The organism is Devosia soli, assembly GCF_000970455.1.
Taxonomy (GTDB): Bacteria; Pseudomonadota; Alphaproteobacteria; order Rhizobiales; family Devosiaceae; genus Devosia; species Devosia soli.
On the sequence record NZ_LAJG01000014.1, the window covers coordinates 851,444 to 908,344 of the forward strand.

Annotated in this window: 51 protein-coding genes, 3 pseudogenes and 1 other annotated feature (2 of these 55 only partly in view); of the genes and pseudogenes, 29 read left to right on the forward strand and 25 right to left on the reverse strand. The window is 58.6% G+C overall.

Translation table 11 applies throughout. From position 1 onward, the window contains the following. Positions 1-660: the 5' portion of a DUF4394 domain-containing protein gene (locus VW35_RS08180; RefSeq protein ID WP_046142420.1), read on the reverse strand. It extends 123 nt beyond the left edge of the window; only the first 660 of its 783 coding nucleotides appear in the window; it begins with the start codon at positions 658-660; its stop codon lies off the left edge, out of view. Between the two features lie 155 nt (positions 661-815). On the opposite strand from VW35_RS08180, the gene VW35_RS08185 reads away from it, so the two are divergent. Together VW35_RS08185 and VW35_RS08190 are read left to right on the forward strand one after the other, a co-directional pair. Next, positions 816-1,370 carry a sigma-70 family RNA polymerase sigma factor gene (locus VW35_RS08185; RefSeq protein WP_342016720.1) on the forward strand — a complete coding sequence of 185 codons (555 nt, stop codon included), beginning with the start codon at positions 816-818 and terminating at the stop codon, positions 1,368-1,370. After that, positions 1,367-2,065, forward strand: coding sequence for an anti-sigma factor (locus VW35_RS08190; RefSeq protein ID WP_046142421.1), 699 nt, complete (start codon positions 1,367-1,369; stop codon positions 2,063-2,065). The genes VW35_RS08185 and VW35_RS08190 overlap by 4 nt, the downstream gene beginning before the upstream one ends. Before the next feature lie 63 nt (positions 2,066-2,128). Here VW35_RS08190 and VW35_RS08195 read toward each other — a convergent pair whose 3' ends face one another. Then, the gene (locus tag VW35_RS08195) at positions 2,129-2,785 is read right to left on the reverse strand and encodes a ferritin-like domain-containing protein (RefSeq protein ID WP_046142422.1); all 657 of its coding nucleotides are present in this window, start codon (positions 2,783-2,785) and stop codon (positions 2,129-2,131) included. A gap of 12 nt (positions 2,786-2,797) precedes the next feature. Beyond that, positions 2,798-3,454, reverse strand: a complete 657-nt coding sequence (locus tag VW35_RS08200; RefSeq protein ID WP_046142423.1) for a ferritin-like domain-containing protein — start codon at positions 3,452-3,454, stop codon at positions 2,798-2,800. A 447-nt stretch (positions 3,455-3,901) separates the two neighbouring features. Between VW35_RS08200 and VW35_RS08205 the strand changes: the two genes are divergently transcribed. The 5 genes from VW35_RS08205 to VW35_RS08225 all read left to right on the forward strand — a co-directional run bounded on the left by VW35_RS08205 (position 3,902) and on the right by VW35_RS08225 (position 8,996). Next, complete coding sequence (locus tag VW35_RS08205; protein WP_161796875.1) at positions 3,902-5,098, forward strand: sensor domain-containing diguanylate cyclase; 1,197 nt, start codon at positions 3,902-3,904, stop codon at positions 5,096-5,098. A 251-nt stretch (positions 5,099-5,349) separates the two neighbouring features. Next, complete coding sequence (locus VW35_RS08210) at positions 5,350-5,991, forward strand: TetR/AcrR family transcriptional regulator (protein ID WP_244465848.1); 642 nt, start codon at positions 5,350-5,352, stop codon at positions 5,989-5,991. 41 nt (positions 5,992-6,032) lie between these two features. Then, positions 6,033-6,884, forward strand: coding sequence for a metallophosphoesterase (locus VW35_RS08215; protein WP_046142425.1), 852 nt, complete (start codon positions 6,033-6,035; stop codon positions 6,882-6,884). Positions 6,885-6,910: 26 nt separating this feature from the next. After that, entirely contained in the window at positions 6,911-8,206 is a 1,296-nt protein-coding gene (locus VW35_RS08220; protein ID WP_052951582.1) for an ABC transporter substrate-binding protein, read from the forward strand. A gap of 70 nt (positions 8,207-8,276) precedes the next feature. Continuing rightward, positions 8,277-8,996, forward strand: a complete 720-nt coding sequence (locus tag VW35_RS08225) for a tyrosine-protein phosphatase (RefSeq protein ID WP_046142426.1) — start codon at positions 8,277-8,279, stop codon at positions 8,994-8,996. Positions 8,997-9,001: 5 nt separating this feature from the next. Here VW35_RS08225 and VW35_RS08230 read toward each other — a convergent pair whose 3' ends face one another. Then, a complete protein-coding gene (locus VW35_RS08230; protein ID WP_046142427.1) occupies positions 9,002-9,571 on the reverse strand; it encodes a TetR/AcrR family transcriptional regulator in 570 nt (189 codons plus the stop codon). A gap of 149 nt (positions 9,572-9,720) precedes the next feature. Between VW35_RS08230 and VW35_RS08235 the strand changes: the two genes are divergently transcribed. From VW35_RS08235 to VW35_RS08260, 6 genes are read left to right on the forward strand one after another with little or no spacing between them, the layout of a single operon-like run. Continuing rightward, complete coding sequence (locus VW35_RS08235; RefSeq protein WP_046142428.1) at positions 9,721-10,593, forward strand: metallophosphoesterase; 873 nt, start codon at positions 9,721-9,723, stop codon at positions 10,591-10,593. A gap of 25 nt (positions 10,594-10,618) precedes the next feature. Continuing rightward, positions 10,619-11,908 (forward strand): ABC transporter substrate-binding protein, encoded by a 1,290-nt coding sequence (locus tag VW35_RS08240; protein WP_046142429.1) that lies wholly within the window; start codon positions 10,619-10,621, stop codon positions 11,906-11,908. A 60-nt stretch (positions 11,909-11,968) separates the two neighbouring features. Further along, a complete protein-coding gene (locus VW35_RS08245) occupies positions 11,969-12,889 on the forward strand; it encodes a carbohydrate ABC transporter permease (RefSeq protein WP_046142430.1) in 921 nt (306 codons plus the stop codon). Then, entirely contained in the window at positions 12,879-13,751 is an 873-nt protein-coding gene (locus VW35_RS08250; RefSeq protein ID WP_046142431.1) for a carbohydrate ABC transporter permease, read from the forward strand. Before VW35_RS08245 ends, VW35_RS08250 begins: the two co-directional genes overlap by 11 nt. After that, positions 13,751-14,482: a tyrosine-protein phosphatase gene (locus VW35_RS08255; RefSeq protein ID WP_046142432.1), complete on the forward strand. Its 732-nt coding sequence runs from the start codon at positions 13,751-13,753 to the stop codon at positions 14,480-14,482. Before VW35_RS08250 ends, VW35_RS08255 begins: the two co-directional genes overlap by 1 nt. Next, on the forward strand, positions 14,482-15,603 hold the full coding sequence (locus tag VW35_RS08260) for an ABC transporter ATP-binding protein (RefSeq protein WP_046142433.1): 1,122 nt from the start codon (positions 14,482-14,484) through the stop codon (positions 15,601-15,603). The genes VW35_RS08255 and VW35_RS08260 overlap by 1 nt, the downstream gene beginning before the upstream one ends. A 287-nt stretch (positions 15,604-15,890) precedes the next feature. Here VW35_RS08260 and VW35_RS08265 read toward each other — a convergent pair whose 3' ends face one another. From VW35_RS08265 to VW35_RS20535, 3 genes are all read right to left on the reverse strand, one after another. Next, positions 15,891-16,181 (reverse strand): hypothetical protein, encoded by a 291-nt coding sequence (locus VW35_RS08265; protein WP_152662522.1) that lies wholly within the window; start codon positions 16,179-16,181, stop codon positions 15,891-15,893. Positions 16,182-16,920: 739 nt separating this feature from the next. Continuing rightward, a complete protein-coding gene (locus VW35_RS08270; protein ID WP_046142435.1) occupies positions 16,921-17,457 on the reverse strand; it encodes a dihydrofolate reductase family protein in 537 nt (178 codons plus the stop codon). Between the two features lie 471 nt (positions 17,458-17,928). Further along, positions 17,929-19,737 (reverse strand): methyl-accepting chemotaxis protein, encoded by a 1,809-nt coding sequence (locus VW35_RS20535; protein WP_052951583.1) that lies wholly within the window; start codon positions 19,735-19,737, stop codon positions 17,929-17,931. Positions 19,738-20,197: 460 nt separating this feature from the next. On the opposite strand from VW35_RS20535, the pseudogene VW35_RS21935 reads away from it, so the two are divergent. Further along, a pseudogene (locus VW35_RS21935) lies at positions 20,198-20,356 on the forward strand (IS3 family transposase); the annotation flags it as partial. Between the two features lie 52 nt (positions 20,357-20,408). Here the strand turns inward: VW35_RS21935 and VW35_RS08290 are convergent. The 6 genes from VW35_RS08290 to VW35_RS08315 all read right to left on the reverse strand — a co-directional run bounded on the left by VW35_RS08290 (position 20,409) and on the right by VW35_RS08315 (position 24,844). Then, complete coding sequence (locus VW35_RS08290; protein WP_046142437.1) at positions 20,409-21,782, reverse strand: HD-GYP domain-containing protein; 1,374 nt, start codon at positions 21,780-21,782, stop codon at positions 20,409-20,411. Between the two features lie 362 nt (positions 21,783-22,144). Next, the gene (gene arsH, locus VW35_RS08295) at positions 22,145-22,888 is read right to left on the reverse strand and encodes an arsenical resistance protein ArsH (RefSeq protein WP_046142438.1); all 744 of its coding nucleotides are present in this window, start codon (positions 22,886-22,888) and stop codon (positions 22,145-22,147) included. Next, a complete protein-coding gene (arsC, locus tag VW35_RS08300) occupies positions 22,845-23,267 on the reverse strand; it encodes an arsenate reductase (glutaredoxin) (protein ID WP_046142439.1) in 423 nt (140 codons plus the stop codon). Before arsC ends, arsH begins: the two co-directional genes overlap by 44 nt. Continuing rightward, positions 23,264-23,959, reverse strand: coding sequence for an aquaporin (locus VW35_RS08305; protein WP_046142440.1), 696 nt, complete (start codon positions 23,957-23,959; stop codon positions 23,264-23,266). The genes arsC and VW35_RS08305 overlap by 4 nt, the downstream gene beginning before the upstream one ends. Then, positions 23,956-24,486 carry an arsenate reductase ArsC gene (locus tag VW35_RS08310; RefSeq protein ID WP_046142441.1) on the reverse strand — a complete coding sequence of 177 codons (531 nt, stop codon included), beginning with the start codon at positions 24,484-24,486 and terminating at the stop codon, positions 23,956-23,958. The genes VW35_RS08305 and VW35_RS08310 overlap by 4 nt, the downstream gene beginning before the upstream one ends. Next, a complete protein-coding gene (locus VW35_RS08315; RefSeq protein WP_046142442.1) occupies positions 24,476-24,844 on the reverse strand; it encodes an ArsR/SmtB family transcription factor in 369 nt (122 codons plus the stop codon). Before VW35_RS08315 ends, VW35_RS08310 begins: the two co-directional genes overlap by 11 nt. Positions 24,845-25,091: 247 nt before the next feature. Further along, positions 25,092-25,147 (forward strand) — a sequence feature (sul1 is cis-regulatory element that is thought to sense ions involved in sulfur or methionine metabolism; They are found in Alphaproteobacteria). A 68-nt stretch (positions 25,148-25,215) separates the two neighbouring features. Here VW35_RS08315 and VW35_RS08320 point away from each other — a divergent pair. Further along, entirely contained in the window at positions 25,216-26,700 is a 1,485-nt protein-coding gene (locus VW35_RS08320) for a SulP family inorganic anion transporter (RefSeq protein WP_046142630.1), read from the forward strand. Between the two features lie 79 nt (positions 26,701-26,779). On the opposite strand, the gene VW35_RS08325 is transcribed toward VW35_RS08320, so the two are convergent. Together VW35_RS08325 and VW35_RS08330 are read right to left on the reverse strand one after the other, a co-directional pair. Then, positions 26,780-27,259 (reverse strand): hypothetical protein, encoded by a 480-nt coding sequence (locus VW35_RS08325; RefSeq protein WP_046142443.1) that lies wholly within the window; start codon positions 27,257-27,259, stop codon positions 26,780-26,782. A gap of 512 nt (positions 27,260-27,771) precedes the next feature. Continuing rightward, a complete protein-coding gene (locus VW35_RS08330; RefSeq protein ID WP_152662523.1) occupies positions 27,772-28,089 on the reverse strand; it encodes a hypothetical protein in 318 nt (105 codons plus the stop codon). A 291-nt stretch (positions 28,090-28,380) separates the two neighbouring features. On the opposite strand from VW35_RS08330, the pseudogene VW35_RS22260 reads away from it, so the two are divergent. Then, positions 28,381-28,518: pseudogene (locus tag VW35_RS22260) on the forward strand (IS110 family transposase); the annotation flags it as partial. Positions 28,519-29,017: 499 nt separating this feature from the next. Further along, positions 29,018-30,214, forward strand: a complete 1,197-nt coding sequence (nhaA, locus tag VW35_RS08340; RefSeq protein WP_046142446.1) for a Na+/H+ antiporter NhaA — start codon at positions 29,018-29,020, stop codon at positions 30,212-30,214. A gap of 397 nt (positions 30,215-30,611) precedes the next feature. On the opposite strand, the gene VW35_RS08345 is transcribed toward nhaA, so the two are convergent. Then, positions 30,612-32,021 (reverse strand): alanine/glycine:cation symporter family protein, encoded by a 1,410-nt coding sequence (locus tag VW35_RS08345; protein WP_046142631.1) that lies wholly within the window; start codon positions 32,019-32,021, stop codon positions 30,612-30,614. 130 nt (positions 32,022-32,151) lie between these two features. Between VW35_RS08345 and VW35_RS08350 the strand changes: the two genes are divergently transcribed. The 3 genes from VW35_RS08350 to VW35_RS08360 all read left to right on the forward strand — a co-directional run bounded on the left by VW35_RS08350 (position 32,152) and on the right by VW35_RS08360 (position 37,119). Next, positions 32,152-33,486 (forward strand): chloride channel protein, encoded by a 1,335-nt coding sequence (locus VW35_RS08350; protein ID WP_052951604.1) that lies wholly within the window; start codon positions 32,152-32,154, stop codon positions 33,484-33,486. A gap of 385 nt (positions 33,487-33,871) precedes the next feature. Further along, positions 33,872-35,857 (forward strand): BCCT family transporter, encoded by a 1,986-nt coding sequence (locus tag VW35_RS08355; RefSeq protein WP_046142447.1) that lies wholly within the window; start codon positions 33,872-33,874, stop codon positions 35,855-35,857. Continuing rightward, complete coding sequence (locus VW35_RS08360; protein ID WP_046142448.1) at positions 35,854-37,119, forward strand: DUF2254 domain-containing protein; 1,266 nt, start codon at positions 35,854-35,856, stop codon at positions 37,117-37,119. The genes VW35_RS08355 and VW35_RS08360 overlap by 4 nt, the downstream gene beginning before the upstream one ends. A 193-nt stretch (positions 37,120-37,312) precedes the next feature. On the opposite strand, the gene VW35_RS20540 is transcribed toward VW35_RS08360, so the two are convergent. The 4 genes from VW35_RS20540 to VW35_RS08380 form a co-directional block, all read right to left on the reverse strand. Next, positions 37,313-37,552: an SDR family NAD(P)-dependent oxidoreductase gene (locus VW35_RS20540; RefSeq protein WP_052951585.1), complete on the reverse strand. Its 240-nt coding sequence runs from the start codon at positions 37,550-37,552 to the stop codon at positions 37,313-37,315. A gap of 203 nt (positions 37,553-37,755) precedes the next feature. Continuing rightward, positions 37,756-39,261: a tripartite tricarboxylate transporter permease gene (locus VW35_RS08370; RefSeq protein WP_244465849.1), complete on the reverse strand. Its 1,506-nt coding sequence runs from the start codon at positions 39,259-39,261 to the stop codon at positions 37,756-37,758. A 32-nt stretch (positions 39,262-39,293) separates the two neighbouring features. Continuing rightward, on the reverse strand, positions 39,294-39,830 hold the full coding sequence (locus VW35_RS08375; RefSeq protein WP_046142450.1) for a tripartite tricarboxylate transporter TctB family protein: 537 nt from the start codon (positions 39,828-39,830) through the stop codon (positions 39,294-39,296). Positions 39,831-39,887: 57 nt separating this feature from the next. Beyond that, the gene (locus tag VW35_RS08380; RefSeq protein ID WP_083982574.1) at positions 39,888-40,925 is read right to left on the reverse strand and encodes a Bug family tripartite tricarboxylate transporter substrate binding protein; all 1,038 of its coding nucleotides are present in this window, start codon (positions 40,923-40,925) and stop codon (positions 39,888-39,890) included. Between the two features lie 124 nt (positions 40,926-41,049). Here VW35_RS08380 and VW35_RS08385 point away from each other — a divergent pair, with 124 nt between their 5' ends. From VW35_RS08385 to VW35_RS20545, 5 genes are all read left to right on the forward strand, one after another. Further along, positions 41,050-41,886 (forward strand): sulfite exporter TauE/SafE family protein, encoded by an 837-nt coding sequence (locus tag VW35_RS08385; RefSeq protein ID WP_161796877.1) that lies wholly within the window; start codon positions 41,050-41,052, stop codon positions 41,884-41,886. 543 nt (positions 41,887-42,429) lie between these two features. Then, positions 42,430-43,725, forward strand: a complete 1,296-nt coding sequence (locus VW35_RS08390) for an NAD(P)/FAD-dependent oxidoreductase (RefSeq protein WP_046142634.1) — start codon at positions 42,430-42,432, stop codon at positions 43,723-43,725. Beyond that, on the forward strand, positions 43,722-44,147 hold the full coding sequence (gene trxC / locus VW35_RS08395) for a thioredoxin TrxC (RefSeq protein ID WP_046142452.1): 426 nt from the start codon (positions 43,722-43,724) through the stop codon (positions 44,145-44,147). The genes VW35_RS08390 and trxC overlap by 4 nt, the downstream gene beginning before the upstream one ends. Positions 44,148-44,944: 797 nt before the next feature. After that, complete coding sequence (locus tag VW35_RS08400; protein WP_046142453.1) at positions 44,945-45,961, forward strand: LacI family DNA-binding transcriptional regulator; 1,017 nt, start codon at positions 44,945-44,947, stop codon at positions 45,959-45,961. 134 nt (positions 45,962-46,095) lie between these two features. After that, on the forward strand, positions 46,096-47,064 hold the full coding sequence (locus VW35_RS20545) for an AraC family transcriptional regulator (RefSeq protein WP_161796878.1): 969 nt from the start codon (positions 46,096-46,098) through the stop codon (positions 47,062-47,064). A gap of 13 nt (positions 47,065-47,077) precedes the next feature. Here VW35_RS20545 and VW35_RS08410 read toward each other — a convergent pair whose 3' ends face one another. Beyond that, complete coding sequence (locus VW35_RS08410) at positions 47,078-47,341, reverse strand: hypothetical protein (RefSeq protein WP_046142454.1); 264 nt, start codon at positions 47,339-47,341, stop codon at positions 47,078-47,080. Positions 47,342-47,391: 50 nt separating this feature from the next. Then, a complete protein-coding gene (locus VW35_RS08415; protein WP_052951588.1) occupies positions 47,392-49,170 on the reverse strand; it encodes a methyl-accepting chemotaxis protein in 1,779 nt (592 codons plus the stop codon). Positions 49,171-49,293: 123 nt separating this feature from the next. On the opposite strand from VW35_RS08415, the gene VW35_RS08420 reads away from it, so the two are divergent. The 3 genes and pseudogenes from VW35_RS08420 (at position 49,294) to VW35_RS20950 (ending at position 51,755) form a co-directional block, all read left to right on the forward strand. After that, complete coding sequence (locus VW35_RS08420) at positions 49,294-49,845, forward strand: LysR substrate-binding domain-containing protein (RefSeq protein WP_083982533.1); 552 nt, start codon at positions 49,294-49,296, stop codon at positions 49,843-49,845. Between the two features lie 195 nt (positions 49,846-50,040). Beyond that, a pseudogene (locus tag VW35_RS21280) lies at positions 50,041-50,184 on the forward strand (IS110 family transposase); the annotation flags it as partial. Positions 50,185-50,963: 779 nt separating this feature from the next. Continuing rightward, positions 50,964-51,755, forward strand: a complete 792-nt coding sequence (locus tag VW35_RS20950) for a PAS domain-containing protein (protein WP_083982535.1) — start codon at positions 50,964-50,966, stop codon at positions 51,753-51,755. Positions 51,756-52,125: 370 nt separating this feature from the next. Here the strand turns inward: VW35_RS20950 and VW35_RS08440 are convergent, their stop codons facing one another. Genes VW35_RS08440 through VW35_RS08450 form a run of 3 tightly spaced genes read right to left on the reverse strand, consistent with a single transcriptional unit; the run spans position 52,126 to position 55,947 of the window. Then, on the reverse strand, positions 52,126-54,294 hold the full coding sequence (locus VW35_RS08440) for a hybrid sensor histidine kinase/response regulator (RefSeq protein WP_052951590.1): 2,169 nt from the start codon (positions 54,292-54,294) through the stop codon (positions 52,126-52,128). A 1-nt stretch (position 54,295) separates the two neighbouring features. Next, positions 54,296-54,796, reverse strand: a complete 501-nt coding sequence (locus tag VW35_RS08445; RefSeq protein WP_046142457.1) for a putative pterin-binding protein — start codon at positions 54,794-54,796, stop codon at positions 54,296-54,298. Between the two features lie 11 nt (positions 54,797-54,807). Next, entirely contained in the window at positions 54,808-55,947 is a 1,140-nt protein-coding gene (locus tag VW35_RS08450; protein ID WP_161796879.1) for an HD domain-containing phosphohydrolase, read from the reverse strand. Positions 55,948-55,996: 49 nt separating this feature from the next. Between VW35_RS08450 and VW35_RS08455 the strand changes: the two genes are divergently transcribed. After that, positions 55,997-56,901, forward strand: the 5' portion of a protein-coding gene (locus tag VW35_RS08455) for an ROK family transcriptional regulator (protein ID WP_046142459.1). 295 nt of this gene lie beyond the right edge of the window; 905 of the gene's 1,200 nt are visible here — the first part of the coding sequence; its start codon is at positions 55,997-55,999; the stop codon falls past the right edge of the window.

Genomic DNA, 56,901 nt, shown 5'->3' on the forward strand with positions numbered 1-56,901 from the left:
GGTCAGGTCTTCGGTGGCGGCAATGTCGAAAGCATAATTGTCAGCGCCATCGATACCGAGCTTGCCGATAGCGGCGAGCGTGCCATCATTCGGCGAAGTCTGCTGGATCAAACCAACGATAGTGGCGTCAATATCATACATGGCGGTCGCTTCGGGCTTGCCGATCGAGTTGATATAGGCGGCAGCAACAATGGCCGGGGTTTCACCGGCATGCATGTCGCCGTCTTCAAACGCCAGCGAGCCATCAACGGTGACGGCGCCGTCATCGACATTGACCCGGAAATTGGTCCCATCGGTTGCCATCAAGCGCAGACGGTCAGCCATGGGGTTGAAATCGACGATAGCGCCCTCAAAGCTCGGCAGCATTTCAGAAAGCGTGCTTTGAACGGTGGCAGCACCCGTGGCAGTATCGATGGTCACGATCTCTCCGGCCAGTGACACGCCGTAGAGCATCTTGTCAGCGGGGCGAACATCGATCCCGGCAAGGCCATCCACGCCAGTGACTTCCATGGTACCGCTGACTTCAAGGCTTTCTGTGTCGAACATGACCAGCGTTTTGCTCCCGGAAAGGCCGATAGCTGGGGCAGCGAGTGCGGCACCGGCACCAATGGTGAGCGCTGAAATGGCGAGCATGCTGCGATAGGCGAACGTGGCAAGCATAAGACGTCTCCTCTTTGCCGGCGCAGATTTGCGCCGTTTACAGACCCCTTACCCGTGACGACGGCATTCCGGATGCAGCCCACACGACTTTTTTTCGCGGCAGTGCATCTGAAGGTCGCAGCCAAGGGTAATCGACAAGGGAAGAGAACTCGCTCATGCTGATGCTCATGCCGGATGTTACTGACATTTCAGACCTATTGGCGCGCATTGGTCGCCGCGACCGAAATGCACTTGCCGCTCTATTCGACCACGAGTCAGGACGCCTGGTGGCAATCGCTCAACGCATCGTCCGTCGCCGTGATCTGGCAGAGGATGTCGTACAGGAGGTTTTCATCACCGTCTGGGCTCGAGCAGATCAGTTTGATCCATCTCGGGGGTCCGCTCGCGGATGGTTGACAACGATGACCCGCAACCGAGCTCTGAACCTCATCCGAGACGACGCACGCGTCGATTATCATGATGTGGGCGTCATTTCAGACCTGGGTGATCGGCAATTCGATGCTTTGGCAGCCTTCGATACTCTGTCGGAACGCGATGCCCTTCGACATTGTCTGGGCGCGCTTGACGAGCCCAAACGGCAAGCCATTCTCCTTTGTTATGTCACTGGACTTAACCATGGCGAGGCTGCCGCGACCTTGAAGGCTCCTCTGGGTACAGTGAAGGCTTGGATCAGGCGCGGCGTTCTGGCTTTGCAGGAGTGCCTCGCATGACATCCGATCAGTTGGAGCAGGCAGGGCAGTATGTTCTGGGTCTTCTCGGCGATGATGAACGCCGCATTTTTGAGGCGGAGATCGCTTCGGACACAGAACTGGCAAAGGCGGTGAACAAGCTGCGGGACCACTTTCACCGCCTCGATGACACCGCGGCCGCCCTGCCCCCTAACCCCGAACTCTGGAACAAGATCGAGGCTCGCCTCGGCTCCTCGCCCATTGATTTGGCCGCTCTACGCAACCGTCCAACTGCCTCACCCTCTCGGGCTTGGCTACCTTTCGCAGCGGCGGCCAGTATCGTTGTGGCGCTCGGCGTCGGCTACATGGTTGGCAGCACACTCGGCACCACCAGGCAGCCGGAAATGATCGCGGTTCTGGTCAACGAAGCGGACGCCACACCGGGGGCTATCATCGAAGCTTTTGCCGATGATAGCGTTCGCGTCATCTCACTCGATAATTTTGTGATACCGCCCGGGCAGGTTCTCGAGGTTTGGACCTTGCCCGACGCCGATACCGGCCCAGTGTCGCTCGGCACATTCACTGATGCATCGACATTGCGGCTGACTGGTCCTGATCTTCCGGCGCCGCATGTGGGACAACTCTATGAAATTACCGTTGAACCATCGCCAGGCTCGCCAACCGGGCGACCTACCGGACCGATCCTCGTGAAAGGTTTTGCCAAGCAGCCAGTATGAACAAAAGATCGGCCCCGGACCAGATAGGTCCAGGGCCAAGGCAGGATACTGACACAATAGTGGTCAGGCGAGGAATGGTGTCGCGGCAGCGAGTGCGGCCTTCTTGCTCAAAGGCTTGTCGAAGGCGCCATCCCAACCGAACTTGAGTCCGATGCGGCGCACCTCAGAAGCATGGCGGGCTTCAACCGAATGGATCTGCAGGGCAACGGTCAAAATTTCCTTTGATCCGATTAGGTTGCCAGCCTGGCCCTTGTAGGCTGCGACGCCGAGATCTTCAAAGGTCTGGCTGAGCGCGAGGAACGTGTCGAAGTTTTCCCAAACGTCAGCATATTTGCCGCCAGCAGTGAAGTCCACGCCCGGTGCCGCAACAGCAGCAGACCCCAGCACACCCTTGAGCAGCTTCACGTGAGCGTTTTCGTGCTGACCGATGGTGCGGAAGACCGACCTGTATTGCGATGGAATGACGCCCGACTTGTTGCCTTGTTCATAGAAGGCGGCCTCTAGATATTCTAGCGTCAGCGCGAAATTCAGCGTGTCCGTAACTTGCTGCGGCAGACTTTGCCCGAACGCCTGATTGGACGCCAAGGCTAGAACCAGTGGAGCACTGGTCATGATGCCAGCGGCTTTGGCGTAACGCGTGAAGACATCGCGACGGCTGAAAGCGATGCTATCGACGAGTTCGGGCTCGATGGCGCCGAGAATGGTGTTGTCGTTGCTCATGATAGAAATTCCTTACGGCAAGGTGGCAGCGGTGACTTCGGTCACGATGAATGGAGCAGCCTTCGGCAGCACCTTCGATGGCAACAAGGCCTTGTCGAGACCCTTCTGATCGACATTGCCTCGACCAGCAGCCTCGGCGCTGAACGGTCTCAAGAGGTCCGCAATGGCGGCAGCGTGGCGTGCTTCGACCGATACGATCGAACCGGCGGCAACAAGATAGTCCGGCGTGGAGATGAGCTGGCCCGCGCCGTTATAGGCCGCGACACCAAGATTCTCGAAAACATCTGCCGTTCCAAGAACACTGGCACGGCTTGAGAAATCCACGGCAGAAAAATCGACTTCAAGCGCTGGAATGGCATTGGAGCCCAGTGCACGCTTGAGGAAGTCGCGATGGGCAATTTCGTGGTCGCGAATCTGCTGTAGGATGCGCTGGTCGTTGACCTGCATGTTGCCGAACGGGTTCTCAAGCGCCTGAGTGTAGAAGGCGGCTTCGAGCTGTTCGAGCGCATACGCATAATTGAGTACGCCGATGTCGCCATCGCCCAATTCGGCGGCCAAAGCGGCACTGATACCGAAATTAGGCAACACGGCACTCGCGATCGCCACCGTCGTGCCGGCCCCCGCCCACTTCAGCAGGTGGCGCCTTGAAAGGCTGGTCTTGCTTTGCATGTTAGAAATCTCCGAATGGGTTCCGGAGAAGCTACGGCTTGGACCGAGGATCAAGTTTCGACGAAATACGCCGGAGACAATCGATTTATAGCGAAACTATTTTCGCAGCTTGACGTATGCGCGTGCAGCGTCTCGCAACCTCCAACGGCGGCCCTTGGAATATTCCGAGACGTTTCTAAGGGCTCTAATGAGGTCGTCTGCGGATACGGTGGCGTTAACGCCTGCTCCCAACGGACTTGCTAAGCGGGGAAAGTAGGCTTGAGGCATGGCTCATGCTGAGGGGCCAATCTTCGCGTGGCCGCTCCCTCCAACGTTTCTTAGAGAAAATGTACGAAGAAACAATGTTTTAAGAGGCGGACGATAGAGTGCGACTTCATCAAGACATCGCCATTGATTTAGCCATCGTCCAGTGTTGTCGCCATGCACCCAGCGTCCCTAAAGCTCTTTATGAGTCACGTTCGGCAGTTGGCCGCGTGCGCCGGTGTCGGCCTGCTTGAAGCGGGCCGCTGGATCGCCCACGAGGGCGTTTTGCCTTGCTCCGACCCCGTCCCTTCGCTCTTTCATGACTCCGCAAAGGTTTTCCCGCAAGGAGAGCAGTCTTTCGCTCCCTTTCTTCTGATTGTTCCAATTCCCACCATCGAAGAAGATCGCCCGCTCTGCCTGGTGCTCTGGGACACCCGCCCGCGCAGCGAAAATTCCAGCTATATTTTGCTTGCTCGGATCATCGAGTTGGCGGGGCAGTTCGCAATGGCCGCAAGACGCGAGGCCGAGCGCCACCGACAATGTCTTCTGGAGCGTGCGTCAGCAACTGCCCGCATCGGCATCTGGTCATGCTCGCTGCCTGATGGGCGACTGACATGGACCAACGGCGTGTACGATCTCTTCGAGCTGCCGCGGAACTCACACATCGACCGTGACACCACTCTGAAGATGTATTCACCCGAGTCGGCAAGGCAAATGCAGGCACTCAGGGCCGAGGCCATTGCTACGTGTGGCGACTTCAACTTCGATGCTCAGATCATCACCGCCAAGGGCAACCCACGCTGGATGCGAATTACCGCAACGGTAGATGGCGTAGAGGGCGTCGCCCGGCGGATTTTCGGGATGAAGCAGAACATCACGGAAGAAAAGCACATGGCCGAACGCATGCGATTCTTGGCTCAAACAGATGTGTTGACCGGCCTTGCCAATCGCAGTCTTTTCAATGCGTGGATAGAGGACCTTCACGGTCAGCGAAACGGCGTTCCCGTGGGCGCACTGATCCTCATTGATCTCGACAACTTCAAGGCCGTTAACGACACGCTCGGCCATGTCCACGGTGACACCTGCCTCATAAAAACCGGGGAGCGTCTGCGCCAATGCGCTCCGCCCGGCGCTTTGGTGGCGCGTATCGGCGGCGATGAATTCGCAATTCTCACCGATAGCCGCGATAGTGTTGAAATGGAGCGCATTTCCAAGACAATCATCGACGCTTTTGGACACCCGGTTCAACTCGGAACGCACCAACATAGGATCGGCGTATCGCTCGGAATTGCCATGCGCAAAGGGCAGGATGCGGATACGCTCTACCGTGATGCCGACGCCGCGCTCTACGCTGCGAAGTCTGCCGGTCGCGGCACCTGGCGCCTGTTCAACGCCGCCTGATTCTAACAACTCTGCAACTGCGTCGCTGTGACCAACTCGCAACTCGTTCGAGGTGTGGCGGCAGGCTTGAAGGGAAGCCAAACGTCTCTTGAAGTACTAAATCGGGTCGTTGTGAGACCAGCTCTCAGGAGGTGATAAACCGACCGACCGCTCTGGGTGTGCGAAATGCGATAGCACACATTCGGTCTGCCTTCATTCGCCTGTCATTTGCGATCGCCAATGTGTTGGCTATGGCGGAGCATCAGACCCAAGTGAAGCTGCGAGAAGCTTGCGAGCATCTGCTTTCGACCGCAGCGCACCCTGACGAAGTCACGGTCCGTTCGATCACCCAGCGGGCCGGCACGAATGTCAGTGCCGTCAACTATCACTTCGGCAGTCTACAGCAGTTGGTCTTCTCGACGGCGGAGCGGGTCTACCTTCGCCTCAACGCGGAGCGTCTGAGGCTTTTGCAGAGTGCAGTGCAACGCACCCATCCCGCTCCTGCATCGGTGGAAGACCTTATTGCCGCACTGGTCGGCCCCTCTATCCGATGGAGCCTGGATCCCACGTCCAGCTACAATGTCATGCGGCACATGACGACCTTGGCTCAGGCCAGTGATCATCCGGAAATCTTTCGACCGATGATCGAAGACATCGAACATCACCTGCAATTCATCCCGCATTTCCGCAAGATAGCTCCGTGGCTGAGCGAGGTTGATATCGGCTTCCGGATATCCTGCCTTTTGGGCGTGCGGACGCAGATGACCCGCAACCGCCAGAGAACGCTGGAACTGACCCAGCACGCCATCGATCTTGAAAATGCCGACAGCGTCATCGCGCAGATCGTTGCCGCAACCGCGCCCATGTTCGTGGCGCCGATTTCAAACAGCGTTCCAATCCCGTCACGTCACTGAGACGGGAGGGCTTTAGTCAGGCTCCAACCGAGGAGCTTGCTATGGCCGAGACCACCTTTATCCACATCACCGATCTGCACGTCGGCAATCCCGCAGTCCCCGACGATCATTTGTTCAGCGACACCTCGGCAACGCTCGCCCGTGTGCTTGAGATGATCGACACCATGGATCAGACGCCGAGCTTTATCGTGGCGAGCGGCGACCTGACCAATCGCGGCGATGTCGACAGCTATCGTCAGCTCAAAGCCATCATGGCGGCGACCGATCTGCCAGTGGTTTATGCGATCGGCAATCACGACACCCGGCCCGGATTTTATGAGGGCATGCTCGAGCGCACCAGCGACCTCGACACGCCCTATGACCACGATCAGGTCATCGCTGGCACCCATATCATCACCCTCGACACGACCACGCCCGGACAGATCGGTGGCAGCCTGACGCCCGAGCAGTTTGCCTGGCTCGAAGGCCGTTTGGACAGCCATGCCGACCTGCCGAAACTGATCGTTGCGCATCACGCGCCTGCGCTCGGCGATGCCCCGCCATGGGATCATTGGCGCACCATCGAATTCGATCAGAGCCAGCAGCTGGCCGCCCTTCTCAAGGGTCGGAATGTGCTTGGAATTCTGTCCGGCCATATCCATCACGATCGCTTCTCGGTCTGGCATGGCATCCCAGTCATCGTGGGGATGGGCCAGCACGCAGCCACCGATATTTTGACGACGAACGTGCTCCGCATGGTCGAAGGCGCCTCCTTCGGCATCGGCACGATCCGGTCTTCGGGGCTGACAATGGCGCTCGTCCCCCTTCCCCAAACGCGGCGTGAACTCAACCGCTACGACCTCTCCCTGCTCCGACAGAAGCAGGAAGCGGCGCTGACCAACGCGGCCGAATAGCTTTTCCTCGAAAAGGACACCCCTCGATGCAAAAACGCACTTTCCTCAAGCTGGCGGCTCTTGCGCTCGGCGCAACGGCCATGACCGGGGCAGCCCGCGCCGAAATGGCTGCAGAAATCACCGAACCGGTGACCATCAGCTTTTACAATTATAACCTCGCCACCGCGAGCGCCGGGGCCGATGCCACCCGCGAGATGATCGCCAAGTTCGAAGAAGAAAACCCGCTGATCAAGGTGGAAACCGTCGGCGTCCCCTCGAATGAGATCATCACCCGCATTCAGGCCGACATGGCTGCGGGGATCCAGCCTGACGTTGCCCAGCTGGTCTTCCGCGACCTGATCTATCTCGCCTCCGACCTCGGCGCCCAGCCGCTCGAAGACATGGCCGGTGCTCAAGGCTATGCCGAACTCGTCGATGGCCTGATCCCGCGCGGCGTCGATCTCGGCAAGATCGACGGCAAGACCTATGGTCTGGCCTACACCTTCTCGACCCCGATCCTTTACTACAATGCCGATCTCTTCCGTCAGGCAGGGCTCGACCCGGACAATCCGCCCAAGACATGGGCCGAGGTGAATGCCGCAGCCGAAGCCATCGTCGAAAAGACCGATGCCGACGGTTTCTTCCCCGGCGCCTATGGTCCTGCGGATGGCACCTTCGTCTACCAGGCCATTCTGATGTCCAACGGCGGCAAAGTGCGCGATGGCAATACGCTGACCTTCGCCGATCCCGCCGGCATCGAGGCAGTGCAGATGCTGCGCGACATGGTCGACAGCGGCGCCCACGCCCGCCTCGATCCGTCCAACCCGCAGGAAGCCTTCGCGGCCGGCCAGCTCGGCATGTATCTCTATACCAGTGCGCTGCAGAGCTCGCTGTCCAAGGCCTCCGAAGGCAATTGGGAATTGCGCGTGGCCGCCATGCCCGCCTTTGGTGACAAGCCGACGGCGCCGACCAATTCCGGTTCGGCCCTCTACGCTTTCTCGCAGGATCCGATCAAGCAGCGCGCCGCCTACGAGCTGATGAAGTTCCTGACCTCGGACTATGGCTACACCATCATCACCTCCAAGATCGGCTACCTGCCGCTCCGCCTCGACATCGTCGACGACCCGAAGTTCCTTGGTCCGTGGACGGCTGAGCATCCGCTGATCCGCCCCAATCTCGAGCAGCTTTCGCGCCTGACGCCAAACGTTGCCTTCCCTGGCCCCAATTACCGCCAGGCGGAGTCGATGATGAAGGAAGCCGTCACCGAAGCCGTCCTTGGCACCAATGACGTCGCGCAGACCCTGACCGATGCGCAGGCTAACGCACAGGCATTGATGCCCTGATGCGCCGTGGGAGCCGGCAAAACCGGCTCCCGTTTCATCGACAAAATATCCAAGACAAGAGGAGGTCGCGATGCGTCATTGGCGTTTGCCCGACACACACAATATTCGCGACCTTGGCGGCTATCCGCTGGCATCAGGCGGAACCGCGCAATGGCGCCGAATACTGCGGGGGGAAGCACTGCACACCCTGACCGCAGAAGGGCTTTCGGGCCTCGTCGAGAATGAACTGGTGCTCGTCATAGACCTGCGCGGGCCGCATGAAACCGGCCTTCACATCCATCCCTTTGCCGACCATGACCGTGTGGGCTATCGCAACATCGTGCTGTTCAACGCCCTGAGCCCGATCGCCTTGGCGGGCCCGTCTTTTGACATGGCGCAGCGCTATTGCGACGCTCTCGACCAATGCGGACCCCAATTCGCCGAAGTCTTTCGCGCTATAGCGAATGCACCTCTGGGCATGGTGCTTTTTCATTGCACCGCCGGCAAGGACCGCACCGGTGTCGTCGCCGCGCTGCTGCTCGCCAATGCCGGTGTGGCCGAGGAAGATATCGTCGCCGATTATGCGCTGACCTCCTCGGCAACCGGCTTGATCGACCAACTGCGTACGCGCGCCCTGTCGACCGGCTCCGACCCGATGCAGGTCGAGCGCATGCTCGCGAGCGACGCCGCGACAATGGAGCGGTTTCTCGCAGCGCTCAATACCAAGCATGGCGGCATCAAGGCCTATCTCGACGCGATCGGCCTATCGGCTTCCGAGGTCGACGCGGTCAGAAATCGGCTCTGCCAGTGATCGCGTCAGCGCCGAATGGCGGCCCAGCACATGTCGGCAATCATGCGCCGGTCCTTGGGTGCGAGCTTGCTGCCCTTCTGCCGCAGTCGCTTCAAGGCATTGCGGATCGCGCCGCGCACAAAGCTCATGATCAGGGTGGGAAGACCTTCACGCACCGCGCCGGCGGCCTGGGCGGCTTCGATCAGCCCTATGCCATGCTGGACGAAGGGACCAAAGACCGCTTTGGCATCGTCGAAACTGATCAGCGGGTTGTTGTCGAGATAATCGAAGAGACGCGCGCGCTCGGCATCTTCCCAGATGAAGTCGATATAGCGTTCGATATAGCTCGCGAGGTCGGCCTCGGAAGACGTGGAGGCCTTGTCGGCCAGCATGAGGCTCTCGGCCATTTCCATGCTGACGCGGACATAGACACCGAGGACAAGCTCTTCCTTGTTTTTGAAATAATTATAGAGCGAGCCCGTCGCGACACTGGCCTCTTCGGCAATGGCCGACATGGAGCATTGCAGACCATTGCGCACGATCAGCCGTGCCGCCGCCGCAAGGATCCGCTCGCGCTTATCCGGAACCACATCCATTTTCTGAATGAACCTTCATTCACCTGTCATGGTCGGAAGGTAGCTTTATGACCGTCGCCGCGCAAGCCCTGTGCGAAAAAAGATCGGCGAACCAGATAGTTACGGCGCGCTAGCGGCCACCAGGGCCCGTGCCAGAACAGGAGACTTCCGTGTCCGACACCACAACCTTCGTTCACCTCACTGACCTCCATGTCGGCAATCCCGCCGTCGAGGACGATCATCTCCATTCCGATACGACGACGACGCTGCGCCGCATTCTGGCCGACGTGAAGTCGCTTGTTCCGCAGCCCAAATTCATGGTCGTCAGCGGCGACCTGACCAATCGCGGCGATGCCGGGTCCTACGAAAATCTCAAGGGCCTGATCGCCGAGGCCGGTTTCGACATGCCGATCCTCTTCGCGCTCGGCAATCATGACCGTCGCGACGGGTTTTATCCCACCATGCTCGGCCGCAGCGACAATCTCGATACCCCTTACGACCATGCCGCGGTGATCGCCGGCATTCACGTCATCGTCCTCGATACCAGCGTTCCCAACAAGATCGGCGGCGCCTTCGAACCGGGCCAGCTCGATTGGCTCAAAAGCGAACTGGCCCAGCACGCGGACCTGCCCAAGTTGCTCGTCATGCACCATGCCCCCGCGCTCGACACGCACGACCCGTCGATGGAGTGGGAATCGCTCTCCTACGCCGACACCGAAGCGCTGCGCGATGCCGTGGCCGGCAAGAACGTCCTCGGCATCCTTTCGGGCCACATCCACTACGATCGCGTCGCCAATTGGTATGGCATCCCGACGGTGGTAGGCATCGGCCAGCACGCGGCAACGGACGTGCTCTGGCTGCATGAGGGCCTCCGCATGCTTGAAGGCGCGGCCTTTGCCATCGGCACGGTTCGTCCCTCCGGCCTTGCCATCACCTTCGCGCCACAGCCGGCGACGCGCCGCGAGATCGGCGGGTTCCGCTTCGCCGACATGGCCGAAATGCTCAGGAAATACGAAGCCGACACCGCGGCTGCCGCCGAATAAACCCGCGAACGAGAAAGCCTCTCCCATGTTCCGCACGTCTCTTCTTGCCGGCCTCCTGGCCCTTTCCGCGGCGACGCCCGTGCTCGCCCAGACCATGGCGCCGAGCATCGACCAGCCGGTCACCATCACCTTCTACAACTACAATCTTGCCACCGCTGGTCTCGGCGCCGAGGCGACGCAAAAGCTGATCAACGAATTCATGGCGGCCAATCCCAATGTCACCGTGACAGGGATCGGTTATTCCAGCGCCGATTCGAGCCGCATCCAGGCCGATCTGGCTGCGGGTCAGCCGATCGATCTCGTCCAGACCGTCTTTTCCGATCTCGATTTCTCGGTTCACAATTTTGGCGCGCAGGCGCTCGAAGATATCGCGCCAGCCGAAGAAATCACCGCCCATCTTGCCGGCATGCACCCCAATGGCACCAAGCTCGGTGTGCTCGATGGCAAGACCTATGGGCTCGCCTATACGTTCTCGACGCCAGTGCTCTTCTACAATGTCGACCTGTTTCGTGAAGCCGGTCTCGACCCAGATGCGCCGCCAGCAACCTGGGAAGAGCTGAAGGCTGCAGCCCTTGCCATCGAAGAAAAGACCGACGCCGAAGGCTTCTCCGCCGGCATCACCGGGCCGAGCGCTGTCGACTGGCTGTTCCAGGGCATTGTCCGCTCCAACAATGGCGAAGTCATCTCGCGCGATCGCAAGACGCTGAAATTTGCCGAGCCCGAGGCGGTCGAAGCCGTCAAGATGCTGCGCGACCTCAACGACGCCGGCGTCTACGAAGTCTATGAAGGCCTTGGCGCTGTCGACGCGATGTCTTCGGGTTCGCTCGGCATGTATCTTCAGACCAGCGCCCTGCAGTCTGGTCTCGTCAAGGGCGCCGAAGGCAATTTCGAACTGCGCTCGGCGGCCATGCCGCGCTTTGGCGACAAGCCGACGCGCCCGAACAATTCCGGCTCGGCCCTGACGATCCACACCACCGACCCGCTCAAGCAGCGTGCCGCATGGGAGCTGATGAAGTTCCTCACCTCCGATCATGGCTACACCGTCATCACCTCGGAAATCGGTTACCTGCCGTTGCGTCCAGCCATCGTCACCGATCCGAACTATCTCGCCGACTGGGTTGCCGAGCACCCGCTCGTCGCCCCCAATCTCGAACAGCTTGACCGTCTCGAGCCATGGGACCCGATGCCGGGCCCGAACTACCGCCAGATCGTCAAGACGATGATGGACGCAGTCGAAATGTCGATCTTTGGCGGTGCGGATGTCGAGGCGACGCTCGCTGATGCGCAGGCCAATGCCCAGGCCCTGATGCCCTAAACCCCGCGACCCATCGCCGAACGGCGTTGGGTCACCCTCTATTCTAAAAAGGAGCGATCGATGGCCGTGGCTGCAGCCGCCCTTCCCCGCCGCCGGCGCATAACCCAATCGCGCTGGGCGCCCTGGCTTTATCTGTCGCCTGCAATCATCACGCTGGTAGTCTGGAGCTATTGGCCGCTGGTGGACGCCGTTCGCCTCAGCTTTTTCCAGTGGAACATGCTGCCGACATCTCCGCAGACCTTTGTCGGCTGGGACAATTATGTCCGCATCTTTGCCCTGCCCAAATTCTGGCAGGCGTTGCGCAATACCGGGGTCTATATCCTCGGCCTCTTGCCGCTGGCCGTGCTCATTCCGCTCGCCATTGCCATCTACACCCATGACCTGCCGGAGCGTTCGCGAAACATCTATCGCGCAATCATCTTCGTGCCGATGATCATCGCGCCTGTCGTCGGCGCCGCCGTGTGGCGCTGGCTTCTCGACCCCGGCTACGGCCTCGTCAATCAGGCGCTCAAGGGTCTCGGCCTTAACCCGGTAAAATTCCTGTCCGATCCGAACGTCGCGATCTGGACTGTGATCATGATCACCGGCTGGAAGCTGATGGGCTTTTCGACACTCATCCTCTCGGCCGCCAATGCCAATATCAATCCATCGCTGATCGAAGCGGCGCGCATGGATGGCGCGAGCAAGTGGGAAGTCGTCCGCGACATCCGCCTGCCGCTGTTGAGCTCGACCGTGCTGTTTCTCGTGGTCATGACCATCCTGCTCGGCGCCCAGTGGAGTTTTACCTATATCAACGTGTTGACCGGCGGCGGTCCGCTCGGCTCAACCTCCAACATCTACTACCTCCTCTGGGATTTCGGCTTCTCCACCATGTCGGTTGGTTGGAGCTCGGCCTCCGCCGTCATCCTCTTCCTCGGCTTTGGCGCAGTGGCCTTCGTGCTCTTCCGTCTGATCGACAGGTATTCCTTCCATGACAACTGAAGCTTTGCGCGCGCCGCGAATTGCGACGCGACCGCTCCGTCGCATCTCGGAAAAATCCGGGCTCGATACGGCGGCCGGTCACGTGCTGATGGTCCTGCTGTCGATCTTTTGCCTCTTTCCGGTCTATTGGATGCTGGCCAGCTCGCTCCGGCCCGCTAATGCTATGTTCGAGACAAGCCTTGTCCCGACCAGCATGTCGCTCGACAATTATACCCAGGCCATCGACGCGATCCCCATCGCCCGCATGTTGATCAACACGCTGGTCTTTTCGGTTCTCTCGACCGTCTTCCAGCTACTGACCGGGATCATTGCCGCATTTGCCTTTGCGCGCTGGAAATTCCGCTTCGACAAGCTGGTCTATACCGCCATCGCCCTCACCTGGCTCGTGCCCTTCCAGGTGGTGATGATCCCCAACTATCTCCTCATCGCGCAGATGGGCCTGCTCGACAGTGTTGCGGCCCTGATCCTGCCCAATCTCGCAGCCGCTCTCGCTATCCTGCTGCTCGCCCAGGCGATGCGGGGATTTCCCAGGGAGGTCATCGAGGCCGCCCGTATGGATGGCGCCCGCAATTGGCGGATCCTTTGGGAAGTGCTGGTGCCGAACCTCCGTGGTACCATCGCCTCGCTCGCCATCCTCATCTTCATCTCGAGTTGGAACGAGTACTTCTGGCCCCTGCTCCTCAGCCGAACGGCAGAAAATTCGGTCATCCAGATCGGCATCCAGATGTTCATGACCGCCGAAGGCAATCAGTGGGGCCCGCTCATGGCCGCCTCGACCCTCGCGAGCCTCCCCGTCCTACTCATCTACATCGTCCTGCAGCGCCAGGTCGTCCAATCCTTCATGAAATCCGGTATTCGCTGATGCACCAGACCCGACACCTGCCCATTCCCGGCACGCACAATGTTCGTGATCTCGGCGGCTATGCCACCGCTCACGGTTCGACCCGGTTCCGCCGCATACTCCGCGCCGATGCCCTGCACAAGCTCGACGAAACCGGCATCGGCAATCTGGTCGATACGGGAGTGAAGACAGTCATCGACCTTCGCCATACCGATGAGCTGGCACACCGACCGAACCCCTTTGCGACCCACGACACCGTCGCCTATCACAACGTTTCCCTGCTTGATGGTCTGGCGCCCGATCTGATGAGCGAAGGCGATCTGCTGCTCGAACTCTATCGGCTGACGTTGCAGTCGCGTCAGGCACCGATCGCCGAGGTCCTCACCCTTGTCGCCGAAGCGCCTGAAGGCGTCGTCTTGTTTCATTGCACCGCCGGCAAGGACCGCACAGGCATTATCGCAGCCCTATTACTGGGGCTGGTGGGCGTAGAACCCGATGACATCGTCGCGGATTATGCGCAGACTGCTTCCCTGATCGCGCCGATCATTGCCGAAATAACCGCAGGCGCCGTTGCCCGTGGCGCCGACCCCGATAGCTTCAAGCGCCTCTTGGCCTCCGAGCCCGAAACCATGGCGGCAACCCTTGCCTTTATCGATGCCGAATATGGCTCGGTGGAGCGCTATCTAGAACTGATCGGGCTCGAGGCAACAACGATAGAGCGCCTCCGCCAACGCCTTCTGGGAGACTTCTGATGGCTGACCTCAAAATTTCCAACGTGAAGAAGGCCTATGATGGCAAGCCCGTGCTACATGGCGTCGACCTCTCCATTCCCGATAGCCATTTCGCCGTCATCGTCGGTCCATCGGGCTGTGGCAAATCCACCCTTTTGCGCATGATCGCGGGGCTCGAAGACATCACTTCGGGCGAAATCGCCATTGGCGGCGTGGTCATGAACGATATCGAGCCATCCGACCGCGGCTGCGCCATGGTGTTCCAGAACTATGCGCTTTATCCGCACATGTCGGTACGCCAGAACATTGCCTATCCGCTGCGTCTCGCCGGTGTGCCGGTCGCCGAGCGTAATGTCCGCGTCGAACAGGCCGCAAAAATCCTCAACCTCACAGACTATCTTGATCGCCGGCCTGCCCAGCTTTCCGGCGGCCAGCGCCAGCGCGTTGCCATGGGCCGCGCCATCGTGCGCGAACCAGACGTCTTCCTGTTCGACGAACCGCTATCCAACCTTGACGCGCTCCTCCGCGTGCAGATGCGCATCGAGATCAAGAAACTGCACAAGCGGCTCAATGCCACCTCGATCTTTGTGACCCATGATCAAGTGGAGGCCATGACCCTTGCCGATACGCTGATCGTCATGAATGGCGGCCGGGTCGAGCAGATCGGCTCGCCAACCGAAATCTATCGGGAACCCGCATCGGCCTTCGTCGCTGGCTTTATGGGCGCCCCGGCCATGAACCTCTTGCCTGCGACGGTCGGCGCCGATGGGCAGATCCTGCTGGATGCACCTGGCAATCCGCAGGGCCTCGCCCGCTGCGCCTTACCCGAAGGATCGCCCGTGACCCTCGGCATTCGTCCTGAAAATGTCGTGCTGGCAGAGACGTCAGGTGCAGGTCTCCCCGCCACGGTAGATCTCGTCGAAGAGCTCGGGGGGTCACGTGTGGCCTATTGCAATGTCGCTGGTCACGAAATGTCCGTCGTCTTGCCCGCCAGCGACGACCCGCTCGAAGGAAAACCTGTCTGGCTGACCCTGCCGAACCAGGACCTGCACCTGTTTGACCGCATTTCCGGACGTCGACTGGAGGCGGACATGACAACTGGCGACAAGTTAGCAAAGCGAGAAGTGGAAACGGTCGCTTAGCCCAGCGTTGAAAAGGCCGGACGGGCATTGATTTGGTTTGATCTCAGCCACATCGTCGACGCCACCATTGCGGTTTCAAGCACTTTGGACACTGTAAAAGGAGCTAGGGCTGTGTAGACGCGAAGGATGCTCCGGCGCATGAGCGCCATCGCAGTCGTTTGTCCTGGTGAATCGGGCCGAACAGTTAGACCAAACGATGTGGCGTCAGCTTTGGATTTTCGGTGGGCGTCAGCTCTACGGCTGAAATGGTGTCGCCATCGGTCCATTTGATCCATGGTCGCAGATCTTCAGTCCTCGTTCGAAGGAGTTACCTCGCTTGTCTGCGAACAGGAGGCTGCTCGAATGGCTTCGACGAGGCGCTGGTACGCCACGATCAGGCGCCCTATCTCCACCGCTCTAGCGGGATGCTGACGTCCCAGATCAATCAGGAATTTTGCTTCTTGCAAAAGTAGAGCAATCGCCTCCTCCCGGCGACACGACACCTTCGACATCCATCGCCAGCCCTGTAAAAGCTTGCGTGATGCTCTTATCCGACTTTCGACGTCGGCCAGGTCCGAAAATGTGAGCGTCGATTTCATCGTGTCGCTTCCTTGTCACAGGGCAAGCGCTCGCGACCGGCAAGAGTTGCGCTAATCAGTCGTGTGGTGGGAATGAGGGCACCGCCTGAAATGACGCGTGCGAACTCAGAACTGGGAGGGTGGGTCTTGGCGCGTACTCGACACATCCCGCGCTCATCCACCTTGGCACTAACCGATGAACAAAAGCTTGCGCACACATCCTTCGGCGCCATTATACCGACCGGAATTCTTGATTTGGTCCACGATCAGATGCGTAACCTCTAAAGGCTGGTAGTTCGCGAAGCCAGTTTATCTGCAAGCGGCTTGCGGGCATAAAAACGGCCACTTTTACGGCTGGAATTTTTTGCATCACGGGTCTGCGCGGATTTCTGCCTGGCCATTTCGCACGATGCGCAAACTATAGCAGACGCTGGCTTACGGATGGCTGACAATCACCCTCTATGCCGCCGATACTGACTTGGTTGGTTACACGGGCTTCGAAGCGGACTGGCGACTTCCATGCAATGAGGTCGACAACATGTTGGGTCGGGTACAAATCTGCCGCGGCTGAGGCAACGAAAAGCCAGTCTTCTGGAAGGCTCGTTTCAGACTGCCCCCCGGATTAGCCAAGTGGTCGAAGCTGTTTTAGGCCCCTACAGCCAATGAATTGGCACTGTGCGACCAGAACGACCTGATTAGGTAATTCTCACCCTGGATTGACTGAATCAAACACAGCGGGCAGCAGGATTATAACGCGCATTTAACGCTTTACCCGATAGTGCGACTGCACAAGTCCTGAGGGGAAACTCCTGGTCTCGACATGCTCGAGCACGATATCAGCATGAAGAGCACCGAACAAAGGTAGCCCGTCACCGATCAAAATAGGGACGCGGCTGATCACCATGTCGTCGATCAGCCCTGCCCGGAGGAAAGACTGGATCACGGAGCCGCCGTCGATATAGACGCCACGCCAACCGCGCTCCTCGGCGATTATCATGGCTTCGTCGGGTGAGGCATTGATGAACTCCACCCGTCCCTCCAGCGATTGAGGAACATCAGAGCTTGTCAATGTACGGCTTAGCACCAGCACAGTCTTTTGGTAGAACCACGGCTTGATGTCCTTGACGGCCTCGAATGTTCCCCTGCCCATGATGATGCCGTCCACCCGCGCCATGTGAACATCGTATCCGTGGTCCTCACCAAGGCTCGAGAAACCGGTCAGCCAGCCAATATCGCCATTCCGCCGCGCGATGAAGCCATCTACGCTTGTGCCGATGAATACATGTCCTTTGGGCATAACCGATCTCCAACCTCGAGGGCAACGGAGCTACTTCCTGCTCCTGTCAGAAAATGGCAGCAAGATTGACGCCTGCTCTACTTAAAGTTCGGGGTGCGGGGGCAGGCTGATATTCAGGTCTTCGCGCAAGCGCTAACCAGACGGATGATACCGATCCGGTTTCATCACTGTACCGCTATAAAATTCTGACGGGGTTTGCGCGGAAGCTGTCGGCCCGGAGCGCTCGGATAGAGGCACGGCCAATGGAGCCTGGTTCTTTTGAGCGTTGGATTCGAGCAACCTCCGCGGCTGAGCTGAACCCCACGGCCAGGTCGGCGCCTTTGAGAGTATCAAGTGCGCGGTCGAGCTCGTTGAGGATAGCGCGAAGTCCTAAGGCTGGGCACTGTTGCCTGCGCTGCTCTTTACGGCAACCAGGAGGTCACGCGGCGCCTTAGGCGCCCTGCTCAGGTTGTCGGTCAGACAGGAAATCCGTTAAAATTCACTCCAATCCTGCTTAATCGCAGAAGTGCCCTCATTCAGGTAGGACCCAGCGGCTGGTTTGACCCTGTGCTGAGGGGCGTGGATGCCTGTCTTGGCTGCTCGCATGGCCTGGTTTGGCGGCAGAGACTGCCGCTTGCCGCCATTGATCTTGAATACGTCCACGATCCTATCGAGTTCGACTGCCTGGGCCTCGGTCTGCTCGATTGCAGCATTTGTCTCTTCCACAAGCGCCGCATTGTGCTGGGTCATCTCATCCATCTGGCGGATGGCGGTGCTGATCTCGGCGATCGCCGAAGACTGCTCGCCGCTGGCCAAGGAGATGCCCTGCATTAGGACGCTGTTTTCGCGTACCGCCTCAAGAATTGCCTGCAGCTTCTTGGCGGCGTTATCCACCAGCTTTGCACCACCATTCACCTCCATCGCGCTCTGCTCGATCAACGCCTTGACCTCGGCTGAGGCCTGAGCGGCAGACTGTGCCAGCCGCCGAACTTCCACCGCAACCACAGCGAAGCCCTTGCCCGCCTCACCGGCGCGAGCAGCTTCGACGGAAGCGTTTAGCGCCAGCAAGTTGGTCTGGAAGGCGATGTCGTCGATCAAGGCAATAATGTTGGAAATCTTGGCAGAGGAAGTTCTGATGCGGTCCATCGCTCGCGTGGCCTGATCCATGACCTGGCCGCCTTCATCCGCAAGGACAGCCGCTGATTGAGTGCGAGATGCAGCATCCTGCGCCTTGCGGGCATTTTCGATAACAGTGGTTGCTAATTGCTCCATAGCGGCGGACGTTTCTTCGATCGAGGCAGCCTGCCTGGTGGTGCGCTCGGCGAGGTCATTGGTGCCAGTCAGAATTTCTCCGGACGCCAATTTGAGAGTTCCGACGGAGTGCCTGAGTGATGCCATCATCGAATTCAAATGGTCCGCCAGCGTGTTGATATCGTCGCGCAGCGTTGCAAAGGCCCCTTCATAGTGGCCGTCCATTCGTGCTGTAAGATCTGAAGCCGCTAGCAGAGAGAGCACCTGCCCGGTTTTGCCGATACTTTCACCTGTCGTGCTGACCAGCATGTTGATGGAGCGCGCCAGATCGTTCAGAGCATCATCATTAAACTGGGTGCTGATACGAACACCAAAGTCCCCTCGAACTGCAGCTTGCACCACATGTCCAAAGTCCAGCGAAAGCTGTTCCATGGTTCGCGCCCGTTCTGTGTGCCTCAACACGCTTGCCTGTTGCACTTCCTCTGTCAGGTTGCGTGCCTCATCGGCGCTGGCCTGCGCTTGTTCCGAGCGCTGTTCGGCAATAACCAGCAGCTTGCCTGTGTTCAGCGTCATCCATACCAGGCCCACAGCTTCAACCACCAGAATAACGGCATGCAGCAGAACCCGGGCCAGCCCGCCGCCCCCATAGAAGACGAGATTCTCAAGCGTCATGCCCATCACCAGGTGATGGATGGCAACAAGGGCCGCCCCCAACAAGATCGCCTTATAGTCGTAAAGCAGAGCGCACACGGCCAGCGCCGCAAAGAAGGCCATGTGAATATCGGTCTGATAGGGCTGGCCCTGAGCCGCTATCAGTATGGCGACCACCTCTCCCATCATCACCGCCACGGCCAGATACCGGAAGGTCGGCGACCCCTTGGCAAATAGGTAAGTAACGAGCAGGAAACCTAGTCCGGTGATGGCCAATAGGCTTGCCGGCCCCAGCCCCCCCTGCAACAGCCAGTCGGTGGCTACCGCCGCAACGGTCATTACCAGAGCGACGGCTGCAACAAAGAAAGCGCCTCGGAGGCGAATTTGTTCGATGCTCATTTCGGCGTGTCTTTCAGAGGGGCACATAGCCCTGAAGCGTTGAAAAATAGCAGCGCGCCTAACCGTCGCGCACGATCCTGGAAACCGTCGTCGGGCGAGAATGCAACAACGACACTGGGTATGCGCGTGGGGGCCACAATGGATCCTCCGGCTGCGCGGACGATGTCCCAGGCAGCCAGTTCACTTGTGAAGGGAGGAAACGCGATAGCGACTTCACCCCTTGCTGGCGCCGCCTGGGTGCTGCTCAATGCCATAGCGCCGGTGGCAATTGTAAATAGCGCTGGCAGCACAAACTGACGCATAGACCCAACAGGACCCCGGTAGTTAAATTCGGTGGTCGAATTTAACGCTGTTATCGTTAATGAACGGTGTGGGGCGCGATCTGTCCTTCGGTCTGCCAGCTGGGCCTTGTAACGGTGGTCGCATTCCTGACAGTTGTCCTGTCCTTTTCGACATCGTTGGCGCTTGGCGCAGCTATGAAGTGTTGGTGTTCGCCACCCTCGAATGGATCGACTGGTTCAGCAACCGGCGCGTGCTCGAGCCAATAGGAAATATCCCGCCAGCCGAAGCCGGGGCCAACCACTACGCCGCATTGGATCAACCGGCTATGGCAGCATAACTTGAGCTAAACGTCCTCCGGCAAGCTCGTTGCGGCTCATATTGCCACCGATTTAAGCTGCCTTGTCGCTCTTGAGTTCCGCCACTTGATGAATACGAGCGAATCCGCGCTGCAACGCAGCAAGCACCGTAGGATCGATGCCCTTGCCCACATCACGCTCCATAATCTCGAAGGCCGTATGCACGGGGAGTGCCTTTCTATACGGCCGATCAGCTGTCAAAGCATCGAAAACGTCAGCTGCTGTGACAATACGGGTGTCGAGATCTATGGAACCTTCCGGAAGCGCGTTGGGATAGCCATGGCCATCGAGACGTTCGTGGTGGTCACCTGCCACCCGCGCCAGAGAATTGAAAGCCGATATCTTGAAGAGAATTTGCCGACCAAGTTCTGGATGGCGTCGGATTTGAGCCCACTCTTCGGCGTCTGGTTTGCCGTTCTTGTCGAGAATACTGTTCGAGACCCCAAGCTTACCAATATCGTGTAGGAGGGCTGCACGTTTCAGCCAACGTCGGCGCTCTGGTGTATAATCAAGTTCTTGGGCGATGAGATCCGCGAAGAGGGTCACGCGATCGCTATGGCCAGCGGTGAAAGGGCTCTTCGCGTCGACCACCTTTGCAAAGCCGGCAGCGATATCGTCAAGATAGTCATCGTCGACCTGGCGAATAAGCGCCATCGGTTCAAGGCGAGCAACATGGGCGTCTAGGTTGTTTGCCAATAAAGTTGACCAGAAATGCTGGTCGCCGGCGAACTGTTGAAGAACAGCTACGAGCTTGGGATCGAACCATCGTCCACTACGTCCGGCGACCTCTTCCATTACACCCTCGACACCGCTGCGCATAAAAAAGACGTCTGCAACCTGGGATAGCAAGGCAATGCGTGCGAATAGAGAGATGTCTTCACCCCTGAGGCGCATAGGCTGGCCCGTTCCATCCCAATGCTCATCGAGGTCCAGGATGCCCTCTGCTACCGCTTCCGAAAACCGCATGCTTCGCACGATTTCGGCTCCGCGCTGGCAACGCGTCTCTATTAGCTCGCGCGAAATCTCCCCGCCGTTCCGCGCGACGTTGATGAGCGCCTGCAAACGCTCCACCAGACCGGAATCTTTGGCGGTATGGGCGAGCAGGAAGCGCAGGATTTCGGGAAGCTTGGTGTCGACTTCCTTATAGGCTTGCTTGAAGCCAAGATCATCGGCAAGGTAAAGCTTGCAAATGCGAGCGGCATTCGAGCTGCAGCCGGCGTCCTTCAGTAACAATGTGTAGTAGAGGTCCGACAGGGCGGCGTCATTCAACCCAATGCGCTTGCCGATGTGCATCCCGATCCAACAGCAGCGCAGGCTATGTCCAACAGGTTGGCCCTCTGTGATGTCGAGAGCATAGCTCAGCGCACCAAGGACTTCCGAAAGGGTTACGACAGACTTCCCCGACATGCTAGGCTCCTCTCAAGAGAGGACCATTTAAGCAGCTCTTCCTTAAAAGATGCTCCGTCTAGGAGATCGAGTCAGCAGGGTGAGAGCGGCCCCCCCCAACGGATCCGCCCACAATACATTACGTCGTTTGTGCGCCCCATTCCCGCCGTTCAGGGTTCCACTTCGATTTCACTAAGGCCGTCAGTGCGCTGTGGCCGCCGCGAAGGCCAAAGTGTGCAGGATAACAGACCGTCTGCTGTTGTTTCCCCACGTATGAATTGAGGACACTAAGATGCATACTAGAGCGTCCCATACCCGATGATTTGGGTGATGCCGAGCCCCCCAGATGGCGCCAGCGTTGGAAAGGGCTTTGCCATCACATTCTATATCGACTTGGGGCTGACCCGTTCCTCGAGTTTGGCGGCCGCTTCTTTGCGCTCGCTATAGCGGGAAGTCAGGTAGCGCGAGACGCCGCGGTTGATCAGCGTGAACTTGACCAGTTCTTCCATCACGTCGACCACCCTATCGTAATAGGATGACGGTTTCATGCGACCGTCCTCATCGAACTCCTGGAAGGCCTTCGCCACCGACGACTGGTTGGGGATGGTAACCATTCGCATCCAACGCCCCAGGATCCGCATCTGGTTGACGGCATTGAAGGACTGCGAGCCGCCCGAAACCTGCATGACGGCGAGGGTCCGACCCTGCGTCGGTCGGATGGCGCCGCCGGGGAGCGGTATCCAATCGATTTGCGACTTTAGCACGGCGCTCATAGCGCCGTGGCGTTCCGGCGACGTCCATACCTGGCCTTCCGACCACAGCATGGCCTCGCGAAGCTCCTGCACCTTGGGATGGCTTTCCGGAGCATCGTTTGGCAGGGGTAGCCCGTTGGCATGAAAGACGCGAACCTCGGCGCCAAAGGCTTCCAGCAGCCGCTGCGCCTCCAAGGTCAGGAACCGCGAATAGGAGCGCTCCCGCAGCGAGCCGTAAAGCATCAGGATGCGGGGTTTGTAATCAAGCTTCGGCGCCACAAGCGCGGAGAAATCGGGAAGTTCAAAGGCGGCAGGCAGGACGTTGGGGAGATCAGACAAGCCGGTTCCCTTCGGCGTCAATGATGACCTCGCCATCTTCCTTGGTGAACGGCCCTATCTCGGGGTTCTCGAGGATGTCGAGCACTACCTCAGAGGGCCGGCAAAGCCTGGTGCCGACTGGCGTCTCTACGAAGGGGCGATTGAACAGGATCGGGTGGGCGTCGATGGCGTCGAGCAGGTCCTCGTCGGTCGTCCCGGGATCGGCAAGGCCGAGCGCTTCAAAAGGAGTGTCCTTCTTGCGTAGGGCATCGCGCAAGGACATGCCGGCGGCAGACACCAGCTCGACGATGCGGTCGCGGTTCGGCGGGGTCTTTAGGTACTCGACAACGACGGGATCGACCCCTGACTGCCGGATCATGGCTAGAGTGTTGCGGGACGTTCCGCAGTCGGGGTTGTGGTAGATGGTGACGGTCATGCGGGGTCTTCCGGATTGATGGGGAGGTTGCCGGCGTTCGGAACGCGCAGCAGCCAGGTCATGAGGGTCAGTGCGATCATGGCGCCGGTGAACTGCGCGAGTACAAAGCCCGGCAGGTCGAGCGGACGAATGCCCGAAAAGGTGTCGGTCAAAGACCTGGCGATCGCGACTGCCGGGTTGGCGAACGAGGTCGACGCCGTAAACCAGTAGGCAGCCGTTATGTAGAGACCCACCAGCATGGGAACGGCCTTCCTCTCGAAGCGCAGGCCAGCAAGGATGACGACGACAAGGCCGAAGGCGGCAACGCCTTCCGAAAACCATTGGGCGCCGCCGGTCCGCACATGTGCCGACACCTGCAACAACGGCAGCTCGAACATGGCATGGGCCACGACGGCGCCGATGATGCCGCCAAGGACCTGCACAAGCGCGTAAAGGCCGGCATTGGTCCACGGCAGCTCCCGCCGCAGTGCGAACACCAGCGATACTGCCGGGTTGAAGTGGGCGCCGGAGATAGGGCTGAGTGCGCTAATAAGCACGACCAGGATCGCACTGGTGGCGATCGTGTTTGCAAGAAGCGCCAAAGCAACGTCGATCGTCAGGGTTTCGGCCATGATGCCGGAGCCGACTACGGTTGCGACAAGGAGCCCGGTGCCGAGAGCCTCGGCAACCAGGCGGCGCTGCAAATCTATCATGCCGCGCCTTTACTCGAGCCGGCGGTGCCTTCCATCGCGCCGATGCCCCGCAGTTTCGAGGACAGGGCAATACGGTCGATTGAAGCGAGCGGCAGGCTCATGAAAGCGGCGATACGGTTACGCAGGAACTTGAGAGCATCCTCGAATGCAGCTTCCTTCTTGAAATCAGGTCCTTCCACTCCGGCAGGGTCCTCGATTCCCCAATGGGCTGTCATCGGTTGACCACGCCAGACAGGGCAGGCCTCGCCGGCCGCGTTGTTGCAGACGGTGAACACGAAATCCATCTTCGGGGCATAGGCAGTTGCGAACTCGTCCCACGGTTTCGAGCGAAGACCGTCGGTCAAAATGCCGGCCTTTTGCAAGGTCTGGACGGTCAAGGGGTGGACTTGGCCCTTGGGATTTGAGCCTGCCGAGTATCCGCGGAAGCGACCCTTGCCCAAGTGGTTGATCAAAGTCTCGCCCAGGATGGAGCGAGCCGAGTTCCCAGTGCACAGGAATAGGACATTGTAGATGCCATCAGCAGACAATCATTTCCTCCATGGAAGGAGACGGCGAGCAGCATGGGGTAAATTCAGCGACGAGGGGTGCGCACAGCTCCGGCCGACCGTCACAACAGTCCTGCACCAGGAAACTGGCGATCTCTCTGACCCGATCGATGACGGCCCGATAGACGATCGACCGGCTGTGGCGCTCTGCCTCGACCAGACCGGCCCGAGACAATATGGCCAGATGCGATGACATGGTGTTTTGCGGCACCCCAAGCTGCCTTGCGATCTCGCCCGCAGGAAGCCCGTCAGGCTCATGCTTGATGAGCAAACGGAAGGTTTCCAGACGAGTGGACTGAGAAAGGGCAGCAAAGACTTCGATTGCATCTAACGATTCCATATATCGAAGATTATGGATTCATTTGGCTGTGTCAAGATCGAGAAGAGTTCAGGCATTCAGGATTGAAGCTGGTGCCAGCGGCGGAACATCAGAGATGAGTCTGGTTGATTGCGGCCCGGCGCTTATGGGGATGGGAAGGCGACCGTCCGGTGATCATTGAACCGTCTTGGAAGCGGAGTACGCAAAACTACGGGTCGTTTTGGTCGCTTGCATTTTAAAGCATTTACGGGCATTAAGCGCCAATAACTCCGGACCCGGTGCAAATCCGGGTGGCTCTTCTGGCCGCCAATCCGCCAGACAATCCAGTAGAAACCGCCTTTGATGCCTGCTTGCCGAGTGGCAAGCCCGGCTTTAACGCTGTCTGGACCACAATGAACCTCATCCAATCTTTCCGCCACAACTGGCTATCCAATCTTCGCGGCGACATTCTTGCTGGGATCGTCGTTGCTCTTGCTCTCATTCCCGAAGCGATCGGCTTTTCGATCATTGCCGGTGTCGACCCAAAGATTGGCCTCTACGCCTCGGTGGTCATTGCCATCGTCATCTCGTTTGCCGGTGGCCGCCCAGCCATGATTTCTGCCGCGACGGCGGCCACGGCGGTACTGTTCGGTGCCTTGGTGCGCGAGCATGGCCTTCAATACTTGCTAGCGGCCACCATCCTGGCGGGTTTTATCCAGATCGTCGCAGGTGCGCTGCGGGTCGGCCACATAATGCGTTTCGTGTCACGTTCCGTCATGACCGGTTTCGTAAATGCCTTGGCAATCCTTATTTTCATGGCGCAGCTTCCTGAACTGATCGGCGTCACCTGGGAAAGCTACGCTATGATCGCGAGCGGCCTCGCAATTATCTACCTCTTCCCGCGGGTGACGAAGGCGATCCCCTCCCCGCTGGTGTGCATCCTGCTTCTGACCGGCGCTGCACTGCTGCTCGGCATCGATACGCGGACGGTGGGCGACCTGGGCGAATTGCCCAACGCGTTGCCAATGCTGCTGATCCCGCAGGTTCCGCTCTCGGTGGAAACGCTTCTGATCATCCTGCCGACCTCGATCGCTGTTGCCGCTGTCGGCCTCCTTGAAAGCCTGCTTACTGCGTCGATCGTCGATCAAATGACCGACACAAGGAGCGACAAGAACCGCGAAAGCATCGGCCAGGGTATCGCCAACATCGCCAGTGGCGTTTTTGGCGGCATGGCTGGCTGCGCCATGATTGGCCAATCGGTCATCAACGTGAAGTCTGGTGGCCGCACCCGGCTTTCGACATTCATCGCAGGGGCCTTCCTGCTCTTCCTGCTTCTGGTGCTTGGCGATTGGGTAGGTCTGGTACCCATGCCGGCACTCGTCGCCATCATGATCATGGTATCAGTCGGCACTTTTAGCTGGTCGTCCCTTAATGACCTGCGCCATCACCCTCGTCGTTCCAGCATTGTCATGCTGGCTACAGTCATTACCGTGGTTGGCACCCATAACCTCGCCCTTGGCGTTGGAGTAGGCGTGTTGCTTTCCGGCATTTTCTTCGCTTGGAAGGTCGCACAAATCTTCCGCGTCACCTCGGTCCTCTCAGCCGATGGCAGGGAGCGTGACTATCTAGTAGAAGGCCAGCTGTTCTTTGCATCGGCCGCCCAGTTCGAGGACGCATTCGATTTCCGCGAAAAACTGGCCCGCGTGCGGATCGATGTGAGCCGAGCGCACATATGGGACCTCACCGGCGTCAAGGCAATCGATATGGCCGTGCTCAAATTTCGTCGTGAGGGCGTAGCGGTCGAACTGGTCGGCATGAACGAGGCAAGCGCCACAATCATGGACAAGCTGGCCGTGCACGACCAGCCAGGAGCCTTGGAGCGCATGCTTGGCCATTGACTGGTGACTGGCAGTTGTCGGGTTCATCGAAGGCTGCCATCACTGTCTCACATGGGGTCGGTGGGCGACAAACAGGTTGCTATGGAGCGATCAAGTCTTGGTTGGCGATGATCGACCCCGACTCGCAATACAGACGGGCCTGTTCCACATCCTTTTCGTCGTTGAAGAAGTCTTCAGACGAACTATAAACACGCACCTCGGCATCTCTGATGTCACCACCAATGCGCTCGTCTTCCGTCACCACAAACGCGTAGACCCAGTCATCCCGCATGTAGCCCATTGACATGGTCAGGTCGGTAGGATGGTCGATATTGGTATCCTTGACCGAGAAGCCGATCGTGTCAGTCTCGAAGTAAAGCTCCGCTGGCTCGGCGCCGACCACATACGAATAGTACCCTTCCTTTTTGCTCGGATGTGCGTTGGTGTCCGCGATGCGGCAGAACTCCGCATGAGCGTTCCGTTCCGGAATGTAGCAGGAGAAATGCGTCTGCCACGGCGGAATACAGTTCGCCATCGCCGGCATTGGCAGAAGGATGAACAGGGCTACGAGGCGCTTCATGGGCGGGTTCCGTGATGAGGAAGTGGTCAAGCGAGATACTTCCTACTGAAGCTGCTTGCGCGCAAGCGGAACATGTCCTCAGAACGGTTACGGCCACGGCATACCAGTCGGACCGACAGGTATAAGGGATCGAAGACGCTCACCGTGATCGTGTCCTGAGACGAAGCGCGGAGCGCTGGTGCGCTTCTTTTGTCGGCAAATGACAGCTAGGCGACAACGATGCGGCTACTGCGAAAAGACACTAGTGGCGATACCGAGTGGCGTCCGCTTTCGGAAACCAGCTTAAAGTCATCAACGTCAGCAAGGAAGCGCGAAACCGACGGTCGCCGAGAAAGCATATAAAATTACGCATAACGATTTCCAGAATTTCTTTAATGCTCTGGCAAAGGATACGCAATATTTCGCGTAGAATTTCGAAATTTCTATCTTCCGACCATCCATATCTTACTGCCGACACACACGCCTGCAGAGAAAAATGCTCCGCAGGCGTTTTGTACGGACTGCCCATTTAGCTATCGTATGTACAGGTCCATAGTGTCATCTGTATTATCGACGATCACTACCGTAGAATCTGGATCGATACCGTTGTCAGTGAACCACTTGGAGGCTGCCGCATTTGCTTTGATAGCGGCATGCATGCGCTCGACTGAGCCACTGGCGTCAATAGCGCTGCAGAGCTCTTCATATTCGTCAAAGTCAAGGACGCTTTGCAGACGGTAGACTGTCACCGAACTGGCAGCAACAAGGTCATCGATGTCGTCCGCATTGAAAATGCCGACTGAACATTGCAGATCGTCGGGCGCCATATCCTTACTGCCGCCATCGATCATTGCAGGCTCCGCCCAAGCCATGGAACTAGACAAGATCAAAGCAAACGCAGACAATATCGTAATTCTGACTTTCAATTTCGAACCTCGTTATCGTTTAGTTCGCGAATTTCGACGGAGCACGCGAAACACTCCCATCTCATCTTGCCTGCGGCCACGAAGCTTAATCTTGACGGCCATCAAGTCCGATTGGGTAACCTGACAATGCGTCGGGGCAGAACGCAGATGCCGTGCGTGAGAGCCGTCACGAAGGCAGGTGCACGCCAGGCTCCGGGGCCGGTCTCAACCGCGCTGCAATTGCATTGCTATGGCCTGGTACGCGGAAGCTTCCGCCCCGATCCCCAGGTGGCAACCCTTCGTGCCCATCTGCGGCAACGACAGCGTCTTGTCGAACATGCTGCCGATCACATCCAGCACCTGGAGAAGGCGCTGACCACATACGGTGTCGCCCATGGCGCTGGGTTGCGCATCTCCGAAGGTAGCGCACCTCAGGACAGACGGAATTGACAGCGGCCGCATGCTGATCTGGATCATACAGGTCAAAGGTCGCAGTATCGAAACGCCAGGTTCTTCAGGCAAAGCGGACAGGGGCTTTAGATTGTCAACCAACATGAGCCGACATCGCCGTCGGAAGCGGTTCGGCGCGCTTCCTTTTTCAGTGTCTATGTCGCCAGCTCTGCTTGAATTTTTGAAAGTCTGTCGCTAGACCAAGCCTGGGTGTCCTTTTGGGGCAGGATTACGTTGGTCGGGCCGCCAACGGAACACAATCTCGAAAGAGACCCATGGCTCACTTGCGCTTGGCTCACCGAAGCCTCCCCATCATCATTGCATTCTTGTTTCAATCCGCGGCCGCTCTTTGGCTGTCGCGCACTTTGCCGCGTCCGGCCTGAACCCCTTTCCCATACTTCTGTGTCTTTAGGAGCTGGCGACAATGTCTGCTGCGCCCACGCGTCCCGTTTCCCTTCTCCGCGCCTTTCTCAACAATGCATCATCGGGCGGCATCGTCCTGATGGTCGCCGCAGCTTTTGCCATTGTGGTCGCCAATTCCCCGCTCGCAACCGCTTACTTCGATGGGCTTCATGCCTATGTCGGCGGACTTTCGGTGCATCACTGGATCAACGACGGCTTGATGGCTCTGTTCTTCCTGCTCGTAGGGCTCGAGATCAAACGCGAGGTCATCGACGGGCAGCTTTCGACATGGTCTAGGCGCGTCTTGCCCGGCTCGGCGGCAATCGGGGGCATGATCGGACCGGCGCTGATCTACCTGGCGTTCAACATGGGCCCGACAGGACATCCCAACGGTTGGGCCATTCCTGCCGCTACGGACATTGCCTTTGCTCTTGGCGTGCTCTCGCTTCTGGGCTCGCGTGTGCCCACGACGCTGAAGGTCTTCCTCACCGCCCTCGCCATCATCGATGACCTCGGCGCCGTCATCATCATTGCCCTCTTCTATACGACCTCGATCGATATGGTGAACCTTGGGCTCGCCGCTGGTCTGATCGTGGCCCTTGTCGCCATGAACCGGTTCGGCGTGCGGATGCTATGGCCCTATCTGCTGCTGGGCGCGATGCTGTGGTTCTTCGTCTTGCAATCGGGCGTCCATGCCACGCTTGCCGGCGTCGCACTTGCTCTGGCGATCCCCCTGCGCCCGAGCCCGACCCGTCCCGATGACATGGAGTCCCCGCTGCACAAGCTCGAGCACGGTCTGCAGCCATGGGTGACCTTCCTGATCCTGCCCATCTTCGGCTTCGCCAATGCCGGCGTATCGTTTGCCGGCATGTCGATCGGCCAGCTCGCTGATCCGGTGCCGCTAGGTGTCGCGGCCGGTCTCGTCATCGGCAAGCAGGTCGGCGTTTTTGCAGCGGCTGCACTTGTCATTCGCGCCGGCTGGGCCGAATTGCCAATGTATGCAACATGGCGGCAGGTTTACGGCGTTTCGCTGCTTTGCGGCATCGGCTTCACCATGAGCCTCTTTATCGGCCTGCTCGCCTTCCCTGATTCCGCGCTGCTGCAAGACGAAGTCAAACTGGGGGTTCTCTTGGGCTCGCTGATCTCGGCCTTGATCGGTGCACTGGTGCTCGGCACATCGCAAGCGCGGGCGCCAGAGCAACAGGCAAAGCCGGTCTGATGAAAACTGAAGGAAACTCCACTGCGTAAAGCGCGTGCTGCCCCGCCGTCTGGAGGCAGAAGCGGGAAGTGTGCTGATCGAGGCACCCTCCCCGCGGCCGCGGGTGAACGTGAAGTCGGATGCTGGTTGATACGAGTCGGGTCACCGCCCAACCTTCGGGCGCTCGTCTGGCCCATGCACTCGGATTCAGTCCAGTCTGTACCAGCCTTTACGAGCCCGAAAATATCGACCAAGGCCTGCGTGCCCACCGGCTCAGAGGTCCTGGCAGATTCGGATCAGCGAGAGAACGCACTGTGCACATCCATATCTTGCTTGTAGCGATTATCGTCGCGGTGGAAGTAGCAATGGTGTTCACGCAATGCCGAGCGAGCTGACGCCAATGCACAGGACCAAGGGCTTAAGCGTCTCTGGTCCAGATCGTCCGATCGATTTTGCCGCTGAGTTCAGGATAGTCTGCGGCATGGAAAGTGGGCTGCTTGCCGGCTTTGCGTTGCGCGGCATAATCCTTTGTCAGCTTCGCAACCGTGCCTGAAAGCAACACGATAGCAATGAGGTTGACCGTTGCCATCAGGCCCATGGACGCATCAGCTGCGTTGAACACTGTGGCGACGCTTTCATAAGCGCCCCAAACGACCATGGCCAAGACACCCAGCCGCAATGCCATCAGGCCTGGTCGATTTCCCAGCTTGAGAAAGGTCATGGCGTTTTCGGCATATGAATAATTGCCGATGATCGAGGTGAAGGCGAAAAACAGGATCGCGATTGCGATAAAATACTGGCCTGCACCACCGATATGGATACTCATCGCCGCCTGCGTCAGAGGCGTGCCGGTGAGTTCGCTGCCTGGCACCATGACACCAGACAAGAGGATCATAAGGCCAGTGGCCGTGCAAATCAGGATGGTGTCGATGAAGACCCCCAGAGACTGCACAAACCCTTGCGATGATGGATGATGAGGATGGGGTGTCGCAACGGCAGCGATGTTGGGCGCAGACCCCATGCCTGCCTCATTGGAAAAGAGACCGCGCTTGACGCCATTGAGCATGGCGCCAGCGATACCACCGGTCGCAGCACTCAGGCCAACCGCGCTTTGGACGATCGTGCCGAGCATGGCCGGCACCTCCCCGATGTGGATGATCACAACGTAAAGGGCGACGCCGAGGTAAATGACCGCCATGAAGGGCACGACCAGTTCGGCGACGCGGGCGATCTGCCTGATTCCGCCAAAGATGACGACTGCCGTTACCGCCGCAAGCGCAATACCGACCCAGATCTTGTCAAAGCCAAAAGCGCCTTGAAAGGCGTCGGCGATGGAATTGGCCTGAACGGCGTTGAAAACGAGACCAAACGCGAGGATCAGGCAAACCGAAAAGATCGCACCCGCCCATGGCGCATTGAGCCCCCGCGCAATGTAGAAAGCTGGCCCGCCGCGATAGTCACCGCTTTCGTTTCGGATCTTGTAGAGCTGGGCCAAGGTCGATTCAGCATAAGCCGTTGCCATCCCAACTAGCGCAACCATCCACATCCAGAACAGCGCGCCCGGTCCGCCGAGATAAAGCGCAACGGCAACACCGGCAAGGTTTCCGGTACCGACGCGGGATGCGAGGCTCGTGCACAGGGCCTGAAACGGCGTAATGCCCGAGCTATCGGACTTGTCGGAGCCAATTACAGAGCGGAACATTTCCGGGAAATGGACGATCTGTACAAAGCCAAGGCGGATGGTGAAGAAGAGACCAACGGCCAAGAGCCCATAGATCAGGACATAGCCCCAAAGGATATCGTTGAGGAAATTAATGATCGGGTCCATGCGCGCGCTCCACATTGATTTGCCACACTAACGCATATTGGCGCCAATGAGCATATTGGCTGGCTCGGCCGGGTAGCACCCATTCGTCTTGTCCGTTAAGACCGATGTCTCGCCACTTGTCTGGACGGCCATGTCCCATCGCAGCCTGACCTATGCCACCAAGCTTCGCTGGAAGCGGATATGGCTCCCTCGCCTTCGTCGCCGCACTCTGTTTGTCATCGGCGGTCTAACCGTCGGCTTGGCTGCCTTGGCGTTGGCCTTCCTTGCAGACGAAGCGCAGCGACTGTTTTCGTTGATGCAGCAGCAATGGCCATACCTGCCCCTCCTTCTGACGCCCACTGGCTTTGCCTTTTTGGTTTGGCTCACACGTCGTTATGTGCCAGGCGCCCAAGGCAGCGGGATTCCTCAGGTCATGGCCGCCCGACAGCTCCAGTCGATCGAAGACAAGCAACGTCTGGTTTCGCCCAAGCTATCAATTGCCAAAATGATATTGCTTTCAGGTGGGCTACTCGTTGGAGCATCGGCCGGGCGTGAAGGGCCAACGGTCCAGATCGGTGCCTCGATCATGTTCTGGCTGGGCCGCATTTCGCCACATCGGCAGCCCGGATTGCTATTGGCCGGTGGAGCGGCCGGCGTCGCTGCAGCCTTCAACGCGCCCCTTGCCGGCATCGTTTTTGCCATCGAAGAGATGAGCCGCTCCTTCGAAATCAAGACCAGCGGCCTGGTTCTCAGCGCTGTTATCGTAGCCGGCCTCGTCCCTCTCGCGATTGTGGGCGACTACACCTATTTCGGTCGTTCAGAAGTCGCGCTTGTCGGTGTGGGTGCTTGGCCGTGGATATTAGTCTTGGGCGCTGTATGCGGCCTCCTCGGTGGGTTATTCAGTCGATTTGTCACTGCCTTCGCCAGCGGTTTACCCGGTAGAATAGGGGCTTTTATAAAGGCACATCCGGTCACCTTCGCGGCCATCTGCGGCTTGGGCGTTGCGGTCTGCGGAATTCTTTCGGACGGTGGTGTCTTTGGCACAAGCGCTGAACAGGCAAAGGCGATCATGGCCGGCGAATCCGTGTCGAGCGGGTTTGGGGCGTTGAAGTTACTGGCAACACTGCTCTCGTCGGTAAGCGGCATTCCCGGCGGCATCTTCTCGCCTTCGCTGGCCGTCGGAGCCGGTGTCGCCGATATGTTTTCAGCCCTCGTGCCAATTCCTATTGCCGCACTGACCATTATTTGCATGGGCAGTTATCTGGCAGCCGTCTTGCAAGCCCCGATTACCGCTTTCGTTATCGTCACAGAGATGACAGGCAACCACTCGCTCATCTTCCCGCTAATGGTCGGCAGCGTAGTTGCGACCTCGATTTCGAGGCTTGTGTGCAAGGAAGGTATTTATCACGCTCTGGCACGCCAATTGGTCGAAAATACTTCCAAGGCTGAAAACCGTGGAGTTCGAAAGACCAGCAATCGCTCATAGCGGCGCCACCGTCTTTGGGCTTATGCACTGGCTTCGACAACAGCCAGTCCCAAGCCGCCACCGCTGTAGTCGCGCGCTCTCCATTCCTTATCCGGCTAGCATGCTCGAAGGCAGTCCTGAGTGCTTGTCTAGGGAGCGCATGACTATAGTGACAATCGAAGCGGCGAGGCTACGCTGCACTTTGGTCGCAATTTCGAGCAGCTGGCTGGCTGCGTGGCCAATTTCGTTGTCGAGCGAGGGTTACAGCAACTCGGTGCACTCTTGCAGGAGCGGCAGCAGCACGCCGTTTCGAGTTGAAGATGCAGACCAATGCTGGAACTTTATGAGCCCTCGAGAGTCTGACTTTGGGGCCAAACAAGGCCCGCGTTTCGTCACTGAGGACCTTTTGTTCAAGCCGTTTGTTATCAACCCGCCCGTCTTTTTCGGTGCCGTGATCATCACCGCAATCTTCCTTTCGGTCGGGGTTGTGTTCCCCAGTCAGGCCGAAGAAATCTTTGGCGCACTGCAGGTGACGTTGCTTGAAACTTTCGGCTGGCTCTACCTACTCGCCGTCGGCATTGTCCTCATAGCCGTCCTGCTGATGTGTTTCGGGCGTTACGGCCGCCTCAAGCTGGGTCCGGATGACTCGACACCCGATTTCAGTTTCGTTTCCTGGCTGGCCATGTTGTTTGCAGCCGGCATGGGGATCGGGCTGATGTTCTACGCCGTCGGCGAGCCCATGAGCCATTTCCTCGCACCGCCGACCGCCGAACCAAGGACCATCGAGGCCACCCGCGAGGCGATGGCTGTGACCTTCTTCCATTGGGGTATACATGCTTGGGCTGTTTACGCCGTGGTCGGGCTCTCGCTGGCCTATTTTGGTTACCGGTACAATCTTCCACTGACCATCCGATCAGGCCTGTATCCTCTCCTTAAGAACAAAATACACGGCCCGATTGGCCATGCCGTTGATATCTTTGCCATCGTCGGAACCCTGTTCGGCATCGCTACATCGATGGGCTTCGGCGTATCGCAGATCAATGCTGGCCTGAACTATCTCATCGGTATTCCAGTTGGACCGGAAGTGCAGATTCCGCTCATTGCAGTGGTCACGCTGCTCGCCACGATCTCGGTTGTCACCGGCCTCGATAAGGGCGTTCGAATCCTGTCCGAGACCAATCTGGTCGTCGCCGTCCTGCTTATGCTCTTCGTCCTGGTGGTCGGGCCCACAGCGCAATTAATGCGAGACTTCGTCCAGAACCTTGGCCTCTATCTGGATTCACTTCTTCTACGCACTTTCAACATTTACGCCTATGAACCTACGCCATGGATCGATGCCTGGACCCTCTTTTATTGGACCTGGTGGATTTCGTGGTCGCCATTTGTTGGCATGTTCATCGCCCGCATATCCCGCGGGCGCACGGTGCGCGAATTCGTCACCGCGGTCCTGTTCATACCGGCGGGGTTCACGTTTTTTTGGATGACCGTGTTCGGCAATACTGCGATCTTCGTCGACACCGGGATTGCTGCCGGTGAACTTGGCCGGGCCGTCGCTTCCGACATATCAGTCGGCCTCTTCAAGTTCTTCGAATATTTACCGCTGTCCGGCCTAACCTCCACCCTGGCGGTCTTGCTGGTAGCAATTTTCTTCATCACTTCGTCAGATTCCGGCTCTTTGGTCATCGACTCCATCGCTGCAGGCGGCGAGACGGAGACGACGACAGCCCAGCGCGTCTTTTGGTGTGTAATGGAAGGTGTGGTCGCCGGATCGCTGCTGCTCGCAGGCGGGCTCGGTGCTCTTCAATCGGCAACAATCGCCAGTGCCTTGCCGTTCACATTTGTACTGCTCGCGCTGGTCTGGTCACTGGTCGTTGGCATGCGCGCCGATCTTCACCAGCAGAACCACGCCCTGGTGGCGCCTGCCCTTGGAGCGAACCCAGCTGCCGGCCTCACTTGGCAGCGGCACCTGGGCCTTCTTCTCCACGCTCCAACCAAGGCTGAAGTGCAGAAGTTCATTTGTAAAGAAGTCAGACCGGCGCTGGAACAGGTGGCCAACGAGCTCACCAGCAAAGGCCGAGCAACCCATGTTCAGGATGAGGAGAATGGCGCGATTGCCCTGCGCTCTCCTGCAGAGGGAACACGCGACTTTGTCTATGGCGTCAGCCTCGCCGAGCAACGTCTGGCCTCGATATCCCCATTACGAACCAAGCAAGAGTTTCGGTTTGAAGCGCGGACCTACTTCTCAAGCGGCGGCAAGGGTTACGATGTAATGGGCATGCATCGCGACCAGCTGATTGCCGACATTCTGGTGCAGTTCGAGCGCTATCTCTCGCTCACCCATGCGCCTGAGGCTCAATTACTCCATGGCGCGCCAGAGCATGAATTGAAATGACATCGCGCTGGTTCTGGTTCGCAACTCAACTGTCCCGGCGCATATGGGTCCGCGCGACTTTGTTCTCGCTGATGGCTGTAGTGGTCGCTCTCGTCGGCATTGCGCTGAACCCCTATATTCCGAGCGATATACCCACCAAGATTGGTGCAGATGCCGTCGATCGCATCTTGGGGATCATAGCATCGAGCATGCTGACGGTGACCACGTTCTCGCTGAGCACAATGGTCTCGGCCTATTCGGCAGCGACAAGCAATGTGACGCCACGCGCTACGCGTCTGGTCATGGAAGACTCTACTACACAGAACGTGCTGTCCACCTTCGTCGGCTCCTTCCTTTTCAGCCTTGTCGGCATCATCGTTCTCAGTACCGGCGCCTATGGAGCCCAAGGCCGCGTGGTATTGTTCGTCGCGACATTGCTGGTCATCGCGCTCATCGTAGTGACACTTTTGCGCTGGATTGATCATCTGTCACGCCTGGGACGTGTGACGGAGACAACGGCTCGGGTCGAAGAGGCCGCAGCCAAGGCGTTCAGCGAACGTCATGAAAATCCCTATCTCGGCGGAAGCCCTTTGTTAGACGCTGAACAAATCCCGCGGGACGCTTTAGCAATACACGGGCTGGAGATTGGCTATGTTCAGCACATCGATATCGGCGCCCTCTCCGCGCTCACTGAGGAAGGCGCTGGACCGATCTATCTCAACACAATACCCGGTGACTTCGTGGACAGGACCGAACCCCTGGCTTGGTGTTCCGGAGCCGAGCGGGACGATATCGAAACATCGATCCGCAATGCGATAACCGTTTCCGACGTGCGGTCTTTCGACCAGGATCCTCGCTTTGGCGCATCCGTGCTTTCCGAAATTGGTCAGCGCGCGCTTTCGCCCGGCATCAACGATCCTGGCACGGCCATCGACGTTATCGGGCGAATGGTCCGCCTGATCGAGATCTGGTCTCGACCGACCAAGGAAAAGTCTCCGCGCTTCCCCGCCGTCTTCGTTCCTCCGATCCATAGTGCCGACATTTTCGACGATCTTTTCACCCCAATTGCGCGGGATGGCGCCGGCGTAGTCGAAATCTGCCTTCGTCTCCAAAAGGCTTTTATCGCCGCGGAGCGCTTTTCTCCCGATGAATTTGGGCCATCTGCTCGTCGACATTCAAGACTAGCCTTGCAACGCGCAGAGACTGCGTTACCAGACTATGACGCTGAAAGAGTGCGAAGGCTTGCCTCTGAACTGATTGGGCAGCAGGAGCGAACGCTGTGACTGTGCCACCGGCCTTTTGGTGATTAACGCAATTGTTCGCGGAAGCTAGCAGAGATGGGTCGGCAGAAATGTCATGCGCGTCCGCCATCAACGCTGAGCACCTGGCCGGAAATCCAGCCTGCTTGCTCGGATGCGATAAAAGCACCGCATTGCCGATGTCCTCTGCCTGCCCAAGTCGGCGCATATAGATGGATTAGCTCAGTCGCTTCTGCCCTTCTTCGTCATAGCTCTCCCCCTGGCGTTGAGTCGCCCGAATGTACAATAAGAAACCCGGGGCTACACTATTGACAGCAATGCCGTGCGGACCGAGCTCCGGCGCCAGCTTTTTGGTCAAACCAACCAGGGCGTGCTTGGCATCGCACTCGGCCTGGATGCAAGTCAGGCTTGGGCGCAGTCCGGCGCCCGAGGAAATGGTAAAGATGCGGCCAAGCACTCTTGGTTTCGTGACGGCTCCAACGCCTTACGCACACCAGAAGGTGCTGTCGACATCATCAGCGAAAAGCTGCCGCCAGTGCTAAGCCGCTATCATTCGTTACGCCACTGGGATGCATCCAGGCATGGCGCAATCAGGCAGCAGCGGTCCGTTCGCCCTTATTGCAATGGCTGAATAACGACGCCCACTAGTTCAAGAATTATCTAGCGATCGATGCCAGCCCTGCGAGTATCAAAAAGGGCTCTAACGCGCATTGAGATTGCGGGTATAGACATCAGGATTGTGAGGACGATGATAAGGCAGATGACGGCGCTGATCGGTCGGGTGAAAAACGGTGTGGGGTCTCCATTGGTAAGCATCAATCCCCGCCGGAGGTTGAGATCGAGCAGGTCGCCCAGGATAATCCCCAGCACTAGTGGAGCCATCGGGTATTTCATTTCTCGCAGGATAAACCCGACAATCCCAAAGGCCACCATGACGTAAATGTCAAACATGCGTTGCGTTATTGCGAAGGACCCGACGACGCACAGAACATACACAACCGCCATAAGGCGTTCTCTTGGTACCGAGAGTACAGTCAATAGCGGCTTGGTCAACGTAAGCCCGAACACCAGGATAGCCAACGTGGAGAACAGCAAAATGGCAACGATCTGGTATAGCACATCGGGGCTCTCCGTCATGAGCAGCGGACCGGGACGAATGCCGTGGATGAACATGGCTGCAATCAGAACGGCCGCGGCAGCCGAGCCGGGTAAAGCCAAAGTCAGCGTCGGAATCATCGCGCCTGGCACCACCGCAGAATTACCGGTCTCGGCAGCGATTAGTCCTTCCTGGCTCCCCTTGCCAAAGAGATGCGCTTCCTTGCTGACGCGTTTGGCGGCCGCGTAGGACGCCCAAGCCCCAACATCCTCTCCTACGCCCGGCACGATACCGACAAAAGTCCCGATGACACCTGAGCGCATTGTCGTTTTCCAGTATTTGAGGATTTCGCTGAGTTTGGGAACGACCCGGTCTTCGCTCGAGGAAACGATACGCGCCTGCGCCGTGCGCTTTATGACGCCCAAAATCTCGGCAAAACCGAAGGCACCGACCATTGCGGGGATCAGGTCGACACCGCCGCCGAGCGCTGGAATGCCGAACGTGAACCTTTGGTGGGCGTGCAGCGTCTCCATGCCGACCATGGCGACCATGAGGCCCAATATGCCCGCTATATAGCCCTTGAGAGGATCGTCCATCGCCGTGAGCTGGCCGGAGATGACAACTCCGAAAAGCGCAAGCCAGAAGAACTCGTAACTGCCAAACTTAAGCGCAGCCTCGGCCAAGAGCGGCGCAATGAGCGCCAAGGCAAAGATACCAATGACCGTACCCAGGGCGGAGGACGTAGTTGCCAGGCCCATTGCGAGTCCGGCCCGTCCCTGAAGAGCCAAAGGATGTCCATCGAGCGTTGTGGCAGCACTTGCCGGGGTGCCGGGGATCGCCAGCAAGATGGCTGTGCGGCTGCCGCCATAAATAGCCCCGGAATAGATGCACATGAGGCACAAGATCGCCTGATCGGGCGCCATCTTGTAGGTCAGCGTCACCAGCAGGGCCACGCCCATGGTGGCGGTCAGTCCGGGCAAAGCGCCGATGACAATGCCCAGCAGCGTGGCCCAGGCGATGTTAAACAGAGACAAAGGGGTGAGGAAGTGGGTGATGCCACCCAGCAGCATTCCAAGTCCGTCGAGCATGGCTCAGATTCCGCTCATGGCAGGCGCACCAGAAAGGCACGCTCGAATACAAAGGTGACGATTGCGGCCGTGGCGACGGCAAGTCCTATCGCCCAAGGCAGCGACTGCCTCAGAGTGCGACGCGGGGCCGCGAGCCAGACCTCGAACACGAGAATGAACGCCAGGACGAAGATGCCGGTGGCCAACCAGAACGGAACAAGCCCGACCAGTCCCAATGTGTAGACGAGTGCCAGGAACAGAACCATGCCGGCTCGACGAGCTGCTTGGGAAGTGACGGCAGCGCCTAGATCCAGCCAGCCACCGACCGACGGGGTCCGAACCGATCGAACCATCAGGGCGATAGCGCAGATTAGAAGCGCCAGGCTAAGTAGGCCCGGAACCAGGCCCGGCACCGTCATTGGATTGATGCGTCTATTAGCCAGCCTGTCCATGGTCCAAGATCCGTAGAGCATGGAGGCGGAAAGGACGATGAAAACGAGGCTGGTCAAAAGATCCGCCTTGATCATGGCGGGCGCTTCGCCCCCCGCCGGCTCCTCGATTTGATCAGTCATGCGATCCCCCTCCAACGTTGGACCCGGGCGTCTCAGTCGCCCGGGCCATTCGCGCGATTACAAGCCTGTCTCAGTACGCGTCGCGCAGTCGATGCCGATCGTGGATGGATCATTGACGGCTTCGCCACGCTCCACCGACGAACAGGCCTCAAGAATCACCACGGGCATTGCCAGGGCGCGTGCTTCTGCACCGTAGGATGGAGCGAAGACTGCACCGAACGTTTCGGCATAAGTCTTGAGCTCGGGCGAGTTCAGCACCTTTTCGGCCCAGATCTTATCCACTGTTGCCAAAACTTCAGCCGGGGCATCGGAAGGAATAAAAATGCCGAAATAGTCAGGCGCCAGGTCCATGTCCGGAATCCACTCAGTGATCGGCGGTATCGGATCGACGCCTTCGAGCACCAGCGGCTGATCGGACAACACCGCTAAAGCCTTCAGCCGCCCACCGCGGATCAGTTCGGTCTGCTCGACCGCGAGCTGTGTCGTCATCATTGCCTCGCCGGAGGCTGTGGCGATGGCAGCAGGGCCACCGCCGTCATAGGTGATCATGTTGTACTCAAAACCATCAGCCGCATCCGACAGTGCGGCAATGGCTGTTCCACCCGACGAGGTAATACCGGCAGTGGCAACAGTGATCTCCTGCCCGCGAGCCTTCAAGGCTTCAAGCAACTGGCCGAAATCAGTGAACTCGCTGTTTGCAGGGACGCTAACCACAGGCACGTTGGCGACGGAAAGGTAGATGTGCCAGTCGTCAATATCGGTGTCTTCTAACAGGCCCGAGACCGAATAGGTGGCATTGTTCGCGATGGCATTCGCTGTCCAAGTATACCCGTCATGTGGAGCGTTGAGCACTTCTTGGGTGCCAATGGCTCCCGAGGCCCCCGGCTGGTTGACAACTACGACATCCACGCCGAGCGCCTCGGCCAGAATTGGTGCGGTAACGCGGGTAACCTGATCGGTAGACCCCCCTGCGCCCCAAGGTACGATAAGATTGATCGGTCGGTCTGGCTTCCACTCTTGTGCGCCAGCCAAAGATGTGCCCGCTAAGAGCGCAGATGCGCCTGTGGCTAGGACAAACAGACGTCTTCTGTTCATCATTCTTCCTCCCTTGTGATGCAGAACCCGGATATTTCCGGTGTCCAACGACACCAGACTGTGGCTCATAACCGGCTATGTCAACCGATAAGTAACCAATCAGTTATTCCTGATCATGTTGGCAATGGTCGATTTTCGTACGCATATGCGCGACATAGCCGTTGCTTCTCTTGAGATCACACCGCATTTTGAACCAACAGGAGAGTTAGAAAGGCGCGCAATGGACCTTCAGTCCGTCCTGATAATGGTCTTAGCGCTTTCAGCAGGAGCCGCAGTCAAGGGCGCCACGGGCATGGGGTTGCCCCTTATAGCCTTGCCCGTACTCACCTCAGTTTTTGGGCTTCAGCACGCCGTTGGCCTCATGACTATCCCACTGATCGTGACCAACGCCTGGCAGGTCTGGCGTTTCCGCGAAGAAGCGCATGCGCCGCGTCTTGTCTTCATGCCGTGGTTTCTGGTCGCGGGAGCAATAGGAATCGGATTTGGCACCTGGGCCCTGACAGCCCTGCCCGAGCGTGCGCTGGTGCTATCACTGGGCATAATTCTGCTTGCCTATGTGTCGTTGCGCCTTGCCGCACCGCATTGGTCACTCGGCCTGCCGCTCGCCAGGCGCCTTGGCCCCATTGCCGGTGTCAGTGGTGGTGTGCTCCAGGGGGCAACGGGCATTTCCGCTCCCATTGGGGTCACCTTCATCCACTCTATGAACCTTGATCGAGCGGCACACGTGTTTGCCGTTTCAGCGATGTTCCTGACCTTCTCCATCGTTCAATTGCCGTCTTTATGGATCGCCGGAGTCATGCGGCCGGAGTGGCTTTTGCAGGGTCTGCTTGCCCTCGTTCCCATCGTCTGCTTCCTGCCATTGGGCCAATGGGCGAGCGGCAAGCTAAGTCGCGGAGCCTTCGATCAGATGATTTTACTCTTCCTTGGCCTGATTGGGCTAAAGATGGTGTTGAGCCTTTAGCCCTCGCTCCACAGCGATCGTACGATCGTTCCAGAAGATGGATTTTCGCACGGCGACGACATTCGCTGGTGCGAAAAAGGCAGCCGCGGTCACTCACGTTCAACCATATGAGGATGGTGGCTGTGCCAGTGACCTGCTGCCAAAGGCGCACGCGATTTCGTCTTTGTCGTCGTCACCGAGCAGCGTCCGGCGTCGATATCGCCCCTCTCGAACAAAGTCGGAGTTCCGCTTCTAGGCCGAGAGCCACTTCTCAAGCAGAGGCAAAGGTAAAAGGAACTCGACCGCCTGCTGAAGCGATGATCGCCTTTTCGACGATCATCTTGGGCAATATGGGTTCGAGCGATCTGCAGGGTCCCCTATTCACCTATCACGAGCATGTCGTTTCAACGCATTGATCCACCGCAGCCAGCATCAGCCACAGCTGGCCATAGCGGAATGCTGTCTGGCAGTTCCCGCCAATGCCGGTCGGCCACCGTTCACTAAAGTGATCTAGATCAAGAACTCACGACGAGCGCTCCGATAAGGTGGGACATGGAGGAACACATGGCTCACGTCGTCGTTCTCGGTGCCGGTCTTGGTGGCACCATCATGGCCTATGAGCTGCGAGATGCGCTCGGCAGCAGTCATCGGGTTTCCGTCGTCAACAAGGGGTCTCGGTTCCGATTCGTGCCCTCTAACCCATGGGTGGCCGTTGGCTGGCGGGACCGGGAAGACGTCGAGGTCGATCTGACCGAAGTCTTCGCGCGGCGCCATATCGACTTCTTTCCGCAGGGCGCCGAACGCGTCCATCCGTCCGAAAAACGCATCACGCTCTCAGACGGTGCAGATCTTGCCTACGACTACCTGGTCATCGCCACAGGCCCGGAGCTCGCCTTCGACGAGGTCCCGGGCTTTGGTCCGGAGGCCGGGACGCAGTCGGTTTGCCATATCGATCACGCGCTGGGCGCCAAGGATGCTTCCGACCGGCTGGTCGACAATCCTGGACCTGTGATCATCGGCGCGGTCCAGGGCGCTTCCTGCTTCGGCCCGGCTTATGAGTTTGCCTTCATTCTCGACAAGGCCCTGCGCGACGCGAGGGTACGTGACCGGGTGCCCATGACTTTCGTTACGGCCGAGCCCTATATCGGTCATCTGGGCCTCGATGGTGTCGGTGACACCAAGGGCCTGCTCGAGAGCGAGCTGCGGCAGCGACACATCCACTTCATCACCAATGCCAGGGTCGACAAATTCGAGGACGGAAAGGCCTTCGTCAGCGAGATCGCCGAGGATGGGTCGGTGCGCCAGTCCCACGAAATCCCCTCGGTCTATACGATGATGATACCGGCCTTCCGCGGCGTGTCCGCAGTGCGTGGCATCGAGGGCCTGACCAATCCGCGTGGCTTTATCCTCGCCGATCAATATCAGCGCAATCCGACTTTCAAGGAAGTTTTCTCCATCGGGGTTTGCGTCGCCATTCCACCGGTCGGCAAGACGCCGGTGCCGGTCGGTGTCCCCAAGACCGGTTTCATGATCGAATCCATGGTCACGGCGACAACCCAGAACATCGCGAACCTGATCGCGGGCAAGGAGCCGTCGGCTATCCCGACATGGAACGCGGTCTGCCTTGCCGACTTCGGCGATGGTGGCGTCGCTTTCATTGCCCAGCCGCAGATCCCGCCCCGCAATGTAAACTGGTCCGGTTCGGGCAAGTGGGTGCATGCCGCCAAGATCGGTTTCGAGAAGTACTTTCTGCACAAGATCCGCTCTGGCACCGCCGAGCCCTTCTATGAGAAGCTGGCGCTTCAGGTGCTCGGCATAGAAAAGCTCCGGGCGGTCAAGCAGGACAAGACCGACACATGACCCATATCGTCTGCTCGTATTGCGGCACGACCAACCGCATTCCGGATGGCCGTGACCTCGCCTCGGGCAATTGCGGCAAATGCGGCCGTCCGCTTTTCGATGGGCACCCGGTGGATGTGTCCGCCGTCGTGCTCGAGAAGCATATCGCCAAGTCCGACATCCCGGTTCTCGTCGATGTCTGGGCGCCTTGGTGCGGGCCGTGCAAGGTCATGGGCCCACAGTTCGAGGCGGCTGCCAAAGAGGCCGAACCGGGGCTTCGTTTCGTCAAGCTCAACTCGGACGAAAACCAGGCGTTGTCGACGCGGCTCGGCATCCGCGGCATCCCAACCATGATCATGTTCAACGGCGGCAAGGAGGTCGCAAGAGTGTCCGGCGCCATGAGCCGCACCGACATTCTCAAATGGGCCCGCGCGCAATATTAGCTCTTTGGCAAACCCTACCTACGCGACGATGACACCGCGGAGGGCGCGGCCTTGGTCCGGGTTTGATCCACTACCGCCCCGGCGGCTCCCATGATTCCCGCTCAAAGCGCCATCGAGTATCTTGCGTGATGGTGCTTCCCAACACTCGACAATGCAGAGATAGGCCATGGCGCCGCGCCGCGCCGCAGCTGCCTGGCCAGGCCCATGTCGGTGACGGCCGGAAACTATGTCATGGTCAGCTCGCAATCCGATATCGTGGGCACCGACATTTCCTGCGAGAACGCGCCTTGGCCGGTACACCAACGCAGAAACGGGCCCGAACCGGCCACAGATATCTGACTGCCGTCAGTTCCGTATCCGCTTGTGGGCAAATTGGAAAAGCGTGTAGAGGCTGCTGGATCGCAAGCTGCCTGTCCGTTACCTGCCCGATTCCGGCCGTTTGACCTGCTCCAGCGAATTCCGAAGAGCGGACATTTGTGACCGCTATGGCGAGGGCCCAATTGGGGTAATGGGTTGAGGACTGGCAGCAATTGGCATTGCTGTCGGAGAAACCGGACTGAACGGCCGAGCGCAATGCATTGAGGGGCTTGGCGACGGTGGGGGCAGCAGTTCTAGCCGATCCTGAGATCTTCGCATCTAGATGGTTCGCCGTCAGTAAAACAACACGCTATCGATGTCTAGCTTTCCCCAATGCCACATTTCGTTCTTGGAGACGGTCGTCATGTCAGCCTTCCGCCTGGCTTTCGTGTAGAGTACGAGAAGCCGCCTGGCCCTGAGGCGGACATTAAGGATCAATCGTGGTATCCAAAGCACGCCCGCCCAACCAACGCGTTTCGATCAATGATGTCGCGGCTGTCGCCGGCGTTTCACGCGGTGCGGTGACGCGGGCGCTTAACAACAAGGCCGATATCAGCCAAGACACCAAGCGCAAGGTCTTGGAGGCTGCCGAGCGCCTGGGATACCGGCCGAGCCGTTTTGCGAGGAACTTCGCGTCCCGCCGCAAATCGAAAGCGATCGGCTTCGTAGTTAAGTCCTTCCGCAACCCATTCTTTACCGATCTGGCGGCGGACTTGCTTGAGCAATCCCGGGTCAGCGGATGGCAAGTGGTTATCAGTTCGGCCGAGGGAATATCTGAAGCGGAGGCCGTTCGCGCGCTGTCAGGGCAAGTGGACGTGGTGGCTGGACATTTCAACCGGCCCGCCATCGAGCTCCAAGAGGCAACCGACGGCATGCCCTTGATTTATCTGGAAGGCAGCTCGGACGTGCCCGGTGTTCACGCGATCAGTCTCGACATGCGCTCGGGCATGAAGAACGCCATCGAGGCGCTCTATGAACGCGGCGCAAAGCGGATCGGCATGATCGATTCCGACTACACCGTTCACCTCGATGGCACCTACAAGCCGTCACCACGCTGCCAGTTCTTCAAACAGTTCGTAGACCCCGATACAAGCGAAGCGACAGTCCATGGTGCTGAGTCCATGGCTGGAGGTGAGATGGCCATCATGGCGCTGCTCGAAGCCCATCCGGACCTCGACGCCGTGATCGTCTTCAACGACCTGATGGCGATCGGCGCCCTTCTCGGCGCCTTCAAAGCCGGGTTTGCGGTTCCCGGGCGGATACGCATCATGGGAGTTGATGGCTTGGAAATGGGCAGAGCCCTCTCCCCGGCGCTGAGCAGCCTCCACATCGACCGTGCCGAACTGTCCAGGGCTATTATCCAGATCGCCAATCAACTGGACGATGGCGCTTTTCGCGAGGTTTCGCCCATAAATCAAACCGTCGTTCCAAAGTTGATTATGCGCCACTCGACCTGAATGATAGAGCCGGACATCCTTTCGTGAACAATCACGGCATTTTAAATTTTTGCCCGGTGAGTAAGCTAAAACTACAACCGTGAGCGTTCACGGTGGGTTGTGAATGCCGCGCAGATGTGGGGGACGGGAGTTCATTGGGACTATCAGGGCGACTTCATATCACGTCCAGGAACGCCGACATCGTTTCCGAGACAATCACATCTCTTGTATCGGGCTGTCGGGCTATCCCCACCAAAGGCAGCGATATCATCGATTACCAGGGTGATTTCATCGGGTGGTCCGATTTTGCATTGGGCGAAGCCTCGACCGCCAGCGGCTTTGCATTGGAAACGACCGCCTACGGCGAGCGGATGATTTGCGCCGTCAGCGCGAAAGGGCATCTCGTCTATGCAGGCCAAGGCAGGGAATTGGTAACCGGCAGCGGCGAGGTTGTGATCGCCGATTCTCAGAGCATCGAGACTGCTCGATTCTCCGAGAACTACGCCCAATATTTCGTAACGACCTCGATGCGGTCGATTGAGGGGTATGTCAGAGAACATTTTGGCAAAGCGAACCGCTCGTTTTCGGGCAGCTGCGCCGTTCTGCCGCGAACGCATCTGGCGGCAGTTTCCCTTTCAGGGTTCACACCGCTGATCAATATGCTGCTCGCCGAGAAGGAGCTGCTGAAGCTTTCGCCGATCACAATGAGACGGTGTCAGGACGCATTTCTCGAGATCATTGCATCCTCCCTAAGCGCCAATGGCGTCTTTCTGGGACGCAAGAACGATCCTTTGAGCTCGAGCCGCAACCTGCGCGAGGCGGAGGACTTCATGCGCCAGCACGCCAGGGAGCCGATCGGTGTTGCCGAGGTGGCCCAAGCCGTCGGCATATCCGTTCGCTCACTTCAACTTGCCTACAAGCGCTATACCGGCATCACGCCATTGGCGCGCTTGCAGCGCTTCAGGCTCGAAGGTCTGCACGCGGATTTGGACGCTGGTCTGGCAGAGAACGTCCGCACAGCGGCCGCCGCCTGGGGCTTTGTCAGTGGTGCACGGCTCAACCGGCAATATCTCGAGGCCTTCGGCGAGACTCCGGCCGACACTGTGAAGCGGGTCACGCGCTAAGGACGGTCCGCTTCTAATCGCGCCAAATCTGGCTGAAGGCAGAACCATCGTCGTCAGCCGACGCCTGCCAGCGATCTTGCTCGAAATAGAAACCTTGGGTCTCAAGCGCGATATAGGCTTCGGAGGATAACCCAGATGACAGCGTCAAAGGGAAAGTCTGCTTATAAGTGCAGTGGGCTTCCGTGAGCGGGCTAAGCAATCCAAAGACGTTCAGCTCGCTCTTGATGAACAGGACGAACCGCCGCTCGCCAACCAGAACCTCGTATTCGTCTACCATTTTAGTCGCTTATGCTCGGATGCTGTCGAACAATATGCCTTTGCCGAGCATCACCCGGTCCAATCCGCGTCGATCGCAGCGGCACTCTTGCGGAAAGTAGCCGAGGTTGGCGCGCGGGCGGAGGATGGTACGGACCTGACGAGGTTGAGCCGTGGCGAGGCCGATGTCTCCGCGAGCCTGAAGCGCTCGACCAAGACATCCAGCCGTTCTGCTTGCGCCTCGGTCTGCTCGATCGCAGCGTTCGTTTCCTCCACCAAGGCGGCGTTGTGTTGGGTCATCTCATCGAGGCTGCGGACGGCGCTGTTCACTTCTGCAAGCGAAAGCGCCTGCTCCTTGTTGGCACCGGCAACGCCGTCCATAAGCCCTGCACTTTCGTGAACACTGGAGACGATTGCTCCCAAACGATCGGCCGCAGTCGACACCAGCTTCGTCCCAAGAGCGATCGCCGCATTCGATTGTTCGATGAGCTCTTTTACATCTCGCGACGATCGGGCCGCAGACTGCGCCAGGCGCCGCACTTCGACAGCCACGACCGCAAAGCCATTCCCAGCCTCGCCTGCCCGCGCGGCTTCGACCGAGGCATTGAGCGCCAGGAGATTGGTCTGAAAAGCGATGTCGTCAATCATACCAATGATATTGGATATCTTGGCCGCCTGAGCCGATACCGCACCCATGGCACTATTGGCCTCGGTCATCACCGATCCGACGTCTTCGGCCCCTTCTGACACCTTCCGGGCCAAAAGGCAGACGCTATCGGCTCGCGTCGCGGTTTCCGATACGGCCTGCGTCAACTGCTCGACCGTTGCGGATGTCTCCTCGAGGGCGGCGGCTTGCCGTGTCGTGCGTTCGGCAAGATCGTTGGCGCCCGCCGTGATCTCGCCGGTCGCGGTTCTGAGCGATGTCGAGGTCAGCCGCAGTTGCCCGATCACGGCACCGAACTGGCGAACCGACTGATTGAAGGCCGACCGTACCGGCTCGAGATCAGGGGGAAGCGCCATATCGAGCACACAAGTCAGGTCGCCGCTTGCCAGGGTCTGCAACGCGGCGCTTAGCTGGTTCACTGCGTTCTTTCTCGCGGTGATGTCGGTCGCGTATTTGACGACTTTGTAGGGGCGACCGTTCAGATCGAGGATGGGATTGTAGCTGGCCTGGATCCAGACGTCATTGCCGGCCTTGCCAATCCGCCGAAATTCCGCCGACAGGTATTTTCCACTTCGAAGCGTCTGCCAAAATTCGACATAGGCCGACGAACCTGCCTCGCTCGGCGGCACAAAGAGGCGATGGTGCCGCCCGACAATTTCGCCGAGGTCATACCCAAGCGCACGGCAGAAGTTCTGGTTGGCGGTCAGGATGATTCCATCGAGATCGAGTTCGATGACAGCCTGGGATCGTGAAATCGCGGCAAGCTGTCCCTGAGCATCGGCAAAACGTTGATGGTCTTGAGTGATGTCCTTAGCGACCTTGATCACGCCCTGCACCCGGCCTTGATCGTCAAGGAGGGGATTGTATGAAGCCTCCAGCCACACCTCTGCACCGGACTTGGCGATCCGCTTGAATTGATCCGACCGGGCGTTCCCCGTATTCAAGGCGTGCCAGAAGTCGGCGTAGGAAGATTGACCAGCTTCTTCAGCCGGCATGAATATCCGGTGGTGACGCCCGACGATTTCCTCGAGTCTATATCCCATCACCGAAAGAAAGTTTTGGTTCGCGGTGACGACCGTGCCGTCCGGCGCAAATTCGATGATTGCCTGCGATGCGCTGACCGCCGCCAAAGCATGAAAGGCGCGCTTTTCAAGGACATTGGTTTTGAAGAGAGAAGGCAGTTGCATCGGAGCACCTTGATTTCGCTCCAATGTGCGGATGCCGCATTAATAACTTCCCGATCCGAAGGAAGGCGCACCGTTCGCATTTTTATTTTTGCGAGCTAGCCGACCGGCAGCCGCGCCGCGGCGCTGTTCTCACAGCTCCATCCTCAGTTGCAGATCGAGATCAACGCCGAAGATCGTTTTATCGACCCGGTCGAGGAGGGTTACGACCTTATCATCCGCACCAATCCCAAACCGACAGAGAGCATGGTGGGGCGTCGCCTCTTCATCGACGAACTGGTGCTAGTGGCCGCCCCAACGGTGAAGTACCCGCCTGCCGGCGGGCCCGTCGACGCGATCCTAATGAGCCGGATCGGCGAGGTGCGCGACTGGGTGGTCGATGCAGGGGATGGCCCAGTGACCTATCAACCGCAGCCAGTCATGCGTCTGTCATCGATCCTGATGATCCAGCAGGCCGTGCAGGCCGGCCGCGGAGCTGCCGTTTTGCCGTGGTCGCTGGTGGCTGAAGAGGCTGCGTTGGGACGCCTCGCGCACTGGGGACACGTTATTAATCACCGCATCGAGGTCTGGGTGCTGCATGCGTCATCCAGGCTATCGAGTCCGAAAGTCACCAGCTTCGTGGCGTTCCTCACCGCTCAGTTCCCGGATGGAAAGCTCGTCATTTCTAGCAAGTCATGAATTCTGGTGAGCGCCCCATTCCGGCCGTTCAGGACGCTTCTGAGCTTTCCTAAGAGCAGCCATCCCCTCAAACACGTCCCGCACCGCTGAAACGGGGTGATGGGGTGGACGCCCCCCGGCATCGATGTGCCAAAGTGGAGGTGTTGAACACACCACTCGAGGAGGCGCCCATGTCGGAAGTTACGTGGTGCGTCAGCAGGCTCGTGGCTTGAGCAGATGATGGCCCGCAGGCCGCGCATGCTGGTCACCGTCGCGCTGGCCAACAAGACCGCGCGCATCATCTGGGCGCTACTCGTCAAACACGAGGAATACAAAGCTCCGGTCGCAGCCGCGGCATAGGCCAAGGCGGACCAGGGGTCTCCGGAGACGAAGTCGGTCGAAGGAAGGTATGGCGCAACAGTCGGTAAGACGGGATCGGAAAACCAGGGCTTTCCACTGTGCCTTGAGCACGCTGTGGGTGATGTGGTTCCGGTTCACGAACTCCCATACGGGCCCGCAGCCTCTGGCGCTGCATCAGAGGCCGGACAGATGGCAGCATCCGACTACGGGCAACCTTCAAAAACCGCTTGCGTATTGAGGGGCGTCCACAGATGGAAAGCGGGACTGTCAGGTCTTGGTCGCCAGAACGGGAATAGCGGCCACCGTACTTGCGAGTAGAGAGGGATATCAACCGAAGCGAACGATGACAGAAGAACGATGAACTACAATCGGCATGATCGTGAGTTCTGACCCGGTGAATCCTGACGAAGGTCTTATGGCGCGGTGCTGACTTTGTCCCGCAAACCATTCAATACCGACATGTTATTCACGCACTATACAGATGCCTTCGCCGAATGGCGCCAAGCCTGAGCCGCACCCCATGGTCGCTGAGAATGCAAATGCCTCATCGTGGCTGACAGAGGTATCCTCCCCCTATATTGTAACGCGGTGGTTCACAGACGCGTTCATATACAGGTGGTGACGGTTTGAATACGGCAGCTGACGCGCGACAGGACGCACTGGGACTATTCGCTGGTGAGGGTGATGTCCGAGGCTTAGCCAGGGAACTTGACTGGTCGACCACTCCCCTTGGTCCCACCATTGGATGGGCTCCCGCTGTCCGAACCTTTGTCAGATCGATGTTCGACTCACCGTTTCCGATCTGCCTTTGGTCGGGGCCGCAATACGCGTTGATCTACAACGATCCCTACAGACGAATACTGGCTGCTAAACACCCCGCTGCTCTGGGGCAGCTCGGGTCTATTGTCTGGGCCGAGATCTGGGACGAACTGAAGCCGCAGTTTGACCGCGTACGAGCCGGTGAAGCTTCGGTATATTTCGAAGATGCTGCATTCGTAATGGCGCGTCTCCAAGGTGGTGGATCTGAGACCGCCTACTTTAACTACTCGCTATCTCCCGTGCGCGATGAGCATGGCACCGTCGTCGCTATTCTCAACATCACGCCGGAGACCACCGGCCGTGTCCGTCTAGAGCATCGCCTGCAGGAAGAGCAATCGGCTCTCGCAATGAGCGAAGAGCGTTTGCGGCTTGCGGTAGACAATGCCGATCTCGGTTTTTGGGACGTCGACGTGGTCAACGACCAACTGATTTGGCCGCCGCGCACGAAGGCGATGTTTGGAATCTCTCCAGAAATCCCGGTAACGATGGACGACTTCTACAACGGTCTCCATCCCGACGATCGTGAAGCAACGACCGCCGCCTATCTCGCGGCTGCTGACCCGATCCGGCGAGCCCTTTACGACGTCGAATATCGCACCATCGGCAAGGAAGATGGCGTGGTTCGGTGGGTTGCAGCAAAGGGACGTGGGGTTTTCGACGCTGCAGGACGTTGCCTGAGGGTCACCGGAACCGTTTTGGAGATTTCAGCAAGGAAACATGCTGAAAGCGTCGTGACGCGTCGATCGAGTTGACGCAAGCCATCCGAGATCTGGAAGCACCCGAGGACATCGCTTTCGCCGCGGCGTCGGTATTGGGTCCTATGCTTGGCGCCAGCAGGGTCGGCTACTCATCGATCGATCTGGTGTCGGAGGCCCTTATCACTCAGCGCGACTGGACTGCTGCGGGTGTGGAGACGCTGGCCGGGATATTGCCGCTACGAACCTATGGTTCTTTCATCGACAGCCTCAAACTTGGAGAATTCACGGTCATCAACGACGTTCGCGTCGATCCTCGCACGAGAGAAGCAGCTGCTGCACTCGAGGGAAAGAGAACGCGAGCCCAGGATGCCGAAATCCCCGGCCTTGCACAGCTTGCTGGTGTCTCGACCTTGCCCACCAATCACTACCCGTGCACCCCTGTGACCGATGCCTTCGGTACCACCGCTGTTGCTGTGGCGGCGCAGAATGCCCGAATATTCGAAACAGCGACAAGCCCAAGCTCCTTGGAGCGTTCTGCCTGTGCCGCATCAGCAATGGAGCGAAAGCCAAGGGTCAGAGCTGCACCCTTTAGTGTATGCAGGATACGATCGAGCTCATCTGCAAGTCCTTGGGATACAGCACTTTCGGCCTGTGAAAGCATAACCTCGGAGGACGAGACAAACTCCCTGACCAGCCGCATGAATTCCTCTTCGCCCAAGGCTTCTTTCAAGCTTTGCTGATAGTCCTCATCCACGATGAACGCCGGTTGTTCAGGCGTGATAGAAACGTCCGCCGCACGAACGTGTTTGGACAGTTGTGAAATGAGTTTGTCCCTGGTCACGGGCTTAGCGACGTGGTCATCCATCCCTGCCTCGATGCAGGCCACTCGGTCTGACTCGAACGCGTTCGCCGTCAATCCCACAATCGGGACTGCCAAACCCGCCGCCCTCAAGATCCTCGTCGCTTCAAGCCCATCCATTTGAGGCATTTGCATATCCATCAGGATGAGATCGAAGTGGGATTCCTCAGTTGCTGCGATCGCCTCGCGCCCATTTGCGGCCCCTTCCGCGATAACCCCCAACTTGCGCAGCAAGCCCAGGGCGACGTCGCGATTTATTGCGTTGTCATCAACCACTAGAACGCGGCCGTGAAAATCTCTTTGAAGGGCGACCTGATGATGCGAGTGGGCAACGGCGAGCTCCGCAATCGGACCGGCCGAAATTTCGAGCCAAAAAGTGCTCCCGTTCCCCAAAACGCTGTCCACACCGATGTCGCCCGCCATCACCTCCACCAATCGTCGGCAGATCGCCAATCCAAGGCCAGTGCCGCCAAAGGACCGCGTGCTGGAACTGTCGAGCTGACTGAACTCGCGAAACAGACGGCTACTATCGTCTTTGGAAATGCCAGGTCCGGTATCCTTGACCTCCAGCCTCAGTCGATCTCCCGACACGCTTGCCTTAACTTCAACCGCGCCCGCAGGGGTGAACTTTATCGCATTGCCGATCAGATTGACGAGCACTTGTCGCAGGCGGTTGGCGTCCGCGAATAACCTGACGTCGGGATACTGAAAGACAAGGTTGAGCCCCGCGCTCTCGGCCCGCGGCAGCATCATATGCTCGATAGGCTCGAAGACCTCCCGCAAATCGACCGCCTTGGGTTCGAAGCGAACGGCACCAGCTTCCAACTTGGAGTAGTCGAGGATGTCGTTGATCACATCGAGCAACATGTCGCCAGAATGGCGAATGGTTTCCACCTGATGGATTTGATCGTCGTCGAGCCGAGACGTTCTCAGTAGTTCCGTCATCCCGATGATGCCGTTCAACGGCGTGCGGATTTCATGGCTCATCGTCGCGAGAAAGGCTGATTTCGCGGCACTGGCACTCTTGGCGCGCTTTGCTACCCGCGCATTGCGCCGACTGAGAAGCTCCATCTCCCTCCCGCTGCGGGAAATGTGAAAGAGCTGAACACCCAGAAGAGTGACGATCAGAACCAGGGTAATGGTCAGCGCCGCCACGCTTGCGCCGATACGCCAGTAAGTAGCCAGAGTTTCCTGACGCTCGGCAAGGCGCAAAAGGTTGATCGCTGCATTTGTAGAAACCAGAAGGTCCCCAGTCGCCTTCCGAGCAATGTTGGCCTGTTGGAGAATGCTATCCTCTCGGCCCCGAAATTCTTCCGGGTCGGCGGCAATCAAATCCATTACAGGAAGCAGATCGTGAATACGGGCACTGACCGCAGACGCAAGTTCCTGAACCGAAGAATTAGCGCCGAACATCTCGGCATAGGAGCCTTGAGTGATAAGCTGCGTGCGGCTGTAAAGAAGGTCGAACCGCTTGGACACCTGAACGATATCGCCGCTGATCAAGGCATCTCGTATCGCCTCGATGAGTCGAGCCGCTTCGCGATCGGCCTGATAGGCTGCCCAGACCATGTCCTCCCGGACACTCGCCCGGACAGCGTTCTGTCTCTCGTTGACCCCGGCGAACAGCCAGATCACGGACGTCAGCAGGCCGACGCTGAGAATGGTGAGAATGACGATCCCCAGCCCAATCCGTCGGGAAACGGCTCGCCTAGCCTTGAGGATCGTGGGGCGCATTTCAGTGCACCGTGACCGAGGCAACCTGCCAGACGGATCGACCGAAGATGACCTCGTTATAAAGGGTTGAATCAAGGTCGAATGGGTAGATCACGAAAAGCGGACCCTTGTCGCGTACGGAGAGCTCCTCACCGTCGACCCGGGTCGCCAGAATGACCGGCAGGTTTTCCAGTTCTGACATCGGAATCTCCGAAGCGTAATCATTGAGAGCGGTGAAGGTCACATTTTCCCCGCTCGCGCCGAGATAATTGAGAAGATCACTGATAATCACACCGCTGAATTCGTGCTCGCCAGTGTACCAAGGCGTAGTCGCTTTGGTGACGCGCTGGGGAAGGGCATCCAGCATTTCGAGGTCGAAGATGGCCTTTCCGTCAGCGTTTGAGCTGGTGATCGAGCCGTTTACCTCCAGTATTTCTGCTCCCTTAGGCAGGGCAAGATCCCCCGCCACTGCTGGCGCGATCATCATCAAGAATAGTGTAGTCGCCGATATCAATCTGTTCATTTGGGGACCTCTCAAGCAGCGTCGACGACGTCGAAACGCGAAATGTAGATCGGAGCAATCTCTGACCAGGCTTGCTCGAGTGCAGAGACGCAGGCGGGGTCGAAATGGGTTCCTGATCCGTCAAGGATTTCGTCGCGTGCCTCAGATGCTGGCCAGGCAGGTTTGTAGCTGCGCGGACTGCAAAGGGCATCGAGGACGTCGGCGACGGCAGTGATGCGAGCGGCAATGGGAATCTGATCGCCAGCAAGGCCCTGGGGGTAGCCGGTACCATCCCATTTCTCGTGGTGGCAGCGCGCAATTTGCTCGGCCATTCTGAGCATATCGGAGTCGCCCTCGGCGAGAATTTCCGCACCGATAGTTGGGTGCAGCTTCATTTGTGTCAGCTCGCCACCATCCAGCCGACCGGGCTTGTTCAGAACCGCGTCGGAGACGCCAATCTTGCCGACATCGTGCAGCGGAGCGGCCAGCCAAAGCATCCGAACGAAATCGGCATCGAAGCCCATGGTCGTGGCCAATATCCTAGCCACGCGTGCAACCCGTTCGACATGGTCCCCGGTCTCGTGATCACGAACCTCGATCGCACGAGCCAGACGATAGATCATGTCCTCTTCGCGCTTCTGAAGATGCGCCGTCGCCCGGTCTACCTCCGCCTGCAAGTGAACTGCGCGATCCTCGAGCTGGTTCTGGGCGCTGCGCAGCGCCAGAAGATTGGTCAGTCGCGAGCGCAATTCGATCGGGTCTACCGGCTTGGCAAGGAAATCGGTTGCCCCGGCGTTGATGGCAGCGAGGCGTATGGATCGCTCGGCGTCAGCGGTGATCATTATTATTGGGACATGCCGGTGACTGGGGAGCGCGCGCACGGCTACGACAAGTTCCAGACCGGACATTCCCGGCATGACATTGTCGATGATCATGAGATCACAGGCTTGTTCGCTTGCATCGGCAAGCGCTGAAGCGCCCTCTGTAAAGCCGTCCACCGAGATCGACGGCATTCGGCGAACCAATTGGGTAAGCACCTCGAGATTGGTGCGGTTGTCCTCAACGATTACGACACGCATCCATGCCTCCTGTTTCTCCATGCATATTAAATCTTGCGCTGGAAACAAACACATCGATGGATCGTTGATTAGCGGTGCGTTAAATCGATGCATGCTTATTGGACCGATCAAGGCTCGACGCGAGACTAAGTGAATTGACCGTATGACCGACCAGGATGTCTTTGACCCCAGTGCAAGACGCATGTCGGCAGCGGAGCTTCGTCAGAACAACGAGCGCGCCGTCCTGACCGCAGTAGCGACCCAGGGCGGGTCGTCGGCTGCGGAGATCGCTCGGCGCACTCATCTCGCTCCGCAATCGGTCGCCCGGATGTTGGGCGATCTCGAGCGCGTTGGCCTCATCGTCAGGGGAGAGGCCCGGAAAGGGCTGCGCGGCCAGCCGGCGGTACCCATTTACCTCAACCCGGACGGTGTCTTTACGATTGGCTGTGAGCTAGGGTGGCAGCATTATCGGATCGTGCTGCGAAACCTGGCGGGAGAGGTTTTGGGCGAGCACAGCCGCCACTACGCTTTCCCCGCCGCGGACGTTATCTTCAGCGAGATCGGGTCATTGGTTAGGATCCTTGCCACGCTCGTTCCGGAAACGCTTCGTGACCGCCTTATCGGCATTGGCCTTGCCATGCCAACGAATATCTTCCGCAATCTCGATCTGCTCGGAGCCCCAAAAGCAGAGGCTGCTAAATGGGAAAATTTGGACGTAGCCGCCGCTCTCAGTCAGGCCACTGGGCTCGAGGTTTTCCCATTTAATGACGGGAATGCCGCTTGCTGGGGTGAACTTGTAGCCATGGGGGCGCCGCGGCCGAAGAATATCGCCTACTTTCTGATCAGCACCTTCGTGGGCGCAGGGGTTATTGCAGACGGGAAGCTCTGGGAGGGGGCCCGAGGAAATGCTGCAAATATGGGAGGCATGCTCATTGCTGGTGACGATGGAAAGCCCACTTTCGTCCATTTAGTGGCCTCCATCCACGCCTTCGAAGAGCACCTGACCAAAGCTGGCGTGGCCATTCCTCCTGGTATGCCGGAAAGCTGGAACTGGGACGACTTTTCCCC

What these genes read in the sequence shown, in the direction of transcription:
- VW35_RS08185 (WP_342016720.1), top strand. Translation starts at nt 816, where the DNA reads ATGCTGATGCTCATGCCGGATGTTACTGACATTTCAGACCTATTGGCG.
- VW35_RS08190 (WP_046142421.1), top strand. Translation starts at nt 1,367, where the DNA reads ATGACATCCGATCAGTTGGAGCAGGCAGGGCAGTATGTTCTGGGTCTT.
- VW35_RS08195 (WP_046142422.1), bottom strand. Translation starts at nt 2,785, where the DNA reads ATGAGCAACGACAACACCATTCTCGGCGCCATCGAGCCCGAACTCGTC.
- VW35_RS08200 (WP_046142423.1), bottom strand. Translation starts at nt 3,454, where the DNA reads ATGCAAAGCAAGACCAGCCTTTCAAGGCGCCACCTGCTGAAGTGGGCG.
- VW35_RS08205 (WP_161796875.1), top strand. Translation starts at nt 3,902, where the DNA reads ATGAGTCACGTTCGGCAGTTGGCCGCGTGCGCCGGTGTCGGCCTGCTT.
- VW35_RS08215 (WP_046142425.1), top strand. Translation starts at nt 6,033, where the DNA reads ATGGCCGAGACCACCTTTATCCACATCACCGATCTGCACGTCGGCAAT.
- VW35_RS08220 (WP_052951582.1), top strand. Translation starts at nt 6,911, where the DNA reads ATGCAAAAACGCACTTTCCTCAAGCTGGCGGCTCTTGCGCTCGGCGCA.
- VW35_RS08225 (WP_046142426.1), top strand. Translation starts at nt 8,277, where the DNA reads ATGCGTCATTGGCGTTTGCCCGACACACACAATATTCGCGACCTTGGC.
- VW35_RS08230 (WP_046142427.1), bottom strand. Translation starts at nt 9,571, where the DNA reads ATGGATGTGGTTCCGGATAAGCGCGAGCGGATCCTTGCGGCGGCGGCA.
- VW35_RS08240 (WP_046142429.1), top strand. Translation starts at nt 10,619, where the DNA reads ATGTTCCGCACGTCTCTTCTTGCCGGCCTCCTGGCCCTTTCCGCGGCG.
- VW35_RS08245 (WP_046142430.1), top strand. Translation starts at nt 11,969, where the DNA reads ATGGCCGTGGCTGCAGCCGCCCTTCCCCGCCGCCGGCGCATAACCCAA.
- VW35_RS08250 (WP_046142431.1), top strand. Translation starts at nt 12,879, where the DNA reads ATGACAACTGAAGCTTTGCGCGCGCCGCGAATTGCGACGCGACCGCTC.
- VW35_RS08255 (WP_046142432.1), top strand. Translation starts at nt 13,751, where the DNA reads ATGCACCAGACCCGACACCTGCCCATTCCCGGCACGCACAATGTTCGT.
- VW35_RS08260 (WP_046142433.1), top strand. Translation starts at nt 14,482, where the DNA reads ATGGCTGACCTCAAAATTTCCAACGTGAAGAAGGCCTATGATGGCAAG.
- VW35_RS08265 (WP_152662522.1), bottom strand. Translation starts at nt 16,181, where the DNA reads ATGAAATCGACGCTCACATTTTCGGACCTGGCCGACGTCGAAAGTCGG.
- VW35_RS08270 (WP_046142435.1), bottom strand. Translation starts at nt 17,457, where the DNA reads ATGCCCAAAGGACATGTATTCATCGGCACAAGCGTAGATGGCTTCATC.
- VW35_RS20535 (WP_052951583.1), bottom strand. Translation starts at nt 19,737, where the DNA reads ATGAGCATCGAACAAATTCGCCTCCGAGGCGCTTTCTTTGTTGCAGCC.
- VW35_RS08290 (WP_046142437.1), bottom strand. Translation starts at nt 21,782, where the DNA reads ATGTCGGGGAAGTCTGTCGTAACCCTTTCGGAAGTCCTTGGTGCGCTG.
- arsH (WP_046142438.1), bottom strand. Translation starts at nt 22,888, where the DNA reads ATGGCGAGGTCATCATTGACGCCGAAGGGAACCGGCTTGTCTGATCTC.
- arsC (WP_046142439.1), bottom strand. Translation starts at nt 23,267, where the DNA reads ATGACCGTCACCATCTACCACAACCCCGACTGCGGAACGTCCCGCAAC.
- VW35_RS08305 (WP_046142440.1), bottom strand. Translation starts at nt 23,959, where the DNA reads ATGATAGATTTGCAGCGCCGCCTGGTTGCCGAGGCTCTCGGCACCGGG.
- VW35_RS08315 (WP_046142442.1), bottom strand. Translation starts at nt 24,844, where the DNA reads ATGGAATCGTTAGATGCAATCGAAGTCTTTGCTGCCCTTTCTCAGTCC.
- VW35_RS08320 (WP_046142630.1), top strand. Translation starts at nt 25,216, where the DNA reads ATGAACCTCATCCAATCTTTCCGCCACAACTGGCTATCCAATCTTCGC.
- VW35_RS08325 (WP_046142443.1), bottom strand. Translation starts at nt 27,259, where the DNA reads ATGAAGCGCCTCGTAGCCCTGTTCATCCTTCTGCCAATGCCGGCGATG.
- VW35_RS08330 (WP_152662523.1), bottom strand. Translation starts at nt 28,089, where the DNA reads ATGATCGATGGCGGCAGTAAGGATATGGCGCCCGACGATCTGCAATGT.
- nhaA (WP_046142446.1), top strand. Translation starts at nt 29,018, where the DNA reads ATGTCTGCTGCGCCCACGCGTCCCGTTTCCCTTCTCCGCGCCTTTCTC.
- VW35_RS08345 (WP_046142631.1), bottom strand. Translation starts at nt 32,021, where the DNA reads ATGGACCCGATCATTAATTTCCTCAACGATATCCTTTGGGGCTATGTC.
- VW35_RS08350 (WP_052951604.1), top strand. Translation starts at nt 32,152, where the DNA reads ATGTCCCATCGCAGCCTGACCTATGCCACCAAGCTTCGCTGGAAGCGG.
- VW35_RS08360 (WP_046142448.1), top strand. Translation starts at nt 35,854, where the DNA reads ATGACATCGCGCTGGTTCTGGTTCGCAACTCAACTGTCCCGGCGCATA.
- VW35_RS08370 (WP_244465849.1), bottom strand. Translation starts at nt 39,261, where the DNA reads ATGCTGCTGGGTGGCATCACCCACTTCCTCACCCCTTTGTCTCTGTTT.
- VW35_RS08375 (WP_046142450.1), bottom strand. Translation starts at nt 39,830, where the DNA reads ATGACTGATCAAATCGAGGAGCCGGCGGGGGGCGAAGCGCCCGCCATG.
- VW35_RS08380 (WP_083982574.1), bottom strand. Translation starts at nt 40,925, where the DNA reads ATGAACAGAAGACGTCTGTTTGTCCTAGCCACAGGCGCATCTGCGCTC.
- VW35_RS08385 (WP_161796877.1), top strand. Translation starts at nt 41,050, where the DNA reads ATGGTCGATTTTCGTACGCATATGCGCGACATAGCCGTTGCTTCTCTT.
- VW35_RS08390 (WP_046142634.1), top strand. Translation starts at nt 42,430, where the DNA reads ATGGCTCACGTCGTCGTTCTCGGTGCCGGTCTTGGTGGCACCATCATG.
- trxC (WP_046142452.1), top strand. Translation starts at nt 43,722, where the DNA reads ATGACCCATATCGTCTGCTCGTATTGCGGCACGACCAACCGCATTCCG.
- VW35_RS08410 (WP_046142454.1), bottom strand. Translation starts at nt 47,341, where the DNA reads ATGGTAGACGAATACGAGGTTCTGGTTGGCGAGCGGCGGTTCGTCCTG.
- VW35_RS08415 (WP_052951588.1), bottom strand. Translation starts at nt 49,170, where the DNA reads ATGCAACTGCCTTCTCTCTTCAAAACCAATGTCCTTGAAAAGCGCGCC.
- VW35_RS20950 (WP_083982535.1), top strand. Translation starts at nt 50,964, where the DNA reads ATGTTCGACTCACCGTTTCCGATCTGCCTTTGGTCGGGGCCGCAATAC.
- VW35_RS08440 (WP_052951590.1), bottom strand. Translation starts at nt 54,294, where the DNA reads ATGCGCCCCACGATCCTCAAGGCTAGGCGAGCCGTTTCCCGACGGATT.
- VW35_RS08445 (WP_046142457.1), bottom strand. Translation starts at nt 54,796, where the DNA reads ATGAACAGATTGATATCGGCGACTACACTATTCTTGATGATGATCGCG.
- VW35_RS08450 (WP_161796879.1), bottom strand. Translation starts at nt 55,947, where the DNA reads ATGCATCGATTTAACGCACCGCTAATCAACGATCCATCGATGTGTTTG.